Origin of the sequence: Sutcliffiella sp. NPDC057660 (assembly GCF_042800035.1) — a bacterium.
Taxonomy (GTDB): Bacteria; Bacillota; Bacilli; order Bacillales; family Bacillaceae_I; genus Sutcliffiella_A.
Genome location: NZ_JBHVHV010000016.1, coordinates 1 through 56,150, shown reverse-complemented (window position 1 = coordinate 56,150; position 56,150 = coordinate 1). Strand labels below are relative to the sequence as shown.

Here is a 56,150-nt window from a genome sequence, read left to right as displayed (position 1 = left end):
CTATCCATGATCACCTCGGGCGCTCTCCTCAGCGGCGACCGGATGCGGGCCAATTTCGCAACAGAAACAAAGGAGGATAGAGACACCCGGGTTACCGGTACATTCCGTTTGCTTCTTCTGGGAATTCCCAATTTTATTATGGCAATCATACTCTACTCCATAGTGTAGAAAAAAGGGGCCAGACCCTCAGGCAGCTTAAAAGCTCCTTGAGGGTCTGGCCCCTACATTTTTTCACTTCTTAATTCTTTACTACCTTCACTCTGCCCTTCTCCCCAAAACTTACCTTGCCATCCTTGATTTCGACTGCTTCGCCAGCAGTGAGATTGGTGAAGATGACCGGTGTGATGGTGGAGGTTGCTTCGCTTTTGATGATGCTCAAGTCTACTTTCAATAGCGGTTGTCCCTGCTCCACTTTGTCTCCTTGTTCGATCAGGCTTTCAAAGCCGCGACCTTTCAGGTTGACTGTGTCGATTCCTACGTGCACAAGAACCTCTCTGCCCTCAAGCGTTTCAATTCCGATAGCGTGCTTTGTAGGGAATAGATTTACGATCGTTCCGGCAACCGGAGATACAACAGTTCCTTCCGTCGGTTCAATCGCAAAGCCGTCGCCCATCATTTTTTGAGAGAATACTTTATCAGGCACTTCAGAGATCGGCAGAAGTTTGCCGCTCATCGGCATCAAGATTTCTGTATCAGCTGAAGCTACTGCAACCGGCTCAATAGTGGCTGCCACTTCTTCCTTCACAGGAGTTTTCCCGCTAAGGATATCCTGGATCTGCCCTTTGATGATTTCAGAACGAGGTCCGAAGATTGCCTGGATGTTTTTATCAATCTGCATGACGCCAGCAGCGCCAAGCTTTTTCAACTTCTCTTTATCTACCTGATCCACGTCTCTTACACTTACGCGAAGACGCGTGATACATGCATCCAGGTTTGCCAGGTTCTCTTTTCCTCCAAGTGCTTTCAGTACGCCATATGGAAGATCCAAGGAACCGCCTGCTGCATTCTCTTGTGATTCTTCCACTTTTTCCTCACGACCGGGAGTCATCAGGTTGAACTTCTTGATTGCAAAACGGAATCCGAAGTAGTAGATGGCAGAGAACGCCAATCCAACTGGAATCACTAGCCACCAAGCAGTTTGGTTTGGCAGAACACCGAATAGGATATAGTCGATGACGCCCCCGGAGAAGGTCATCCCGATTTTCACATCCAATATATGCATCACCATGAAGGAAAGTCCCGCAAAAACTGCGTGAATCCCGAATAGAACTGGTGCAACAAACAGGAAACTGAATTCAAGCGGTTCTGTGATACCTGTCAAAAATGATGTTAATGCTGCGGAACCCATGATTCCTGCAACATATTTCTTTTGATCAGGACGTGCACAGTGATAGATTGCCAGAGCTGCTGCCGGCAGACCGAACATCATGAACGGGAATTTACCAGTCATGAAGGTACCTGCAGTAAGTTCAGCTCCATCTTTTACCTGCTCCATGAAAATGCGCTGATCGCCGCGAACAATTTCACCAGCCGCATTTGTGTAGGAACCAAACTCAAACCAGAACGGCGAGTAGAAAATATGGTGTAACCCAAATGGAATCAAGGAACGTTCAATCACACCGAAAATAAAGGCAGCCAACGTACGGTTTGATTCTGTCATAAAATAAGAGAACGTATTAAGCCCTTCTTGTGCAAATGGCCAGATGAAGTTCATCACAACACCCAATACTAATGCGGATGCCGCTGTAATGATAGGAACAAAACGCTTACCAGCGAAGAATCCCAAATAAGATGGCAATTCAATATTGTAGAACTTATTGTACATATATGCTCCGAGCACCCCGGCTATAATACCGCCGAATACCCCTGTCTGCAGGGTTGGTATCCCAAGTACATTGGCAAGTGCCGGGTCGCTTCCAACCTGGTCTGCCGTTACGCCTGAGATAACACTCATCGTTACGTTCATGATCAGATACCCGATCATAGCCGCAAGTCCGGCAACACCATCACCATTGGCCAGACCGATGGCCACCCCGATGGCAAATAATAGTGGCAGGTTCGAGAATACGATACTACCTGCCTGCTCCATAATTTCTGCAAGCAAAATGATACCATCCGCCTCTAAAAAAGAAAGACGGCTGACAAGGTTCGGGTTTTGCATCGCATTACCGAATGCAAGCAGAATCCCCGCAGCTGGCAGCAAAGCAACCGGAAGCATCAATGCGCGACCGATTCGCTGCAGCAAACCGAATGATTTCTTAAACATAGCTTTTTTTCCTCCTAAGTATCTTCATGCATGACAAAAATGTTCCAGACAATAAAAAAAGCATGAGAATCAAGAAAGTGTACACGAAAGCGGAGTAGACGTCTGGTCTACCTCTCTCTGTACAGCTTTTCTTCCTCTCATGCCTGCATCACCAGTAACACGTGAAAAAACGTTGTATTTAGGTCTTATTCTATTGTTTGGAAAGCCTTTGCAAATGGAGAGTCAAATAGACGGCCTCTGCATCCGGTACAGACTTCTGCAATTTCTGTTGCATTATTTTTATCAATTTCCATGCTAGATTGTAGCATACGGGATATTCCTCCCGCAACACTTTTGCGAGGATTTCCTGCTGATCGGGACGGAACTGGTCCGTCTGCACACGTTCGATCGACTCATGAAAATGGCGTACAAGACGCAGATAATTTATATCTGTCCGGTCAATCTTCATTTTCAGGGAATCCTCGATCACCGTCACCATATCATTGATCAGCTGAGTGTGGCGGTTGATTTCTGACAGGTCCCGGTTCGTCAGGGCACTATGGATGTGCAGCGTGATAAAGCCAATCTCCCCCTCCGGAATCGCAAGGTCAAGCTTGACCTTCAGCCATTCGACAATCTCCAATGCTGCTGCATATTCCCTCGGGTAGGCAAGCTCCGTTTCTTTTAAAAAGGGATTCTTGATATCGAGCCCCTGCTGAATTCTTTTCACAGCAAAATACAAGTGATCCGTCAGCCCGACATGGATATGCTCATTCAGCTTCACCTGAAACCTGGCCTCGACCATCTCCATGCATTCATTCATGAGACCGATGAATGATTCATCTATGTAATCAAGCAGCTGCTTATATTGGTTCTGCTCGTCCTCACTTTTGAGTACAAAAAACTTCTCTGCGCGGTCGACTGTTATATCCTCTCCCGCCTTCTTTCCGAACCCGATTCCCTTACCGGTAAGGATCACTTCTCCGTACTCCGGGTGGGTCGCAATGAGGACGTTGTTGTTCAACACTTTTTTAACTTGCATCTTCATTCCTCCGGTGCAAAAAAACTGCAATATTTATAAAGTTACGCTAGGATGGGTTTAGAGTCAAGTCAACAATATCTGGTATGAAAAATGCATCCAAAATCCCTTTGGGAGCGTTAGAAGAATAGGACGTCTTTTCTTCTTTATTAAAGACTCTAAAGGGTATAATGGAAGCAATCACATAAAGAGGGAGAAATTCTATGCAGAATAAGGACGCACTTCTTTATGAGCGGGTAAGGGGCAAGGATAAGGCCGCTCTTGAAGAGCTTTACGATAGGTATGAGAGTATTCTATATTCCTTTTTGATGAAAGTGACCGGTGACCAGGAAATTGCAGAAGAAGCGATGCAGGATGTGTTCATCAAGCTATGGCAGGGAAAAGGGATCTATGATTCCACCAAGGGCAAGTTCTCCTCTTGGCTTTTCACCATGGCAAGGAACAGGGCATTGGATATCATCCGCAAAAGAACGCGAACCCAGAGCACCCCGATTGAAGACGTCGAGCCTTTCCTGGAATCGACAGACTCTACAGAAGGCCAGACAGAGTGGAACGAACAGCGAGAGGAAATCAGAAAAGCGGTATCCACCTTATCGGACGATCAGAAAAAAATGGTGCATTATATGTATTTTAAAGGTTACACCCAGCAGAAAATAGCCGAAAAGACCGGTATCCCGCTCGGTACGGTGAAAGGAAGACTAAGATTGGCATTGAAAAAGTTAAAGAAGACACTGATTTCAGATGGAGAAAGGAGGGGGAGCATATGAGTCAGAAGTGTGACTTGCTTTTGGATTATTTTAATGGACACTTAACCGATAAAGAGAGAGAAGAATTCGAACAGCATGCAGCATCATGTCCAGAATGCCAGGAAGAACTGAAAGAACTCCAGGAAGTGCTTGGAGACATGGCTTTTCTTTCCGAACCGGTTACTCCCCCAGTAAAAATGAAAGAAAGAATCCTGGCCAATGTATTCGCTGAGGATAAGGTGGAACCGGCACCGGTCGATTCACCGACGCCTGTTGCAGCTCCAACGCCCCTAAGAAAAAAATCGGGCTATAAGCCGAAACCGTGGCTGACCGGGTTGTTGGCAGCGTCGCTTATCCTTTCCTTACTAGGAAACGGCTACTTCCTGTTGCAGGATGAAAAGGAAAGTGCAACAGATGAACAGGAGCTCATACAGCCGGATAGTGTCGTTGCACTCGAGCCATCCGAAGCTGGTGGAAGCGGATTTGCCGCCCTTTTCAAACAGGAACAGGCCCTATCCGTCATGATCCAGACACAGGAACTGCCAGAGCTTACAGGAACGGAAGTGTACCAGGTATGGCTTTTAAAGGACGGCGCGCCGATACCTGCCGGTGATTTCACGGTGGATGAGAACGGCAAAGGCTACGTCTTCTATAAAGTAGATCCTGCTGAAAATCAGGATTGGGATACGATTGCGATCACCCTGGAGCCTGAAAAGGGCAATCAGTTGCCGGAAGGAAGCATATTGCTTTCGGCGGGGTTGTAAAGGGAAAAGCAGAGCCGTGTTGGGCTCTGCTTTTATTTGTTTGGTTCCGGTGGGCTCGAATTGAGCTGTTAGGCAATGAGGTATTCCTGGGGTTGTGACCACGTGAACCGAATTTTTTCAAGATGATGGTCTCATAACGCCTAATTGAGACCACATAAACCGATTTATTCGGAAATGATGGTCCCAAAACGCCTGGTTGGGACCACATAAACAGAATTATTGTGAAATGATGGTCCCAAAACCTCTGGTTGAGACCACATAAACCGATTTATTCGGAAATGATGGTCCCAAAACGCCTGGTTGAGACCACATAAACCGAATTTTTCGGAAATGATGGTCCCAAAACGCCTGGTTGAGACCACATAAACCGATTTATTCGGAAATGATGGTCCCAAAACGCCTGATTGAGACCACATAAACCGATTTATTCGGAAATGATGGTCCCAAAACCTCTGGTTGAGACCACATAAACAGAATTATTGGGAATTGATGGTCCCAAAACGCCTGGTTGAGACCACATAAACAGAATTATTCGGAAATGATGGTCCCAAAACGCATGGTTGAGACCACATAAACAGAATTATTGGGAATTGATGGTCCCAAAACGCATGGTTGAGACCACATAAACAGAATTATTCGGAAATGATGGTCCCAAAACGCATGGTTGAGACCACATAAACCGATTTATTCGGAAATGATGGTCCCAAAACCTCTGGTTGAGACCACATAAACCGATTTATTCGGAAATGATGGTCCCAAAACCTCTGGTTGAGACCACATAAACAGAATTATTCGGAAATGATGGTCCCAAAACCTCTGGTTGAGACCACATAAACCGATTTTTTCGATATGACGGTTTTAAAACGCTGGTTGAGACCTATCAAAAAATACCCTCCTCCACTAATTATGACTACTCCCAAAATTCATAAACCAATATATCAAACAATTCCCCGTCTGCGTAAAGCAGGATTGCCCATTCCCCACGTTCCGGGATTTTTACAGAGGAAGGTATATGCTGATCCGCTCCATTATTTTCCCCTCCCAATTCTGTAGTCCAGCCAGTTCCATTTAGTAATAGTGGATGGACGGTTTGTGTTTCCCGATGAAACCCGACTACCGTCAATTCCTCCGCATCAGTCCCCCACAGATGCCACATCCATTTTTGAGGTTCCAGACTCGGCATATCCATTCCAATAACACCTGATTTATTTTCATTGCCCACCAAATTCCTGCCAAATGGTTCTGCTATTCTATTCCAATCAATAATTCCGATGTCACTTTCCTGAACAAATCCGGGAATGTCTTCTGGCATATTCACCATATGTTCTCCCTGATTTGCCCCCCTGCTAATGGGTCCCATTAAATCAAAATGACTAGAAACAAATAAAACCAGGACAGCAATTACTACACTAGTCATTGCTAATACGTGAAACCTTCGTGGTTTGTTAAAATTATAATGCCCCCCTGAATTAATCGCAGCTCTGATGTTATTTTTCTGCTCTTCTGAAAAATGCTTCCCGCTATGAGTCGTAGCATCCATCGCTTTTCGCAAATTCCTCAGATTAATCTCCATCCATATCGCACCTTTCCATCATGGTTTTCAACTTGCTCCTCGCTCTATTCAATCTAGTTTTAATCGTATTCCTGTTCATTTTTAGTATTTTGCTAATTTCTTCAATCTGTAATTCCTCATAATAATAAAGGGAAATCACTTCCCGGTATTTAAGTGGAAGAGCAAGAACACACACAGAAAGCAGCTCCTCCTCGCTGCGCTTGATCATAACCATTTCGGGTGAGGGGTCCTTTGTCCGGAAAAATTGAAACAGGTTCGGATTCATTATCACTCTTCTAATACTTGAACTTTTTAGAACATCCTTTGATTTATTTATCGTAATCCGATAGATCCATGACTTGAATGAGGTGATAGCTTCCAAGTCTTCATATTGCTTATAGCAAATGATAAACACATCCTGAACCACATCCTCAGCTATCTTCCAGTCTTTCAAATAGGTGTAAGCTAACTTTGTAAGTTTTTCCCCGAATTCATCCATGATTTCCTCAAACCAAGCATTCCTATTGTTTATAAATACAGCTTCTTTTCGATCGAGATTGCTCAAAATGTTCTCACCCCCTTTTTTTCTGATGCTAAGACGATTAAGTGGCGCTTAGGTTTCATTTTATCCAGAAATATTTTGGGGAAATAAAAAAAAGAAGCCTGCAACATATGTAAGTAGTTCGGTTGTGAAGTAGAAAAACTGAATTCACATGGATAATATATAGAAAACAGCATGTTTTTTTTGACAACAAATTCACACAGAAAAACGCAAAGGTGTTAGCAGCCCTCTGCGTTTTCTAGTTTTTAATGACCTGTTCTTCAATTCAAGAGGTTTTAGTTCAACAAGAGAATTTAGTTTTATAGCTATTCTCATACTAGACTACAATTAACAAACTATGATAGCCAAGTTAGCTGTAAATAACTAATGTCGAGTCGTGCCCGAAAATTCAACCTGTTTACTATTTATATTCTTTACCCATTCACTTTCATTCCAGATATTAGGGTTGTCAATCGTTAGATTTTCTCCACGCACCAAGAAATCATAACTATCTTTCGAACCATCATACCAATCTACAATAACTAACCTGTCGTTTATATTACGTACAAGGAATTCAGTAACTTCACCCCAACTGCCCATAGTATTATGGATTTCCGCAGGTAACTTTAAATAGATAAAGCCTCCATCTACATCTTCCTTATACTCCACTTCCCAAGCGCCAACATCTATTTTTTCCACCTTATTACTAATTCGATATTGGGATTGAATTTTCTTTTGTATATACTGCTTAAGGTTTTCATTATCTATAAATGCATCCAATTCAATATCCGTGCCGTTCCTGATTGCTTTGTTATAATCAGTCAACGCCTTCACACACATTTCATAAGCTGTTTTAGAATCCTGAATAGATAGTTGCCCTTCATTTTTAACCAAATATTTTGGATGATTATGTAATATTCCCCTTTCTTTGCTTGGGGTAATTTCTGTAATTACAGCACTATTTACTGTATTATCCCCTGGGGCGACATCTGTATTTTTTTCGTATTCATTATTAGTAGTAACCTTTCCACATGAACTTAGAATAAATAAGAGCACCACTAACAGATAAGCACGGTTCATTGGATTCCCTCCCATTCAAACATGAACTATAAAACTTTACTGTATAGACGATGTTTTTGCTCATTTAGTTTCAAAAATACATATTCACCGTTTTTGAAAATGCTTCTGACACATATTTCGTAGCGTGACCAATAGCTATAGTCCTTTTGTTAAAATCTATGCTAAATCTGTTGCTATGTTTGATATCAAAACTTAGTAATCCTTATTACACAAAAAAAGCAAGCGAATTATTATGCTAATTCGCTTACTAAATCACTTGTTTTTTTTATTTTCCCGCCTCTTAACCGAAATACTTACAACATATGTAGGCTTCAAAAAAACATTATGTTCACTTCCCAAACCACTTCACCCACAACGATGTTTTCAACACTCCAGTTACAAACCTGTCTCTATCTCCACAAAATCTTCTAATCTGCCCTCTCCTTTTCGGCACCATCAACAATGGCAATCGACCTGGATCGAATCAAGCCACCGCTGCCGTTTCAGGCCCATCCTTAAGTGGACTTCCTCCTGTGGGGTATCCGTAAAAAATATGCTGCATATCCTTCTTTTCCTCATGAAAGTACTCGCCTATTTTCTTTTCAATGGCAATGGAATAACCGGTCTCCTCTGCAACCTCTCTCACAGCACAGTCCTGCAGCCTCTCCTGCTCGTCCACTCTGCCTCCTGGCAAATCCCATATCGGATAATCTTTTCTTTTTACAAGCAGAATTTCTCCAGCCGCATTTTCCACTATAGTAAAACAGCCCTCTGTTCTAGCCTTGTTCATTATCTTCTCCTTTCATAATTAATCAGATAATCCCATACTTTTTCAGTGCATACTCAATTCCGTCTTCACTCGATTTCTTCGTCACGAAATCTGCCACGTTTTTCAAGTTTTCGCTCCCGTTCCCCATGGCAATCCCAAGGCCGACCAACTCCAGCATGTCGATATCATTCTCCCCATCGCCAAATGCAACGGCTTCCGACTGATCAATGCCGAAATGCTCTAATACCTTCAGGATGGCCAACGATTTCGATACCTCCTCCTGTAAAACGTTCAAAACATAGGGATGCCATCTTTTAAATATAAGTTGAGGTAACCGATGACGGTAACTCTCCACCATTTCATCAGATGCGAACAGGCACATCAGATATACCTCTTCCTCATAAATCCGTTCATTTATTGCAGGGTACTCCTTCAATGACAAGGTTTCCTTCAGTGCTCCTAATACCGTCGCATCTTCCACGCCGTTCATGCAGAAATCCTCCGTGTAAAAGGACAGTGCATGATTCTCTGTATATGCAAAATCAAACACTTCTTTCAGGTGATGCTGAGACATCGGCACTTTATGTAAAACAAGATCCTGATGCTTCACATACGCCCCATTCGCTGTAATGAAAGTATCTATCCCAAGTTCCCTGATTTCCTTGCACATGGATAATGGCCTTCCGGTTGCCGCGACCACCTTCAGTCCCTTATCCTTTAGCGCCTGGATTGCCTCTTTCGTTTTTTCTGAAATAGTGCCATTTTCATGATGTGTGATCGTTCCGTCCACATCGAAAAATACTATTTTATAATCCATAATGAGCCCCTTTGAATCTATCAGTTATCTTCCTTCAATTGCTGTACCAAACCAGAAATATCCCCTAAAACCCACACTTCAGAAATTCTTTCATTTTTGAAATGAAAGACTGCAGCACCTGCGTACTCTATAGGTTTATTAGTCGGCTTAATACCAAACAACTCACCTCGATGCGTACCTTTATAGGTCAGTCGTGCAAACGACTTCTCCCCTTCACTGATAATCTCCTCTATATGGTTATGGAAATCCGGAAAAGCTTCCTGAATGAAATCGACGTACTCCCCAAAGCCATCATAGCCTGTTGTATATTTCCCTAATGAGCCCCGGAAGCGAAACTCCTCTGTCAGCAGTTCCTGAAAGATGCTTTTATCAAAAAGATTCCACATATCATGATAGAATCTTTTAATCAAACCTACATTTTGATTCTCAGTCATAATAGCTCCTCCATCATCAATCCCTTTTCACCCGCATCAAACTAGCCCAAAGAAAGTCCTCGCCGAACCTTCCGCTCTCCTGGTCCATTTTCTTCATTTCCCTGAATTCAATTACTTGGAAATCGTTTGCGAATACCTCTTTCAACCTTTCCTCCGAATACCCGATTCCACCCTTCATGCTCTTTTCAGCATACACTTCCCAATCCGGGGTCTCTGGTGCTCCTTTCGTATTGAAGCAAACAATGCCAAAGTGCCCGTCTTTATTTAATGCTTTCTTTACGATTTCGAGGTAAGCGATACGTCGGTGAGGTGGCAAATGGTGGAGGAGTCCGCAATCGTAGATGAAATCAAAGGAATGCGGTTCAAATTCAAAATCAAAAACGGATGAACAATGGAAGTTGATGGACACTCCTTCCGCCTCTGCCCGTTCTTTTGCCCATCCTATGGCATTCTTTGAAATATCCAATGCATCCACCATGCTGCCCATCTTAGTCATGTATATGGCATTTCTTCCAGGACCACAGCCCAACTCCAGCACCCGCTCCGGCAGAAGACCATTCTCATAATAGGATACTAGATTCTCATCTGGCCACTGAATTTTAAAGAAAGGGATGTCCATGCTTCTATCCTCGTAAAAGCCCTCCCAAAAGGCCCTGGAATCCCTAAAAAACTCATCCAGCATGCTATACAGATCCTCATTGTTCAATATTGCTTTCCCCATAAAATAACCCCTTTTCATAAAATAACTTGATATGTAATATTGTACCAATATGTTGTCCTTCTATTGTTACAGGGGGTTTAAAGTTAGATTATTATGAGGAGATTTTAGTGCAGTGTGTACCTTTAAATCAGCGTTCTAAGCGCTTTGCTGACTTCCCCATTACGGTTTAATGTGGATCGATACATATCATATGAATATCACTTTTGGTTGAATAAAAAGTAGTTAACGTGCCTAGGCAGAAGTAAAGGTTTTGGCAAAAAAATCAACGGTGTAATATTTGATACATTCTTGTAATCAGTCACTTTTGTACAGAAATTAGTTCTCTTTTACAAAACCAATAACCCCAAAAATCAGTCCTGTACAAAATATAATTTTCCCTTCCCCATCCAAACCATATTTTATTCCTTAATTTCCAGCTTGTATAAGCTCAGACAAAAATGAATCCACATCATCCTTGACGACAACCCCATGACCCGTACAAAGATACTTAGCATCAAACTTCCGAAGTATCTGCAACCCATTCATAAACAAATCAAAATTATGCTTCACTCTCATCTCCTCGTTATTAGCCCACTCCGAGATGAACTTTACATATTTATCTTTCATTTCTTTACCGTTGCTCACCACTTTTTCATCCGGCAATGGCTCACCAAAGAAACAAAGATGGTCTTCACAAAACAGAACACCACTTTCCCGATGAAAAAGGGCGACAGAGCCTGGAGTATGATGACCAAGGAGGATACACTCCAACCCGCTGATAGCCGCACCATTATCAGGGAGCGTTCCTGTAAGGTTGGCTTTCTGCTTATCAGGCATTAGGCTGAGATCTTCACTATGAATATAGCTCTCCACCTTTTCTAAAAAGGAAAGTCCGCCGATATGGTCTTTGTGACCGTGCGTAGCAATGAATGCGAAAATTCCCCCTTTATCCAGATTGAGTTCTTTCATGGCAGTTTCAAGATAATCGAAGTGCTCCTCTTTACCTGAATCAACAAGTGTGCAACCATTCTCTCCCATTAGAAAATAGCAGTTATTATAGGAATTCCACGATTCATCCCATAAAAGAAATCCGTACACATGGTCTGTTATCTTTTCTAGAAAGTATTTCAAAAGATCCCCTCCCCATTTACACTCCAAGATGCTCCTCTTTCAACAAAGAGTACATGTACAGATCGTCGAATTTCCCACAAGTATATTCGTACTTCCTTAGCAGTCCCTCACGCATAAAACCATTCTTTTCGAACAGCTTTTGGGATTGGAGGTTAGCAGGTACGATTAGGCCTTCTATTCTTTGCAGGTTCAGCTCCATGAAACCGTATCGTATTACTGCTTCCAACGCTTCGCTCGCAATGCCTTGTCCCCAGTAATCTTTGCTTAGTTCGGTTCCGACTTCAGCACGGAAATGTTGTGCAGCCATTTTTAGAAAACCGCAACTTCCGATGACCTCCCCTTTATCTTTCAGCGTAATCCCCCACCTGATCCCGGTTTTTTCTTTATAAATGGAGTCGTACCAGGAAATCTCCTCTAAAGAATCATCTATGGTCTCGAATGCATCCAGTCCGACGTGCTTCATCACATCAGGATCCGATAGGTATGTTAATAGACTTCCGGCGTCGTCTTGTGTCACTTGCCTTAAGATTAATCTTTCTGTCTCTAGAATTGGAAATGTCATCGTGCACCCCTTTCTTGAATCTGTAATCAATTTATTAAGATTACTAATGATGTAGCCATTAGCATCGGTATGTTAGTCTTACAAACCGTCTAACAATCTCTTAATAGCACTAATCACCACATCAGGTGCATCGTTCTGTATGTAATGGGCACTATTTTCCGCCATCACAAGCTCACCATTAGTAGTAATGTCCACTAGTTCCCTTTGCATGGCATTCCATAATTCCTGTGATTCCTTCGAATAATGTGCTTTCTTCCCGGCAGCCAATACCATGACTGGAACCTCTAATTTCCTATTGCATCCTTTAAGCTGATTCAAGCTTTCCATAAATTCATCATAGTTTCCTTCATGGATGAATTGTTGGTCATATGCTGCCTTGAACTCTTCGGACATGGTTGGCAGAAACCGCTCCCTGTAATCCTCCGGGGTAGTATCAACAAGGACCATTCCAGCAACATCTTTAGGAAAATGCTCGGCAAAAATACGGACGTTCACGCCGCCGAAGGAATGACCGACCAGGATATATGGAGGCTCAATGTCCAGTTTAGTTAATAGTTCCTTCAACTCTCCCACCATATGAATACTTGTTCTGGGGTTGGTGCTTTTTGAGCTTTTGCCCAGTCCAGCTCTATCATATACGAGAACCTGTGTAGCCTTGGAGATGTCAGGTATGATTGGTTCCCATGCTTTCGAATAGTCTCCATATCCGGCATCCATGATGACTGCCGGGTTGTTATTTCTTTTTCCATATAGTTTTGTGTATAAACTGGTTTCTCCAACCTGTACAAAGTTTTCTTTGCAGGCTGGTAGCGTCGAATTTTCTATAGGTTTCATCTAATTCCTCCTGTTCGTGTAAAAACATACCGTAGCTTTCAACCACTTTCCTCGCTCGCTTTCCGCAACCTTTCATACTCCCGCCAATCTATCTCTTTAACCTTGCGATTCTCTCTGCCGCAGCTTTTGCAGGCATAGTTTCCCGGGATGATAAAGGGCAGCCAACATATCAGGAATCCATAAGGGACGATAGCCAATATAATGGCAATCGGTATTTTAAAGCCAAGAAATTCTTTTTTTCTATCAGATCTGATTCACAATGCAGGCAAAGCTTCATTTGCGGTCACCCCTGACTATAGGTCACTATTTGTTTGACACTGATTTAACTTTGTTAAACTCACTGCCAAAGCATCCAACAAATGAAACAACTAACCCAAAGAATGAAATACCGAGTCCGAATGTGGTTGCTGAGCCACTTGATGTCAAAATCAGTGCCATACCAAATAGAATAATAGAAATTCCCAAAAGTGATAAACGCATTTTTCATTTCTCCTTTTTTGAATAGAATTTTCCCCTTATAAATCCTGTGCCAGCCGAACCATGTCCCTGCACTGTATCCCATTTTCATAGATAGCTTCGGGATAGTGTTTGATGAAGAAGTCCTGATCCACACCGACAATCCGGAATCCACATTTCTGATAGAGGGCCAACTGTCCGATACTTGAATTCCCTGTGCCGATTTCGATGGTTTTGTAACCTTTGGACCTGGCTGATTCAACCGCATCCATCACCAGTTGCCTTCCTATCCCTTTGCCATGATGCTCCACGGAAACTGCTACATTTACCAGCTCGATCGTTTCAGGTCGGGTTGGTAGGAGGACATAAACACCAATAATACGTTCTTCCAATTCCGCTACAATACATTCACCTCTTGTTATGTATTCTTTCACAATCGCTTCTGAAGGATCGGCCAAAAGCAGTAATTCCATGGGAGGTTGTTCGCCTTGTTTAAGTTTTCTTATGTTCATGTTATTCTCCTAACCAGGCTCGCTGAAACCACTGTTCTGATATCTTCATATAAGGCTGCATTTGCTTGGGGGATGGCGAGAACCAGAAAGCAGATCAGGAAGGCAATTGTTTTTTTGTACAATGAATACATTCTGTTTCTCCTTCTTCCTACCATTAAACTTCGTCGCTGGATGTAAAGGGTTTATAGTGCAATTCTAACATATATTTCCTTTGCGGAATTCAATTTTTTTGGCTGCTCGAGGTGGTAGGGGTGATGGATTTTGTCGAAAGTTGCGTTTTATCGATATCGACCTTGTTTTCATTGATAGATAAACAAAAATTCTCGTTGATATATGGAAATTTTCGTTGATATCGCCTTCGGAATCGTGGAAAAATCTGAATTTTCGTTGATATATGTATTTCTGCTCCTGCCCATGACAAAAAACCCGCCATTTTTGACGAGTTTAACACCATGAACACCTCTATACTTTGCTCCCTGTATAATTTGATTCGTTTTTCACCGTCATTTTACTTCACTTAACCTCAGCTTCTCCACCAATTCTTCCTTCTGCCGCAAGTGATGACGAAAATGCATACCCACGAGATCGTACCATTCCCGAGCATTGAGCCAGCCGAATCCATCATGTTGAACTTTATAGTACGGGTTAACGTCATCTACTTTAATTTCCCACTGTCTCATCCTTTGCATAACCTCGTCCAGCCTACTCATTAGTTCTTCCATTGTATCTGAATTGTTCGGTGGTGCATTTAATTCGTCTGGCAGTTTGATTTTGATTGAAGGAAATCCTCCATTTTCAAAAAGACGCTTTCCAAACTCCGTTTTCCCGAGCTTTTGTTCTTCCAAAGATGCTGCACAAGCCTCCATATTATCCAGGTACTCATGGGCAACGAGAATTACATGGTCGTACATTTGGCCGATCGACCAAACTCCTTCTGACGATAAATGCCTCAGTTGCTCCAAGGAATAGTTCTGCAGCTCGCTTCTGTAAGCTTCAATAAGCTTTAAATCATTCATTTGATTCCCTCCTTAACTCTTGGAAGAAACTTTCCTTCACACCTTATATAAGAATTCAACAAAAAAAGCATTAACCCTTTTTGGATTAACGCTCCCTCCTATTTCCTCTATTTTGTTTAATGGACTCCCTCAGCCAACTGACGCATGGAATTCAACTTCGAAGAGAGCTCATGGAACCATTCTTCATCCCCTGTAGCCAGCGCCAGGTCTATTTGAAAGAGGATTTGTTCTCTGTTCGTCACTATGGAATCAGGCAGCTTCTTAACCCGTTTACTTAACATGTGAATGGTTTTTCCAACTGTTTCTTTATTGTCGCTGGTAACAACGGTTACTCTCACTGCACCGTCCAGGATTATTGATTCTATATATCCGATCACCAATTCCCCATCACGTGATTCTCCTTTAATCCAATCACCTGTATTTAATATCGAAGTATTATTGGATAACATTCTATTCACCTTCTTGAACTAGTATAGTTGTTCTGTAACTTTTTTCATTACATTTCAATCAAGAAAAAGCACACTTCTCTAACAGCCGCTTTGTTCTTCATTGACAAGATTGACTATTTCTTTAATCGTATAGTCCTTTAAATATTCCCCAAGGTATTTTTCAGCACCCATGAATATGGAAAACAAGACTTTATGCATATTCGCACCTACAATGCACTGTTCATTTGAATCAGGGCATTTCGGCTGAAGCGCACCTTCAGAAGTAATGTTATATATGTCATAGAGATTAACTTCACTTAATTCTAATGCAAAGATAAATCCTCCACCAGTTCCTTCTTTTGATTTAATAATTCCATGTCTTTTTAACAAGCTTAATACTTTACGAATGCGGACTGGGTGGACTCCTGCACTTTCAGCGATTGCGTCACTTGTGGACATGCGGTCCGGCTGCAGCGCCAGAAGAGTTAAACTGTGAATGGCAAGGGTAAAATCACTGTTCATGACCTGCCTCCTAAGGAATGAAAACTTTATTGGATTTTCTAAGATTATATGCTACAAAAAAACGTGTCAAGAAAAATAGGCGAAGCCCTGTATATGCAGGAATAATCTAATTATTCACCACGTTTTTCAGTAATCCATCCGGACTAATGCTTACAAATGTACGAAGCTTACGGGGCAGAAAACTGCGAATTTCTTCCTCGTTGTATCCTACCTGCAATCTTTTTTCGTCCTGAATGATCGGTCTGCGCAGCATTTGCGGATTTCTCTTAATTAACTCATATAATTCTTTAAGTGGAAGAGATTCAATATTCACATTCAAATTCTGAAACGTTTTTGATTTAGTGGAAATTATTTCGTCCGTCCCGTCTTCTGTCATTCGAAGAATAGATTTAATCTCATCAATCGTAAGCGGATCGGATAATATGTTTCTTTCCACATAGTCGATATGATGTTCTTCCAACCATGCTTTTGCTTTTCGGCAAGAAGTACAGCTTGGTGTAGTATATAAATTGACCATATATTTACACGCTCCTTAAATATTTTTATGAAACGGTGCTCGTCATTAAAATGAAATAAAAATAATTACAGTTCACTTAAAAAATATTGGTTACCATGATTGTTTATTTACACGATAACCTCTTCATACTGTAATTTTAATAGTTACAGTAAATAAAGTCAAATGTAATTTTTTGCATTATTTAATTCTTTAATTATGAATGGTACCTCCGCCAGATTGTCCACAATATATTCCGCTTCAACATCTTTCCAGTGATCATCCCTTTTCCAAATCCCTTTCAATCCAACCTGTTGAGCAGCTTTCACATCGTTATCAGGATGATCTCCGATAAATACACTTTCTTCGAATGAAACTTGAAGTTTTTTTAGTGCTCGTTCGAATATTTGCGGATCTGGCTTCTTTATTCCTTCCCATTCGGATACTAAAATAAGGTCCGTAAACTTATCGATCCCCAACGCCTTCACGTTATTCATTTGAAACTGTCCATAACCATTTGTAATGATACCAATAAGAAGCTTTTGGCTTTTCAATTCCTCCAACATACTAATAAGATGGGGAAAAGGAACGCAATGATTTCTAAACTCTTGGATGTAATCCTCCAGCAGATCTTCCCACGCCATCTTAATGCTAAATTCCTTCACCAACTGCTGATACACCTTATCCTTCCACACATACCCGAGGCTATCCAATTCTATGAATCTATCCATATACTTTTCTTTCGGTATATGATATACCCATTCATATAAGCGGTCATATTGTCTATCAATGAACAGTTTTACAGATGCATCTCTATTCAGAAGCGTTCCATCCAAGTCGAACAAAGCAGCTTTTATTCCCATTTGCATGCACTCTCCGATTAAAAAAGCGTTAACCCTTCTAGATCAACGCAAGGATCAATTATTAACCTCAGCGTAAAGTGAATGGCGTGAAATGTCAATGCGCGCTATAAACCCGATCCTGCACAAAGATATAGTCTTCCACGTCCAAATCCTTTATGGAATAAACAGCCGACCCTTTTCTTGCTATCGTAGCTTCTCCATTTTTCAACTGATATTCGGGATTATTGCTTTCCTCACTTCCAACTACGGTAAAAGTGATTGTCCCCAGTTCCTCATCCAGATCATCTTCTGTAATATCAGCTGTCTTTTCTTCATCCAACTGATATTTCACGTTATTCCAAACCACCACATCGGCCCAATCAACAGAGGTATGAATGACATTATCTACGCCAAGTCCTTCCTCCTCATTCCCCTGCTCGTCGATGGCACACCCCATTGAAAAGATAAGTAAACCGATTACTACTATTGAAAGGAATTTATTCATACTACTGCCCCTCTACTTATATTTCACCGCTAAATCTTTTAACGTATTGATGGCATTTAATGTTACAATCCTCTTTTCATTATTATCTTTTCCTGTTATCTCCAACATATTAAAGATATCGAGAAATTTCCTAATCAGAAAGATGTCTGCTTGATACCTCCAATAATAATTGGCAACAGAAAGAAAGTGGTTTTATCTTTTTGAAACGTTTTTCACACTGGCTCGTATTTAATAGGAATGAAACGGGAGGGATAAATCAATGGACATCAGTTTTTTCTGGATAGGGATTGGTCTAGCTGCATTAGGCTATTTTATTGGAGATGGTTTGAAAAACTTCAGAAATCAAAAAAATGCACCTAGCTACCCGACTTTGATTAAAAAGAGCGACTTGCACCTGTACTTAAATCTTACAAAGAATGAAGTGGAAGACCTGCTGTCAAAGCATCCGCATGCTCCTAAAATCGAACTGAACGGAACAACCTATTTTCCGTACCAACAGTTTATGGAGTGGCTGGCTTCAAATGAAATCTACAAGAGTTGATTGTGTAAGTGGACAAGCAATCATATAAAAGAGAGGTTGTCTATCGTGTGGCCTTTTGATTTATGGGTAATTGGTAATTACTGAACAATAGAGCAATAAAAAGGTTTTTGGACTTTTATAAAGGAGATGGACGCTCTAAAAGACATAAGAAAACTGCTAATGGACTTATCAATGGGTTTGACGCTCAAACAGGCCATTAGAAAGCAGCTATTAGTTTGTCGCTCAAAAAGGCCATTAGACAGCAGCTATTGGACTTCTCATTGAGTTTGTCGCTCAAAAAGGCATTAGATAGCCACTATTGGCCTTCTCAATGGGTTTGACTCTTAAAAAGGCCATTAGAAATGTCCATACCACTTAATCAGATGTTCCTTTATGCACTCTTACTCGACACAACAGGCCTTTTCATACGCAGTCCCTTTGTTAACGTCACCGTATATAAAACCAACGCCATCCAGATACACGTAAAGGCAACGAGGTGCACACCAGTAAATGGTTCGTGAAACAGGTAGACACCGATAAACAGTTTGATGGTCGGTGCGATGTATTGTAGCAGTCCGATCATGGAAAGTGGGATGCGCCTTGCTCCGCTGGCAAAAAGCAGCAATGGAATGGCTGTCACCACGCCGGCTCCGAGCAGCAAAAACGTAAGATTCACACTTGCCCCTAAAGCTCCCCCGCCATTTACATGAACAGCTGTTAAAAACAGCAAGGCAAATGGTGTGATAAGCAGCGTCTCAATTGCCAGGCCGACCAATGCTCCGAGCTGGACCATTTTTTTAATCAAGCCGTAAAAGGCGAAGCTGACCGCTAGCATGATGGCAACCCATGGAAACGAACCGAAATTCACGGTTAATACCAGTACTCCAATACCGGCTAGAATAATGGAAAGGGTCTGTAGCACGGACAGTTTTTCTTTTAGCACGATGACAGCCAAAAGAATGCTCACCAACGGATTGATATAATACCCCAAGCTCGCCTCGACAATGCGATCCTCATTCACGGCCCATATATACAGTCCCCAGTTGATGCTGATGAACACGGATGCACAGGCAACACCAATAAACCGCTTCCGGTTCCTTACGAGTGCTTTCAGTTCCGTGAAAAAGCTCGAGAACTTCTTTAGCAGAAGCAGAATCACTAACATGAAGACCAGTGACCATACAATTCGATGCGCCAATATCTCACTGGCCGGTACATCATCGACCAATTTCCAAAATAACGGGAGAATTCCCCATAGCATATAGGATAATGCTGCAAAAGCAATCCCAAGACCGTGCTCTTTATTTGTTGTTTGATTCATGGAAGCGACCTCTTTTTCTCATTGTATTTGTACCTAGTTTAGAGTGGCTTCACGATTTTTGCAACGGAAATATTTCGACTTGCGAAGATTATTGTACTGAAACCATAAAGAAGCAGGCATCCCAATTAGGGATCCTGCTCTTTAGTCTATATTCGATCTATTCCCCCAAAAAATCCTGAATCGCCTTTTTATTCGTTTCAATATCAGCCGCCAGTACCAGCCCCGCATGGTCATAGCGCTCATCAGTGTATGTTCCGTCCATTGGTATTCTCAGGGATTCCATCTCACTCTTATTCTCAAAAAGGACGCTTGGTCCAATTTTAAATAGAAGGGAGTTTTCCATATTTGTTTTGATAAATGGTGTAACAGTGCCCATTATTTTTGGCAGTTTCACCAAAGTGTTCAACTCCGAAAACTCGCTGCTTAACACCTTCAGCACTTCCTGCTGCCTCCGCACTCTCCCGAAATCACTTTCTGAATCCTGCCTGAACCGGACATAATCCAGTAGCTGGTCGCCATTCAATGTTTGCTTCCCAGCCGTGAGGGCATGGTCGATTCCTTTGGACATATCTTTTTCCACATCGATTTCCACGCCGTCCGGAAACGCCACATCCACGACCTTAGGAAAGCTTTGGAAGTCCACAATCGCATAGTAGTGCAGGTCGACATCAAAATTGTGCTTGATTGTTTTTCTTAATAACTCCACTCCACCGATAGCATGGGCGGCATTGATTTTGTTGGAGTCATGACCCGGGATCTCTACATAGGTATCGCGCATGATGGAGACAAGCTTCGTATCCTTTGTCTTTTCATCATACTGGGCAATCATGATCGTATCCGTTCTGGACTGCTCCTCTCCCCTGGCATCTATCCCCAACATAAGGACGTTATACTTCTCCTCCGTCACTTCAACCGGGTTGAACTCGATCGGTTCGTCATCCAGAATCGAATCGTCCTTGGAATTTTCCAACGCGCTTTTATACTGCAGATATCCATAAGTAAAAACTACTGCAATAAGAAACAGAGGAACAAAAGTCAGGGACAGAATGATATATTTCTTCCTATTACTGCCCCTTCTTTGACTTCTTGTCATATTGGTCATAATCATACCCTATCCTTCAAAAATTTGATTATTCAGAAACAGGTTAACAAAAACTAGAAATAAATACAAATATTTATAGATATCCTGAACTGCGCTTGGCTTCTTCCATGATTATGAAAAGCACATCCTCTTCCACAATATCCATTGCTTCCCTATCATATTGAAGTCTATCAATCAATTCGCTGATTTTATACCACTCCATTAAATCCTCCGGATAATTCAGCTCTGTTGCGACAATCAGAAATATCTCCCTGGCCAAGTCAAAAATATGCACATGGTTATCAGTCTTCATAATTTCTTCTGCCAAAAATCCGATATAACCCCGAGCACTTTCCGCAAAACATGGTTCTTCTATTTCCAGCTCCTTCATCGCTCTCTTGAAATATACTTCCACTTCAAAAATATTATCCCCATTCGAAAAGGAGGATAGGATGGAAAGTGACGGTGAGTAGATGCCTTTTTCTAAAGAATGGTGGGACCAGAGGATGTAATCACTTGTCGTAACGGAATACTTATTTATTTTATAGAATAGTGCCGGGGTTTTCATGAAATTGAATCCCTCCTTGGGTGTTTTATCATGTTAGTTAAAATTCAAGGTCAAAAGGTTCTCCTTCAAAATATACGGTTTTCACCTTTTCGAGTTGCGACTTTTCTATTGTAAAGACAAATGATTTCTTCCATGTATTGCTTTTAGGATAACGGTTCGTAACTCGTTGGAATACGAGGAAAATTACCCACCAGAACAGCAACGTATATATGACGGAACTGACACTCTCGTAATACATTGTCCAACGTCCTTTCTATAATACGACATCTTTCTTTACGATCCTGGTTTCTGTGTAAAATCCTCTTCCATGATTTCTTTCTTATCCGAAACAAGAAGTGATTGGAATCGATTATATAGAAACTGTATCTCTGCCTCTTCATTCACTAGCTTCATACTTTTATAGTATTCCTCTTCGCTTTCATATTTTGAGATTTCCATCCATTTTGTTGGGTCCGCTTTGCTGTTGAGATAAGTTGTTTGAGAGGTGATGTACTTGCGGTAAATCTCTGAAGCTTTTTGCTGAATCTCAACATACTCTTTCACCTTATCCTGTTGAATGTGATATTGATAAACTTTAACAAACATTCACTTTCCCCCCACTTAGCTCTTTCAACCGCTTCATTGCAGAATGTACAGTTAGTCTATGAAAAGAGATTAATTGGTTCCGATAGACAACCGCATAGACCCCATAAGGAGTAGGAGACATTCTCAATAGTTGTTCTCTGCTTTTCATTTCAATGATTTCCGGATGAATGCCCAGTTTCTTCGCTGCCTCTACAACATTATCCGTAGCTATATCTAAAAAAGGACACTGCTGTGTACGAAGGATTGTTAATCCGCTAATACATTAAGCCGTTCTTCCCAATCCTTTGGAAAATACGGGTCAGGCGACCTGCCAAATTTGTGAACGAGCAACTCAAATCCATAAGGTGCCTGTTCGATTTCTTCAAAATGATGCTTCAAAAATACGTCCTTGCCAGGTGTCCAGGAAGTATTGGGGTTGGTAACCACAATCACCCCGTCTTTGCCTTGATCCCTGCCATCCTGCAGACATTTATCAATCAATGTTGATGCATATCCTTTTCCGGTAATCTGCACCCATAAGCAATGAATAATCAAATAATTCTCGCCATGAACCACTCTCGAAGAATATTCTATCGGAGTATATTCGATAAACCCGGCGGCTTTACCATTCTCCGTTATTTTGATATACTTCAGCCCTTCCTCAAACCTTCCCAACAACCATTCGTTTTTATTTATATATCCTGTTGAACTCGGCTTACTCCTTAGACAATAGCAACCCTCAGCATCTATATTTGATTCATTCAACTCTACAAGCTCATATTGTTGCAATGTTCTTCATCCCTTCCGTTTCTCTTACACCAACATGATGATTCATTCAGTTCAGTATTTCCTTTAATATATCTACTTGCTCCTTTGTTACATGGTAATAGTTTTTTTCACCTCGTTTTAAGGTAGCTGTACCATCATCCTTGTACCATATGTAAGCGCCTATTTCAGAGTAGTTTTCTTCTGGATTATCCAGTGTAAAAAAAACATCTGCTAAATCACTCTCACTTTTTGGATTTTCTATTCGCTCCAGTTTTTCAACAACCGTCCTTAGTTGGCTTATTTTCTTCTGATCCGTTACTTCGGAATAAAACGTTACCCCCTCCACTCCCTTCTCATAAGTCGGTGTGGCAATTCGAATAATTTCCTTGGTTGAGCAGGCAAATAGAAGTGAAATTATCACTAGGAAGAAAATTACTAAAATACTTTTTTTGGTCATTCTATATCCCTCCTTCTTAGTGCATCGATTTTCATTGCCGTTTCTTCCCTCATATTTAATACAAAATCCCCTCGCTTCTCAACCGCTCCTTATCCTCCAAAGAGAAAATCCCTGGAGACCAGCCATGCAGGTGTCCGTGACCGCCGATGATGATTCCTTCCACCTCATAGATGGATATGTACATGTTGTTTCCATCTATGAGTAAGGCGTTCTCTCCTTTTCTATGTTTTTCTTTCAACAAGTATCTCGTTACCTTTACATCCTTGTTCTTATATTCTTTTTTCGAGTACCCCCATGCTAAAGCTATAAGATTTTCATTTACATCATTCTAACTACAACACGCCGACGCGGCTGTCACATCCTTTTCTTTAATCAGCACATTGTTTTCGTCATCCAATTTAAAACTGATCCTTGCCTTTTCCAGTCGTGTAATCAGGGATTCTCTTAGTTGAAAATTGTCCATTCTTTCAGCCCAGATAACGTAATTGTCGTTGTCCTTCAAAAGAATGATCTCCTGCGCTTCGACTTGTCTTTGATCATTTTTTCCTAACTTCGTTTCTTTGTTCAATATTACGTTAACAACTGTATTCTCTTGAAAGCTTTCGAGAGTAAGATTGTTCCCATCCTCATCGGTCAATTTGGTCTGATTACTGACTGTTACTTCACATAGATACATAATGGCTTCCTGGCTGCTCGCCCAAAAAGGCTTTTCGAATGTAGCAGAGCAGTCTACAAGCAGAGAATCTGTCTGTATCTCTTGTACAGAAACTCTTTCAAGACTATTTAGCGTCGTACTGGCTTGACAACCAACAAAAAATATAGGGATAAGAACAAGTAATACAAGATTTCGTTTCATGGATACCTCCATATTAGGCTTTTCAATAACATTTCAACCCTTAATCCAATTATTTCAAAATAACCAAATATTCTCAATCTTTTTCTGATCAATACAAAAAAACACACTCTGGTCAGAATGTGTTGATATCCATTTACTGATCTTAGTCTTATCATTACTCCCGCCCATATTTATTCCTGTAATGGCTAAGTGCCTGCAACGGCCAAATATGCTTATAACTGTGGTAGTGAATATAGTAGCTTCCTGGAATACCTGCACCTGTGGGATACCTGGAAGTCCAATCTTTTTTGTCCAGTAAGTGTGTTAGTGTCCTGATCCCTTTTTCTATTTGAGGTGTTGGTTGATCGGACACAGAGATAAGCGCATCCAGTGCCCAGGCAGTTTGAGAAGGTGTGCTATGATGCAAAGGAATGTACCGCTTCTGTATGTCACTCCCACAGGACTCGCCCCATCCTCCATCTGGATTTTGGATGGAAAGCAACCAATTAACAGCGCGACTTATGATGGAATCGGCGGAGGGGACTCCAATCGCTTTAAGACCGGTTATGACTGCCCAAGTGCCATAGATATAACAAATCCCCCAACGGCCATACCAGGAACCGTTCGTTTCTTGGTTGTGTTTGAGCCATTCCTTTGCTTGATGAAGCGGTTTTGAGTCATGCGGTATCGTTGTATATTCACCAAGGAAGTATAAGGTCCTTCCAGTCAAATCCGCGGTGGATGGATCAAATAGCACTCTATCCTCGTATCGAAAAGGAATCAAAGGTAAAAGGTAATTATCTGTATTTTTTTCAAAAGCAGACCAGCCGCCATCTTCATTCTGCATCGACATAACCCACTCCACCCCTTTGTTCCAGGCATCCCGGAAACGGTCATCTGATTGTGCGTACGGGGTAATTACTCTTAAGGCCGCGGTTGTGTCATCAATATCCGGCATCAACGTGTTGATATCAGAAAAGCCCCATCCACCCGGCTCAACCCCTGGATTTTTTATGGACCAGTCCCCATATTTTTGTTGTTGTCTTGAAAGGATATAGTGGCTAGCTTTTTGAAGTGATTTGTGTTCGAGAGGAACACCTGCATTGGACAACGCGGCTGTCAATAAGGCAGTATCCCATACAGTTGATGGAGAATTTTGCACAAAGGTAGTACCGTCTGTAGATGCTTTGCAAATATAGGATTTCATCCCTTGAAAGGCATTCATTATATAGGGATGATTTTTTCTGTATCCGAGTGCAAGAAATGCGAAAACCATAAAGAAGCTTGAGCTGAAGTAGCTACTTAACGTCCCATTTTCTTCTATTCTATCTATCATGTAGTTTTCCGCTTTTGAGTAGGATTTTTCCCTTAGGACATCAGGGGTGTCAGCCAACTTTTCCATTGCATGCTTCACAAATTGTTGAAGCATTTCCATTCCCTCTAAAGGTCGAGAGTCACCGACCTCTTCAAGTAAGTAGGATATGTTTGGAGTCTGCTGTGTTTGAAAGAAGGCATTCTTGTTGCTGCAGATAATAATGGGTACCCAGTGAGCCCTTGCATACCCTACTAAATGATAGATATTAATCGGAAACCATTTAGGCAGCAGCATGATTTCAATCGGAATTCTTTTTACGATACTTGGCCACTCTATCTGACCAGTCAGAGCTAGCATCATCTTGGTGAGCCAATCACTTTGTAACAGTCCACCCTTATTCTTTATAAAATTTTCCGCCCTACGCATATTGCTTTCTTTCCGCTCTGCATAGCCGGAACATAGCAAGGAAAAGTAGCCCTCTATCGTTGCACTTAGATTTCCATCGGCTTCATCATCGTACACTTTCCATAATCCGTTTTCTGTCTGTTGCCCCTTTATCCGTTCAACCAGCCTCTTCACTAACTCCTCCTCATTTTTAATCTCTAAAACTCTGATAAGGATGATCATATAGGCATCCGTCATGATACTTCCCTCAAAACAAAAGTTCCAAGCTCCGTTATCAGACTGTTCGCTTAGCAAATAATTAGTCATCGTGCTTATTTTTTCATTGACGATATCCATTGTTTTCATACATTCCTCCAAAATGGGTTTGTTAGTATAACTTATGTTCAATTATCCATTTTAGAAGAAACGTGCGGACGAACTGGCACGCCCGTTCGTCCAACAAAAATAACCATACAGAACAAACTGTATGGCTATTTCTAATAGCATAGACTACTTTACCAACCTTATTTTTTGACTTCTTAAAAACAGACCGATTTAATTCACTAACGGAATTAGATAATCGAAGGTATCTGATTCTATATTCGCGTACCTCTCGATCTTGTTCCCCGCAGGTTGAAAGCCGTACCGGATGACTACCTGGATGTAGGAAAAGCAAAGAAAGGCATCGTCTGCCCGGCAATCCTGCATGACAGCAAACAAGGTGGGAGGAACCTTTTCAAATCGGATGTTTTCAGTGTCCTTAAGTTGAAAGCTGTTACTCACCTCAAACCCTATTTCTCCGATTATTTTTTCCTGGGTAACCTTCTCGTTTCTTATATATACCTGCTCTGAACATGGAATTCCTTGTTCCTCTAAAAGGCGTTTCGCTTTTACAAAATGTTCTCGAAAAGGGTACGGACTTCTTTCCGATTCAAACTTCTGCCAAACAAAAACCTTTTCCTTCTCCCATTTTGATAGCATCAGAGTTTGAGTGTTTTCTACCTTCATCCCTCCAACATATTTCCTTGCAGCAAGGAGGGATTCCATTCTTTTGTCCAGGTCCTTTTTCCAACTATCCAGAATCACTCTCTTCTTTTGCTCATCGGATTCCGCATAGTGTCTTATATCCTGTATCGCGATATCAGCTTTCCTCAGTGAATCGATCATCTTCGCCAAGTGTATCTGCTCTATCGAGTAGACCCTGTACCCATTTTCCGAACGGGAGGAAGGCTGCAACAGCCCTTTTTTATCATAGAATCTTAGTTTACTTGGGGGCAAACCTGTCCTTTTTGAAAATTCCTGTATGGTAAGATCCATATATACCACCACTCTAGTTCGTTTATCTAGCTACATACGACCAAACATTAATCCGGTTATGATCCGGATCATAGAAATGGAATCCTGCCCAGCCCTTAAAAGGGTCACCGGCTATTTCAGAGGGCTTGATCCCGCTTTGAATCAGTTTATTGTATTCATCAAAGAAAACTTCCGGCCTAATATCATAATAAGTTCTCGCTTTGTTATCATTCGGCTTTTCCACAGGGCCATCTGTACGCTTGATGAGCCAAATATAATCCCAGAATTGTTCATCCAGGACATTTCTGTCATAGGCATCCTCAGTCCGCAAGTGGGCAAAACCATTCTCTTCATCCACCTCGACGACATCAAATCCGAGGTTCATTGCATACCATTCTGCAGATACCTTTGGATCTTTCACGTGAATGATCGTATTAACACTTCCGAAGCCGATGATTCCTGAAGCAGGGTAATCTCCATTGTCCCCCGCTCGCTCTTCCTCCACTATCGTCAACCTAGTATTGTCAAAGGCAAAGATGTCACAGTACTTTTGACCATTCGGTAAGACATGGATATCCGATGATTTTACTTGTTTACCAGCTAGATAATGAAGTGTCTCATCGATATCATATGTAACAAATACGAGCTTAACGTTCCCCTCAGTTTCATGCGATTGCAAGTGGTCATAATCCCCTTCAAATGACTTGATCGTAACCATCCCAGTTCGCGGCATCTTCACAAAACTCTTTCGACCGACCCAGGTGGTTATCTGATCCACACACTCCCACCCAAATACTTCCTGATACCATTGAACACCTTCCTCATACTTATCGGGATCCACCATAATAAATCCCCCATCCCATCGAAACATTCTTACCACTCCTTCATTTTCTAGTTACATTTTCAGGATAAAGGTTAAACCTAGTTTAAGGTCAATAAAAAAATTCATTTTTTTAAAAAGAAGCATTATCTGTTTGCAGACTAATTAAAAAGAGAATTTCAATTAAGCACACTTACTATACTTTCATATGGAAAAAATAGTATATTATTCGTAGATAGTATATAATTATATTACATTAACTTAAGGGAGTGATTTTTTGCTTAAAGGTGTATTAACTCTAGGTATAATTATTAGTTTTGGCGTAGCTGTTTCTTTTGGCATCACTACCAAGTCCAACAACAATGTAATTATCTCAACTAGTGAGATAGGGTCAAACCATCCTAAGAATAAGCACGGATTAACGTATGGGTCCTCTGCTGATACACTTACTTACGGAAAAGAGCCTGATTTAATAAAGGCATATGGAATTGATGGAACAATGGGTTATGTAAAAAAAGAGGATTTACACTCTCCAATGCCCAAAACACCGGAAGAAGCATTAAAACTTACTAAGGAAGCAAAAGATATAGAAATACCTTTATACGATAATAATGGAGAAACAGTAATTGGAACATTTTTATTGGGTTCTGGTTCCTCAGAATAAGAAGATTACTAAGTCGAACGGCATTCTACTTCCTAATAATTTTCTTTTTAACAATAAAAATAAGAAGAGATAATATGACAATCGTTATTCCCCCACCTAGAACCAAATGAAGAGGATTATATTTTCTTCCAGCATACTCTCCATTCCTGTCAGCCTTTCTATATTTATCACCATCTTCAACAGCTATTGCAGTATCTGTACTAACTCCTTTGATAGAAAAAAACTTTGTGCCTTTTTTATAGGTATTAGAAAAATTCCCATAATAAGTGCCTTCCTTATCTGAATACTTTGTTACATGCCCTATTTCTTTATCAATCTCTGTTACATATTCATCGCTAATCACATAAATATCTCCTTCATAGACCACAAATGAATATGCCCAACTAGCAAACTTGTTACTTGGTAATAAAAAACAACAAATAATGGCCATAAACAAGATTAGACGATGAGATTTACTTACTTTCATATAGCAGCCCCCTACCAGATTTACTTGAATGTTCATAAAATATGATTAATTCTCTAAAACCAATTATTTCAAATTACAACCATTTACTCAATGTTTAATTTCATAAAAAAGGAAGCTTACCTCATTTCAGATAAGCTCCCGATAGTAGAATAAACTAAAAAAGTTGATCAATAAATTCTTTCGTTGTTTTAAGGAAACCCATACATTTCTCCCCTTTGGGCTATTCCCATATAATTCGACAAAGTTTGAGATACACCTGTCTTTTAATTATTTATGGATGTTACTTACCTTACAAAGGATTTTCGCAATAAAAAAAAGACCTTACTCAATTAAGAATAATATCAATGATAATATAGATGATTGCAACAACAGCTAAAAACAGCATACATCCACCTTTGCCAAAATACATTCTGTCATATGTATCTCCTCTATTGAAAACACTCATCTCACTTTTATCCTTAACCATGGATATCCCCCCTGATATACGTACGGAGGTTACATACATAAAGTTCCAATCTTCTCTCTATTTAAGTGAAAAGATAACATGGAAATTAAAAATGATTGTTCAAAACATTCCGTTTTCTGATAAAATGAGTCTTAACAAATTTCATTAGATTGGGGATCATCAACATGGAGAATTTCTATCTGTTTGTGATTATGAGTATGCTGCTTATCCTATTGCCCGGTCCTGATACTGCAATCGCCACCAGAAATACTCTTTCTGCTGGAAGATCTGGGGGTTTTAAAACGTTAGCGGGGACATTTTGTGCGTTGCTCATTCATACTCTTGCTGCAGTAATCGGCCTTTCTGCTATCATCGTGAAATCAGCCCTACTGTTTTCGATTTTCAAATACGTAGGTGCAGTGTATCTCGTGTATTTGGGCATTAAGACGTTATGGGCGCTAAAGAGCAAAGATGTTAAGGTCCCCGAAGACGCAGGTGCCATAAGAAAATATAAGAATCAATCTCATTTCAAACAGGGGTTTCTGACAAACATGTTAAATCCTAAAGTTGCAGTTTTTTTCCTGACATTTTTACCTCAGTTCGTTCATCCAGGCAGCGACACTTTAGTGCCGTTCATCCTTATGGGACTTACTTATGCCATCCTAACCGCTGTTTGGTTTATCATGTATATCCTTCTTGTGGACCAGATCAGTGCATTTATGAAACGGCCAAAAACCACGACCGTTATTGAATCGATAACAGGTGCTGTGCTGATCGGGTTTGGAATCAAACTTGCAATGGAAAAAGCCCAGCATTAATTTCATACTAGTAATAAAAATTCCATCATTCAAAGTTTCAAAAACTCCCTCTCCTTAGAGCAAGACGATTCCCTAGGAAATCGTCTTTTTGTTTTTCAGTTAAGTTGGTTTTTTAATGGAATTGTGTATTATTTGTATTCATTCGTTCTGATTAATCCTTGTTTTCATGATGAACATTTGAACTTGGTGTAACATCCCACAACCTCTTAACCCCCACCAAATTCTGCCCATCGAATTCCATCCTGTATATATCCGGTTTTGTAGTTTGTAGTAAAAAATCCAAATCATACTTTTGGTCATAATATCCCATCATCAATGTCATAACAGCTCCATGAGTGCCTATTACCACTTTTTTACCGCAATAGGTATGTAATAATTCTTGGAATACTTTTATCGCTCGCTGTTGGCAGTCGGCATTAGACTCTCCCCCAGTCAAAGCAAAATTCGGATCAGAAAATGACTTTTTTAATAAAGGGGAAAGTACCTTATCAGATATTCGCTTTTCTTCAGCAGTAAAAACTCTTTCTTTTAGCTCCTCAAACACTAAAACTTCTTGTCCAATTTGTTCCGCTAACTCTTGAACGGTCAGGATGGAACGGTCGTATGGACTTGAGATAACCGCATCAATACCTTCCTCTAGTAAAAAATGGGCTACACCTTGAGCGTCCAATTTCCCTTTATCACTCAACCCTCTTGTTCTCTCGTTTCCGTGCTTTGGTGAATCACCATGTCTCACCATATATATGAAAGTTTTCATAATACCCCCGAAGTTATGTTAGTCAAGTCAGTTATCTAAAGAAAAAGCTTCCCCTTCAAAATAGATAATTTCCACTTTTTCCAGCTTGTCTTTTTCAATTTTAATTACAAAGGTCTTTGGCACCGCGTCACTTGTACAAGTAGAACCATTTTGAACAGTATCGATGGTTAAATCCGTCCTCGTATCACTAATCACCATTTTATCAACTTCAATTGGACACGTGGAGGATTCACTTGTATGTGCAAATACAATAGCAAATTTCTCAAAATCAACCTCCAAAGGTTTTGCTTCAAAATTAAATGAGTTCCACAATACTTCAAATTTGTCATCGTTAAATACGATCTCTACAAGTTTGTCTCCAACACTTTGACTATACGGTCCAGTCTGCTCTTCATGTAATAATTCTCCGTTTTCCAACTGTTTGCTACAAGCTATTAGTAAAAAAATGAATAGTAGAAAAACCATCTTACTTTTTGTCAGCATACGGTTCCCCCTAGCTGTGTCCTCCTTTGAAAGGATAATTTCGCTTCTTAGCTTTCTTGTTAGTTCTATTGGAATTTGTAGTATGTAATCAATAAAATAAATGAGGGTGGACATGCGACGTTCTTCTGGAGGATGGTCAGTGTTCCGGAGAACCAATCGCATTAATTTCAATTAAAAGCGAAAACGTTAAATCCACAATACATATTTTAAGCTTTCTCGTAATGGGGTTAGTTATCATGTATTGTAACGCTCCATAATTAAAAAGGTTACATATACCTTCAATACAAAGACGGAGGGTTATCCGGAACAGCGTTTACAAGAATGATATAGATGATGAAAGAAATAGGAAGCGTTAAAAGAAAGATAAGTCTAATGCTTAGGGAAGAAATTCCGCAGAACTCTGCAATTCCACCACAGACTCCAAACAGTGATCGATCTTTGGCTGATTTTCTTAATTTGTTTTTATTCAATTTTATCCCCCTCGGCTAATGTATAATCAACTCTTTATTTTCTTGATTCAGATTCAGCAAAGAGTTCATCGATATGACTTAGTCGTTATAGCTTCTTCCAACTATCTCAAAGACATTTTGAGCAGATTGTTCCGAGAGAGTATAAATTGTATGGGTATCGATTAAGTTCATAATCGTCCCTGACGTCTCGGTAATCCAGAGATAATAGACATCCTCTCCAAAATCAATTTTGTATTCCGGGTCTGCCATATCAGCGGAGCCATCTTGCTTAACGGCACTTCTAAATGCCTCTTCAAGAATTTTTATATCCTCTGGATTTGTAATCTCCATTACGGAGTCCTCATCAACCTCTGAAAAACTTACCATTTTATATATTGTTAAAATTTCTATATTTTCAGCTAAACTTGGTGTTGCTTTATTATCGGTAGAACATGCATTTAATGATAAACAACTAATCAAAAATATTAGAATAAGAAAAACTATCTTTTTCATTTTCATCCTCCTATACATAGGAATTTCCATTATTAATCTATTATAACATTTATTACAAATTTTCTGATAACTAAATTATTGTTTGGAATATCATCAAATTGATTAACAAACCGAATATTTTTAGTAGAATATGGGAATTTACTAATGAAAACACGATGAGGTGGATTATGACTAGAGCGATTGAGAGTTTAGCTGCGATTTTCAAGAATTTTGTCGATAAAGAACCAAAGCCGTTGCTTCACGTGGGCGAAGTTATGGACCTGTGGACAGCTTTTACAGCCTTCCACGAGGCACAGGCACTTTACCAGGTTGCTTTGAACACAACAACTGATCCTGAATTAAGGCATGTTCTTATGAATGCTTTTGAGGGTAGTAAAAGTGATACTAAATTAGTTGAGGGCTTCTTATTAAAGGAAGGAGTCCCCCTACCTTTAGTTAATCCTACCAAACCAAACTCTGACCCTATTTCTGTTCCTGAAGGAGTTAAATTAAATGATGATGAAATAGCAAATTTAATTGCCGTGAAAATTGCTTCCTCTATCACCTTTTGTGCGCAGGCGATGTCCAAAACGGTTAGGACTGACGTGGGACTGATTTTTTTTGAAATACAAGTTGAATTAATGAAGTTCGCAGCACCTTTAAAAAATCTGATGAAAGAAAGAGGATGGTTAAGAGTACCACCGAGATATAATCCTCCCGGCAACCCAAACTCACAATAGACGTGGGGCTTTGATATAAATTGACAAAAAAACACCATAAAGAATGGTGTTTTTCAGGTTTTCGAACATTTAGCTCATTATTTAATTATTTTGCTCCAGGCACTGATAAACCGCCATCATATCCCGTTTATTTAACTCACGGATACGATTGAAAATAGGAATATCCGCAACAGCCTCAATCCTAACGCTTTCCTCCACTACATCACTTACTTTGCCAGTAAGCCATGTTTGGACATCTATGCCATCGACAGTCTCCTTACGACCTTCGTCACTGATGCCACTTGCATGACAACTTACACATGGAATGGTTAATTTAAATACGCCATCATGCAAATTATCTTCTGAAATCACTTTCTTCCCTTTACAGAATGGACATGGATGTCTTGCTTTGATCTTATTGATTTGGGTGACAATCTTTTTGTAGCCGAACGCTTCATACACATAGGTCAATTTTTTGTATTTGCCATTAGTGAAATACTTATCAATGATGGTTTCTCTTGTTTCGGTGATATTGGCAAAATCACAGACTGTAATCCGATTATGGTCACTGATTGATTCAATATTTCCGCTAATGCTGCCCCAGAATGGTAGGACGTTTTGTAGTACCATTTCATAATTGGCGAAGCTTGCCAGGTCCAGCTCGAGCATTTTCAGCGCGACCTGTGTCTCCCTAAGTAAGAGGGAGACATCTTCCGTCAATGTCATCTCGCCGCCAACGATGGCTTTCAATTTTTCCAGTTCCGGTAGCTTCCCTACTGTCTGCATCACTTGATCAAGCGGTTGATGAATGATCTCACGAATATCCTTGTCGCCAAATTTCAGCTTTTTATGATGGTTTAGCACGGTTCCATGGCAGATCGGACACGTGATCATCTCTTTTGACTCTTTCATTTGCTCTTTAATGATGGATTTCGAAATGAACATATAACGCCCAATGATGATATTAAAGCCTTCCCAAGTTCTTGAAGCCTTTCCTGCTTTATCATAGAATGACTTTTCCCAATATCCATATAAAAAGGTGTGCTTTTCTGCTTCTGTCATCTCATTATAGCTTTTACTAAGATCGTGACCGAGCTCATTCTTAATCTCATCAAAAAGGAATTGCAATTTTGGATATTGATAATATTTCAGTACCTCCATCACGTCTGGATGCAAAAGGCCATCCCAGAACGGAACGTTTTTGTCCTGAATCACTACATCGATATCAAATTTTTCAATCACTCGGCGGCCGGAGCAGCATGGGCAGTGGTTTTCCTGATAGTAGAAATCGAAGCTTCTCGTATCTTTATTGGTCGGATGCGCTGCCACAATGTGGTTGATCAGGCCGCCAATTTCATAGAGAAAGCTATATTGACTATACAAATGTCTTTCAAAGTCAATGGCAATGACAGGTTTGATGGTTTCAGATTCGTATTCCCCGTATATCAGACGGGCCATTGATGATAAGCTTTTTAGAATGCCTCCCTTATAGACGTTCTCCGCTCTTTTAAAATAGTCGATATGATTTTCTTCTAAATAGGTAATGCCATTTTGCTGCTTAAGTGTTGACTGAATAGGTGACGGAATAGCACTATCTTCCCTATTTTGAAGACGATAATATTCATCATGACTGACAACATCAAGATGCTCTACAGGTGAAAGCTGCCTTTTACCAAAATCAACGATAAAATCAGAGTTTTCCAGCATATAGGCATTATGTTCGATCATCATGATGGAGACAGTTTCATCCTGCAGAATCCCTCTGACACTATCAATGAACTGGTTTAAGATATTTTGTGATAAACCTTTTGAAGGCTCGTCAAAAATAAAAAGCGTATGTGGATTTCGTGAGTTGGCAAACAGCTCCGACACTAAATGCACACATTGGAATTCACCAGTCGATAATGTTTGCGTTTTTCTTTCCAACGTCAAGTAACCCAGTCCAAGCTTGATCAATAATCTCAACCGTTTATGCGCGATGTCTTCATTCGGCAATTCATCAATGATGTCTTCAATCGAACGCTGAAAAATATCATCAATATCCTCGCTATATTTAGTGAGCTTCCTTTTTATATCAAGAAAAGTCGCAACGGTCGAACGACTTGTAATCGATTGGTTTCGGTCCTGCCCTACGATTACGAGTTTATCCTTTGGATAGCGCTCCAGGAAATCCTTGGCTATACACTCATTGACAAGCGTCGATTTCCCACAGCCACTCTCACCCGTAAATGTTACAAGTCTATTTTTCGGTATCTGTATTTCAGCCATTTGAATATTACGGCAATAAAGATCCTGGAATTGATAGTATTCTGTTGGTATTTCCTGATTACGTTCCCCAGGGATCGGGTCAGGACGTGGTGATTCTTCCACAATTCTTCCACCGTATTTCCCGCTGCCAGGTCCGAAGAACAATTGCTCATCGGTTAAGTCTAGCACCGTATCAGAATGATCAATGAGCCAAATTTGATTCTTATAGCCCAGATGCTTAATCTGTTCCAAAATTTTCAAAAGTGTTTGGTGATCAAGCCCTACAGAGATTTCATCAATAATAATCACGGTATTTTCACTTGTTGCCATGAATTCCGCCAAGTAGAGTCGCGTTAATTCCCCACCTGACAATGTACCCATGATGCGATTTAAATGTAAGTAACCAATATTCATATTGATGATATTTTGGAGAATATGCTGTTTAGCTTCACTGATATGTAATTCCTCTGAAAGGGAAAGAATCGATTCAACACTTAAATTGTTGATATCGGAAATACTATGGGCTTGATTCTTCAACTCTATCTTATATTGCTCAACCTCCGGACTAAAGCGCCTGCCCGCACACTTTTTACATTCGACGTTCTTGGTAGTTCCGCGGCCTTTACAATCCGGGCACCAGCCTAATGCATTATTAAAGGAAAAAACCTCCGGAGAAAGATTAAACTTTTTAGCAAGCATCTCGCGGATCTCTTTGAATACGCCGGTATGTGTGCCTATTGTGGAACGTGGGTTTGAAGAAATCGATGATCTTCCAAGAAAAAGGACCAAAGGCATTTCTTCCATCTTGATGGCACTAAAATTCGTCTCCATTATATTCGGGAATAAATATTGATATTCAGCCTTTGGCAATAAGGATACAAGCCGCTTCTTGGACTCTTCACCAATCGTTTGACAAAAAGTTGTTTTCCCAGATCCGGACAAACCAGCAATTCCGAGCGTCTGATCCTCCGGCAAGACAGCATCCAAACGGTTAATATTATTGGCAAATAATTGATTTATTTTCATCGGATATCCTCTCCACTCTCTTCTCTCTAAATCTAGTATTGCCATATTAGCTCAATTTCAAAAGAATTTCTTTCTATTTTTCAACTCGCTGTAAATTATGAAACTGCCTATTTTCCTAATAATTATTTCAAACCTTAAACCTCCACTCAATAAAAATCACATAAAAAGAAGCTTAACTAGTTCAAGCTAAGCTTTTGAATGAAATTAAATGATTGGCAACGTCTAATTTTATTATCTTGTAAACAACCAAATTATGAAAAGGAAAACTGCTATCACGGACCATAATATAACCTGCTTATTCTTCATTTTCATCCCCCACCCTTACAAATGCCTTCCGCAATCCACTCTCCATAATTTTGTTTATTTTCCTATAATCCTCATTTCACTTAATGGCCAATATACTACTTTAGTTGTTCCCACTACTTGTTCGATGGGAATTGAACCAATATCTCGACTGTCATCACTGACTCTTCTATTATCACCCATTACAAATATATGTCCTTTTGGTACAGTTTCGCCCTTTACCGGAGTATCCAAAAGAGTAAATGACTCAGTTAACGGGGCATCTATTAGGTCCGCTTTCTGTTCATCAAGGTAAGGCTCATCGTAAGCTACGCCATTTATATATAAAATGTCATTCTTATATTCAATACGGTCACCTGGTAATCCAATCACTCTCTTTATGTAGTCCTTCTCCTCTGTTGCGTGAAATACAACAATATCAAATCTTTTTGGATCCCCAATTTTAGTTACAATCATTCGTTCTTGATCTTCTAGAGTAGATTCCATTGATTCCCCATCCACTACAATAGGTGAAAATAACAAAGATCTTACAATAAAAGCTAATGCCATAGCGATTAGGAGAGCCTTACCCCATTCCAAAAATACTTTTCTATCAACTGTCATTTCCTTCATCCTTTCTTCTAGCGGGAGTCCAAATATCTATATAAAAAACCAAAAAAAGAACACTCATAGAAGCTTATCCTATTCTAGATAAGCTTCCTTATATTGCATTGCATAGATACTATCCTTCTCCTAAAGAATATTTTACAAGGTAATGAATATTAACTAATTGAAATTCTTTAGAATTATGTTACTTGTTAAACACTTACAGAAACTTCCCTAACCACTCGAAGACTTGTTGATAATAGTCATCGATGTTTTCCTGGCGCCATGAACTTTGATGGTGATCTTCATCATAGAGCACAAGTTGGGCTGGTTTATTCAACCTCTTCAGTGCGGAAAACATCGGTCCTGCTTCAGCATGACTTTTAATCACGAAAAAACACCTTTGTATCCAATTCGAATTTTTATTGATCTAGCATCCATTTCACAGCATCCAATAGATTTTCAGCTACAAAATCAGGCTCCACTTCTTTCCATTTTTGACGGTACGCAGCGAGTGAGCTCCTGCCCCATCCTGTCAAAACCAATATTTTTGTTGCACCCACTGAATGTGCAGCTAGCATATCGGTTTCTCCAACATCCCCGATGAAAACGGTTTTTGTTAAGTCTATGTTATGTTTTTTAGCAGCTTCCAACAATAATCCCGGATTCGGCTTGTGGCAGTCACACCCTTCAGTATGACTATGCGGACAAATGAAAACATCATCAAAGCCATAGGACATGAATTCTTTGGAAAAATCATTGATTGTCGCTTCACCTCTGCTGATCCTGTGCTGGTTCGTGCATGCAAACATTTTTATTCCATTGTCCTTTAACAGCTGAAAAGCAGATAGACTAAACGGATAAGGAGTAAATTCCCTTGGATGAATAAAATGCCCCGTACCACCAATGGTTCCATCGCGGTCAATAAATACAGCTTGAATATCTTTCATTTTCAGCAAGAAAAATCACATCCTAAAAAATAATCCTCTGTTACCTAATACCAATTATTTCAAAAAAACTTAATTTTCACAAGATTTTTCCCGAAAAAGGGATCTTATGCTCCTTCTTAAAATTTTTGCGGGAAGTATCTTTACATTTGATTAAGACATTGATAAGATATTTGATAATTTAATAACCAAGAATTGTAATTGCGATGATGAGAAGAGTAGATAAAATTAATTCTTTGCAGAGAGCTCCGGAAGCTGAAAAGGAGTAAGAATGATTTATCGAACCAAGGCTCTGAGCATTCACATTGGAACTTTTTAGGGATAGTGTGACAGGTGCTCCTGTTATAGGGCTAGGGTATACGTATTGAATTAATACCGTACCTGATGAGGTTAATATGGCAACATATTGACAAACTGGGGTGGTACCACGGATCTAAAATCTCGTCCCCAAGACTGAATGAGTCTTGGGGGTGGGATTTTTTTTATTGGATAAAAACACTAATAATCTTAGGAGGGTCTAATATGGACGGGAAAACGGAAGCGAACCATAACAGTTTGGAAAGGGTCATTATCGAGGATTTGGAAAACGGAGCATACAGTAGAACGATTTGCACAAGGTTCCCTCCAGAACCGAATGGTCATCTTCATATCGGAAGTGCCTATGCGATTAATATGAACTACCGGATTGCTCAACATTTCAATGGAGATTTCAACCTCCGCTTTGACGATACGAATCCTTTAAAAGAAGAAAGCGAATATGTCGATTCCATCATTGAAGACATGAATTGGCTCGGCTATCCTCCCGGTGATCGGATATTTTATGGATCGGATTATTCAAACGAGATATTCGATGCAGCAATCAGCTTAATAAAATCCGGAAAAGCCTATGTGTGCGGATTGTCTCAGGAGGAGACGAGGGAATTTCGCGGTACCCTGACAGAGCCTGGGAAAAACAGCCCTTATAGGGAAAGGCCGGTAGAAGAAAACCTCAAGTTATTTTTGAAGATGAAAAATGGCGAATTTCCAACAGGCTCGATGGTGTTAAGAGCAAAGATTGATATGGCATCCCCAAACATGAATATAAGGGATCCTATTCTGTACCGGATTATCCATGCAAGCCATTATAGAACGGGCAGCCAATGGTGTATTTATCCCATGTATGATTTTGCCCACCCGATACAGGACGCTATTGAAGGTGTCACCCACTCATTCTGCTCGATAGAGTTCAAAGACCATCGCCCACTGTACGAATGGGTGCTGACAGAACTGAATATAATTCAACCACCAAAGCAGAGGGAGTTTGGAAGAGTTAATATAACCGGTGTTGTGACAAGTAAACGGTATCTGCGGGAATTGGTAACAGGAAATGTTGTAGATGGATGGGATGACCCGAGATTGCCTACTATAAGCGGGCTAAGGAGAAGGGGATTCACTCCAGGCAGCATAAGAAATTTCATAAATGACATCGGTTTTATCAGGCATCAAAGCATTGTGGATATTGCCATGCTGGAAAGCACACTTAGAAATGAGTTGAAAACAAAAGCGAATAGTGCGATGGCGGTATTGAACCCTTTGAAGGTTACGATAACCAATTATCCTGAAGACAAGACCGAACTTCTATCAATTGAAAATAATACAGAAAACAAAGAGTTAGGCCACAGGGATGTTCTCTTTTCAAAAGAGCTGTATATAGAAAGAGAGGACTTTATGGAAGTGCCGGCTAAAGGATTTAAAAGACTATCCTTACATTCCGAAGTCCGCTTGAAGGGTGCCTATTTCATTAAGTGTAATGAAGTGATTAAAGATGATGCTACAGGGGAGATATTGGAGCTTAGATGCACATATGATCAAAAAACCAAAAGCGGAACGGGGTTCACCGGAAGAAAAGTCAAGGGGACTATTCATTGGGTTTCCGCATTGAACAGCGAAACTGCGGAGGTTCATCTTTTTGAAAAACTGTTCGAAGATGAAGACAGTGTAAAGGATACAGAAAAAACATGGGAGCAGAAAATCAATCCAAAATCGAAAACAGTCCTGAAAAATTGCAGAATCGAATCTTGGATGAAAAATGTAAAAGTCGAAGATAGATTCCAATTTCTACGCCACGGTTATTTTTGCCTGGATAAGCACTCAACGGAAAATACGCTGATCTTCAACAGGATTGTCCCATTGAAGGACTCCTGGACAGGAAAGCCCGGAAGATAAAGGTCAAGTTGCATCCGAAAACAAGACGGATATGAAAAAGCAGGAAGTCCATGACTCCCTGCTTCAGACTGTAGACAAACTCAAAGTAATTCGGGTTTGTCTACAGGTTTTTGTGTAGCTATCCGTCCCAGGCATAGACCAGCTTGTACCAACGGAATCAGTTCAGTGACTCTCCGAATGAAGTGGCCAATCTAAAGAACAGGCCCTTACAGCCGGCTTGTTGATGTTCAAAAAAGTTGTCTACGGACTACCCGGATTTCCTCTTTGCGGTTTGAGGTTATTGCTAATTTTGTCGAACGATGCGTTTTGTGCATAAAAATTAATTTTTGCACGTAAACAGGGCAAATTTGAGCGTAAACGGAATCTTTTGTGCAAATAGTGCCTAGGAATTCACCGCAAATCGTAATTTTTGTGCATAACGTTTTTCCACCGAAGAAAAACCCGCAGAAGCCCCCCTGCATTTCAGGAAAACAACAAATAAACCCCTCAATCCCCCCGGACCAGGGGGTTCTTCTCGATATTATTGGCTATTTTTCATTGCTTCAGGCTCTTTTTGTAAAGTATGTTGTTTATGAAAGTGAAAAATCGGCTTTGTGGCCATTCCTAATCCCTTTTGTCTACAAACTGAAGCGGGAAGTCCATGACTCCCTGCTTTTTCAATAGCTGCTAAATTAATTCTTCAACATATAGATATTCCGTTTGGAACCACTTTTCAAACTCGTCTATTCTTCTGTGACTACAATCTTTTTGGCAAAAAGTTGGCCGTCAACCGTTTCTGTCCACACCTTGACCTCTTGATTTTCTTTCAAATCATTAATACTGCTTATTTTCCCAGTTACTTTAGTATCCTCTAAAAAATGAATCTCTGGAGTATATGGTTCCTCTTCCGGGTCTACTTTAAAGGGGTATAAGATAAATGCATTTTCCTCTAGTACTCCGACAATACCCTTATGATCCGCCTTGGTCAGATACCAGATAGATAGCAGAGCCAACACAACAATTAATAGTATCGAAAGTAGGAAAATCTCTTTTTTTACTCTAATTGGCATTGAATTCTCCTTTCCACAAGTTAGCCCACCGCTATTATTGAAATAAAAAACAGGAAATTATTTTACTAGTTCCTCTCCAGTTAAAATTTCATATAACGCTGCTGAATCTTGCTCTGTTAATTTTACATATCTATCGTCATCCGTAACTAATTCAAGATTATGACCATTAGGGCTTACCCATAGTAAATAGGACGCTATTTTGTCTTCACTGCTATTCTTAGATGGAAATTGAAACTGGTAGTCAGCATAGCGCTCCATTTTGACTTTTGCTTTTTCCCAATTGGCATTTTTCACTATATCTATAGCTTTTCTTACCTGGTTTTTATCCGTGATTTCTTTTAAATCTTCAAAAGTATTATCTTCACCAGCTCTTTTCTGGAGAGTTATTTTTTGCCCATTCATTTCATTCAAGCAACCTGATATAACTACCAAAACACCTATTATTGAAATCAATAGGATGATATTTTTCAAATTGCACCCCCTAAATACTTTGTAGAACAAACTTCTTATTGGCCAAACAGATTTTTCTTTATTAACTGCCTCAAGATCATTACTGGTATGTTCCATTTTCTTTTAGTTAATGTTCTTACTTTCATATCTTTAAGCTTCCTTTTAATACCCTCCAGTTCAGAACGGAGTGCCTTCATATTCTGTGAAGTGTCAATTCCCGCACGAACAGCATAGACAATAATCAGAAACAGTAGAATTAATCCGATAGTGCCATAAAAAATAAAATCCAACTCTTTTCACTCCCTTTTATGCTATTCCCAAGTCTCATCCAATCTATCGGAATAGAATTCAATCGCTCTTTTGTATCTTAATATCTCATTGTCTGATGTGGTATCTATCAAGCATTTCAGAAGAATCTCCATTGCACTGCTATGCTCTTTCAAATTGTATAAGGTCATGGAATAAAACACTTGGATTGCTCTATTATTCGGAAATGCTTCCATCCCACGCTGAAATGTATTCTTTGACTTTTCATATTCTCCCAATGATCTATATGTGCTTCCTAACCCTAAAAATGCCCCTTCCAATTCGTTTGAAGGTAAACCCAATTTGATTGCCTTTTCATAAAAGGGCACTGCGTTTGATTCTTCCCCTAATAGATCAAAACTCCAGGCACAATGATAATTAATCGAAGCATCCTCTGGAAAATCTTGTACTAGTTTCAGTAGTAATTGATTAGATTCATTGTGTTTTCCACTTTCTCGTAACTTAATGGCTATATCTAAATCATGGTTCATAGATTTTCTCCCCCTTTGTCCATTTATTTCAGGAATCCTGCCCATAAGCTTAGTAGATTCAACAAAAAGAAGCGTTAATCCTTCTGGTGGATTAGATTAGTAATTCAAAATCATAAATTATAAAGCTGAAAAGACTCGTCAATTTGACGAGTCTTTTCTAGTATCAAGTATTCTTTTTTGTCCACCTAACCCTTTAAGAAGAACCTATATCTCTGATTTAAAAATTCATGGGCTTGTTTTAGAATCTGTTTTTGATTTTCATACACAAACAACTTTAATGTGTCTGTAAATGTAGCCCATTTAAACATTGCTATTTCACTCTCTTGAATGGTAACAGAGGTACTCGAGGGCGTTCCCAAAAATAAGATTACTTCTTTTCTAGTAGCTGATTCTGAAAGCATATATTCCATACTTAACTTAAAATCTTCATGTATTACAACATCTAGACCTGTCTCTTCTTTAACTTCCCTTCTTGCTGCATCAATTTCTGTTTCGTCTTCTTCAATGTGTCCTTTTGGAAAGCCCCAGTGACCATTAGCTTTACTTTTTACAATAAGATACCGAGTGGTTGGTTTGTCTTGATATATAATTACCCCACATGATTTTTCTTTTTCCATTGTTCTATAACCACCTCTATACAGGAACAGTCTAATTTCCTGAAAAGTTTGCGACTATGTTTGTAAAGTAACTTTTACGAAAGATCCACTTTTTGAAAGTGTTCTACTGTCGGGAATGGGTCATAAAAATGATGGAGTTGATTTTTCCATTCTTGATATTCTTCTGATTGTCTAAATCCAACTGTATGATCTTCTAAGGTTTCCCAACTTACTAATAATAAATACTTCCCTTCAGCTTCAATGCAAAGCTGTAGGTCGTGGGATATATAGCCCTTCATCGATGAAATAATTTCAGACACTTGACGAAAAGCTTCTTCATATTCCTGTTCCATCCCTTTTTTAACTTGAAGCATGACAGCTTCTAATATCATAAAAGCTCCCCCTCAGTACTCAATTATAGATTGTAAATTCACGAAAAAACCGCACCTATTTAGAAGTAACTATTATCTCGATTTAAAGTAAATTATCTCAGGGTCCCCTTCATCTAGATTCTCAATTATTCCACTCTGAACAAATCCATTTTTTTCAAACGCTTGTTGCATGCTATAGTTAGAACGATTAGTAGAAGAAAATACTTTCGTAGTAGGTGAAATCCCTATCATAGTATCAATTAGATAGCTCGCATATCCTTTACGCCTGTTGGCTGGTGACACAATAATTAATGAAATAAAGGCACAATCGAAGAAGTTAGTATTGTAGATTAAAAATCCAACAATTGAGTTTCCTTCTTTTGCAATGATACAGTTTCCTGATTCTATAGCATTTTTAATATAGTTCCGTCTGCTTTTATTACCAATAACCTCACTATCTATCTGCACGATCTTATCCAAGTCGTCTATTTGAGCTTTTACAACTTCTTTCAAGGCTTTATCCCCCTGTTCATGCTGCTACGGCATCCACCTTATAACTTCTTATTAAAACAAATAATTCGATTTGCTTCACTAAAGCCCAACTTCAGATGCATTGCCAAGCTTTCTTCATTTTCTAATTCACAGTCACTGGCAAACTCGTGACATCCTTTGTTCTTAGCCCAATTCTCACAAGCATTAACTAGTTTTTTTGCAATGCCTTGTTTACGAAAGGCTTCTTTTACGTAGAGTCCCTCTAAATATCCTACAGGACTTGAACTTGTACCTTCCACATAATCATATCGCAGCTGGCATTGTGCAAACCCAATTGCTTCACTGTCATGATAAGCTAAAACAACCGTTGCGTCAGGCTGATCAATAAGTTTCGCTATTTCTTGAATAAATTCCTCTAACGTGTGATCTGGCCAAAGCAGTAAAGCAAGGTGAGCAGCTTCTTGTACTTCCTCTAATGTCGCCTCTTTAAGCATATAGAACCTTCTCTCTAAAAAAAATTATTCCACTCCACTTTCTAAAATCGTGAAAGTCCCCTTTTCACAATTAATTTCTGCCATAGCGCCATATGGCAAAATGAATTTCGGTTCGGTATGACCGAAATTCAAGTTATAAAGAATCGGCAAATCCTCCAAATCATATTCCTTCATGACTCTTTGAATTTCTACTTTATACTCGTCGTAGTACTTCTCATCTTGAGGTTTAGCAAAAATGATTCCTTTAGCTTTTTGCAGAATCCCTTGCGCAGCATAATTGCGTAACCAATATTTGATAAAAGCTGGTTCCGGCTTTTCTTCAGATGTTTCAAAGAAAAGAATACTATTCTCCCAATGTTTACTATCAGGCCAAAGTTCTGTCCCTTTTGCAAACTCAAGTACTTCAATGCAGCCACCAATCAAATGTCCTTGTGCTATACCTGAGCCTTGAAGTACCTCGTAACCTAAGTTTTTTCTCATTGTCCGTCGTCGGTTCTTATTCTCTTCAATCCATTCTAAACGTTCACTCGTCCATTCCTTAGCCGGATGAATTTCACCAATGATTTCATTTGAAAAGAGCGTTCTATTCACCATTTCAACTGTATATGGATCCATCTCCACATTTTCAGCAAAATCCATTAAAATTGCTGGACCGTAAAAAGAAGAAATTCCTGCTTTATGACAAAATAAATGTGAAATGGTCACATCAGAGTAACCCATAAAAATTTTCGGGTTTTCACGGATAACATCAAAATCTATATAGGGAAGTAAACGAATGCTATCTTCTCCACCAATATTTGCAATGATCCCTTTGATACGCTCATCCTTAAATGCTGTCATCAAATCTTCGGCACGAGCTTGTGGATTCTGATAAAGATAGTCTCCACCTTTCAAACTATTCGGCATTGGGACAACCTTAAGGCCGAAAACTTCTACTAATCTCTTTACACCTTGCTCATAACGCCATCTAATTTTCGGTTCGCCTGCCCCGCCCCATGAAGGACTTACTGTCGCAACCATATCTCCTGGCTGCAATTTCTTTGGTTTTACTAACACATTAACTACCACCCTTATTTAATTCGGTTTCTACATATGGATTTAATTTCTATATAATCATCAAATTCCTGCTGTTATTCATGAATCTAGCCACAAAGTGAAAAATAAGCACTTATCCTTGTACCAGATTTCACGCCCGTTGAAGATTAACTATTCACTAGGAATTAAATTCAAACGCCAATTATTGCATCTCATAAGGTTCCCTGGAGGGTATTCGAATTCGCATTCAGAAATAAATTGAAAGTTAAGCTTCCGACAAATTGCATTGGAAGCAGAATTATCAATTGAAGGGAAAGCGTGAATGTATGTATACTTATTCTCGGCAGATGCCGCTTCTATTGCTAAATTCACTGCGATGGTAGCTATTCCTTTTCCCTGATAAGAGGGTAGGACGCTCCATCCAATTTCGTATATTTTTTCATCGTTCCAAGTAGTTTGCCAATAACCAACTGATCCTACTGGTTCTAACTCTGGTAACAATATGATGCTGAACATACATCCTTTATCATCAAGCTCAAGATACCGTTTGTGTCTATTCAAAATTTGCTCTTTACTTTCGGGACCTCCAAGATGCTGCATCATCTCTGAAGCGTTTATACGAAAAAGTAAATCTATGTCCTTATCTTCCCAGCGCTTAATCTGAATGGTATGGTTGCTTCGTTCTAAAATCTTTTTCATCTCCTCACATTTTCTCTTTATTATTCTTTCTTTACTTAAAGAAAAATTCCTTTATTTTATGGTACATATAGTTTTCAAAAGGAAGGACATTCCCCATATTTCTCCTACTAAAGCTAGATTTAAGCTTATTAATTCGATGCTACTCTTCTAGGTCTCCCCTTTGCAAAGAATAAGCAAGAATGATGCCCATTAGTAACTTATATTAGCAATTTTAGTGAAAGATAGAACGATACTTTATATTAAGTATCGTCCTTTAACATAATTCATATAGACAACTAATACACGCCATTCACAATTTTCAGTTCCTAAATCTTATCCTAACTGACGTTTAAATGCTTTAGTGGCGAAGAAATAAGCGATGACCATGATCCCGACGCACCAGGCAAGCGCGCTCCAGATATCGTTGCCAACAGCCCCTTCATACAAGAGGGCACGAATCGCATTCACGATTGAAGTCACGGGCTGGTTCTCAGCGAACGCACGGACAATTTTAGGCATGGTTTCGGTGGGGACAAAAGCCGAACTGATAAACGGCAGGAAAATCAGTGGATACGAGTAGGCTGTCGCCCCTTCCATGGACCCCGCTGTCAGACCAGGAATGATCGCCAGCCATGTCAGCGCTAGCGTAAACAGCCCGAGTATCCCAACTACCACGAGCCAATCCAGGATATCAGCGCCTGAACGGAAGCCCATCAAGAGCGCGACTAGGATAACCACAACAACAGTAAGCGCATTGGAAATAAGCGAGGTCAACACGTGAGCCCATAATACCGATGAGCGCTTGATGGGCATGGTAATGAAACGTGCCATCAGCCCGCTCTTTACATCCGTAAACAACCGCAAGGAAGTGTATGCAACGCCGGATGCGATAGCCATCAGCAGGATCCCCGGCAATAAATAATTGACGTAGTTGTCTGATCCTGTCTCTATCGCGCCTCCAAATACGTAGACAAATAGCAACATCATCATAATCGGCGTAATCGCCACCGTGATAATCGTATCCGGACTTCGAATGATGTTGCGCATTAAACGCCCTAGTAATACCCCTGTTTTACTTTTCATTTACAGCTCCTCCTTTTTACCGATGATCGCGAGGAAAATTTCTTCCAATGTCGGCTGCTTTTCGATGTACTCCACTTTTGCTGGCGGGAACATCTCCTTGAGTACGGCAAGGGTACCGGTCTTGATGATTTTACCGTCATGCAGGATGGCGATACGGTCTGCAAGTTGTTCGGCTTCCTCCAGGTACTGGGTCGTCAGCAAGATGGTCGTGCCGCCGCGGGCAAGTTCCTTAACGGTATCCCAGACTTCAATCCGTGCTTCAGGGTCAAGCCCTGTCGTCGGTTCGTCGAGAAAAATGACTGATGGCGTCCCGATCAAGCTCATAGCGATGTCAAGCCGGCGCTTCATCCCGCCGGAATACTTGTCGGCCCTGCGGTTTGCCGCATCGGTAAGGCTGAATTTTGCTAGCAGATTGTCGACTACTTGAGCAGGATTGGAAACTCCCCGCAACTTTGCAATCATCATCAGGTTTTCCCGTCCGGTTAGCATGCTGTCTAGCGCTGCGAACTGACCCGTCAGGCTGATGCTCTGTCGAACATGATCCGGCTGACGCTGGACGTCTAAGCCGCAAATACCTACTTCACCGCCATCGGGCTTCATCAGTGTCGAGAGAATGTTGACAATCGTCGTCTTCCCAGCTCCATTTGACCCCAACAGTGCGAAGATTTCGCCACGCCGCACCTCAAAGTCCACCTCTTTTAATACTTCCTTGTCTTTAAAGGATTTTTTCAACCTTTTTACAGAAATCGCTGAATTGTTCATACTTTTTCCTCCCTTATAAAATGTGCATGCTGGTCGCTCCTGAGCTCCGGAGATAAGGAACCTTTGTCTGATATGAGCGCTTGTTACTCACCATCAGATAGGCTTAGTAATCACCGGTCTGGCGCCTGACAGACAGAGCTAAATTGTCTATTTACCACTACTCAGTCTTACTGATATTCTGTATAACTTACTACCATATTAAAAATAGGACTGAATAGTGTTGGTGGCAAATCACCATTGGTAGTCAGCTATTCAGTCGGTACTATCTATTAGATTATTTTTTTCCTATCGCTTCATGATACTTTGATTCAAAATGACCAGCTAGTGTCGATGCTAGACGATCCACTAGGATATCGCAGTTAGCCACGACCAATTGTATCGTTCAATTCCTTGCGGTACTTATCCCTCCAAGTTTTCTCATCCTTCACAAGCTCATCACAGAAAGCGGCAACGTCATCGCCCGTAAGGTCAGTGACTTTCTTGCCTTCCGCTGCACCCAGCTCGAACAGATCGAGAATACCGCCAAAGATACGACTGGTATCCTTCCAATCGGAGGGACCACCACCAGCGGTCCACATATATTTTTTGATGGCATTGTAAGCATGGAGATACTCACTTGGAAGTGTCTTCGCACGCGCCTCCATCGCTTTCCATTCCCGCTTGTCATCCAGACTTCCAATTATTTTTTTTATAATACTCATATTACTTCTCCTTTTGATTTAACTTTAGATTTGAGTTCACTAATTTTGCTTGAGACGAATTCCCATTTTCTCCAAAAAGTTTCAAGTTGCTCTTGACCTGCTGCGTTGAGTGTGTAAAATTTTCTCGGCGGTCCCATAGTGGAAGGCTTTTTCTCTATGTCCACCAGGTTGTTTTTTTCAAGCCTCATGGTAATTGTATAAACTGTCCCTTCAACCACATCAGTGAAGCCAAGTTCCCGCAGCTGCTGCGTGATCTCATAGCCGTAAGTTTCACCGCGGCTGATGATCTCAAGCACACAACCCTCAAGCACACCTTTCAGCATTTCTGTAATATTCTCCACATTTTTCAACCTCATTTATATTTCTCTTTATTTTTATTCAGTACTCTGTAACACAGGTACCTTGTGATACAGATATTTAGTATTACTTATTACTAGTATATAGTAATGCAGAATAGCGTCAATTGTCAATAACCTAATTTTACTCAAATTCATGAAAAAGGGCGCTTTTCTTAATAGCAGAAAAGCGCCCCAAAGTTAAAGAACGAAATAAACGTTTCGTTCTACATATAAATTTACTTGTTCGTGCGAAATCTAGACCATCAACATGCCACGGAATCCCCTGGCACCGTAATAGGAATCTGCACCATTGTGATACACGAAGACGTGACCAAAGCGATAATCGCAAAAAAGTGCACCGCCAAGCTTCCTGATATCAGCTGGTGTTTGCACCCAACTCGATGTTTTCATATCGAAATTCCCAAGCTCCTGCAGCGCTCGATATTGTTCTTCCGTAAGTAGTTCGATACCCATGGCAGTTGCCATATCAATTGCGCTATTTTCAGGCTTATGTTTTTTCCTTGCCTCCAGTGCTTCACGGTCGTAACAAACACTTCTGCGGCCTTTAGGACTTTCGACTGAACAATCACAAAACATGTATTCGTCCTTCTCCTTATCATAGCCAACAACATCCGGCTCACCACCGGTAACTTCCATTTCATGGAGCGACCACAGTTTTTCCGCATTGGCACTCAGCTTTGCTTGGACGTTTGCCCATTCGAGACCTTCATGGCGGTTCATGTTTTTCTCAAAACGGTCTTTCAAGACTCTGAGCAATTCGTCACTTTGTTCTAGTGACAATTCTTTTTTATCGCTGATATTATTTACCTTTGTCATGATAGTTCCTCCTCATATATTGTTTTTCCTCATAATGATTTATGTATTTCTGATTTCCATCTTTGAAGCCTGCCACCATAAATTATTTCATATAAAGAATTGCCTTTTTGAATAGAATTCATTCTTAAAGATAATTTCTATTTAACAGTTAATATATCCTGTTTGGAATAACAAGTAATCTTCATATTTATTTCGATATCCCTGATGACTGCCCTATAACTGAATTTCATACAACACAATATGTAATTTCACAAAAAAGAAGCCTCCCTGGTTCTAGTTAAGCTCCGTTTTTGGGTAAAGAAATATCACATAAACTCTAATCTTTATCTGATTTACCCATTGTTATGCTGTCAAAGGGAGTATAGTTGTTACTTGGTAATTTTCTCTTTCTCACTGCTTTAAATATCGAAAATCCGACTGCAAGCACTACAAATGCGATGAAAAAATATGCCATCATAACCCCTCCGTTTTTCTTAAATTTAGCTGATTAGGATTTAATGAGCGCTCCCTGAATGTATCCTCACTTTTTCTTCCCAATTCTTGAATGTCTTTTATCAGCCGCACTTAGTATTAAAGAGGTAGAAAAAAATATTGCGACAAGACTTATAATCATCTTTGTCCAATATCCTAATGGGAATAATAATGACATCAAAAATAGAAATAATGGAATAAATAATATTAAACCTAAACCTATTGTAAATGCCGCTTTCTCTGGTATTGCTTTAATTTTAGCTATCATTATTTCACCTTCTATAATAATTTTGTTTGCTTTAAATCTCAAACTAATCCCATATATTTAAATATTAACATAATTATTCCAATAGTCTTGTTATTTCTATTAAATTTATTTTCCTCTCCAAAAAAAGCAAAGCAACAAATGAAATCTCACGCCATTTCATCTGTTGCTTTGCTGCTTTTCTAAATGAACTTTTTGAACTCCTTAAATCTAATCAATCATCACTCCGACATCTCCATTCAGAAATCCAACTTGGAAGTTTTTCCGGTTAAGACATTTCTATATATTTTATCCCCTTGTCCGGTCTCTTCAATTTCAAAGATTCCGTATCCCTGTCCCATGACTCCGTAGAGTTGTGCCTCAGATGTTTTCCTCACCAGTATGACCGCGTATTCCTTTCCTGGCTCCATTTTGTAATCATATTCGGATGTATAGGAAATAAATTGCCTTTCCTGCTCTTCCTGAGACATTTTGGTCAAGCCCATCTTTTCAAAGCCTTCATATTCATTTCCAACCCAGGAATCCAGCAGGTTGGCTATCCGGATATTCCCGCCCCCGATGTAGATAGTCTTTCTCCCGGATAAAGCTTTGCCAGAGATGGTGTCCACTATTTCCACTTCCAAGGGTGTAAAAGGCTCATAGGTATAGAAATCTTCATATTTAGGTAGTATTACAGCCTCCCCAACCGATTGAACTTTCAGATGAACCACAGAACCCCCATCCGTCATCAGATTCCGTGGTTCTCTCGGATCCACAGCCCAGCTGTTCTCGCTTTGTGAAACCGAATAAATATCCTCCGGGCTAATCTCTTCCTGGACGCTGGGATTCTGCTTGTTCTCCATTGTCAGTTCCTTATCATGATGGATTCCAGCTTGCTTTTGAATAGTCATTCCTTGACCACCGATGCTCCAGATCAGGATGGCTGCCATAGCCAAAGTCACAAATCCGGTGGCGATTACTTTTTTATTGAATAATGTACCAGTTTGGAATTTTGCCTGTCTCTCCTTCAGTTCCCTATCAATGCTTCCAGAGATTTTGCTTAAGGCTTCTTCTTTCAGCTTATGATTTTTTGGAAACGATTGAAGTTGATCATGGAGTGTGGAATCCTTCATATCTTTCGCCCTCCCATCTTTTTCTCCAGCGCCTTTAAAGCCCTATGGTAGCTGAGATTCACTTTATTTACACTCCAATTCAGCGCTTGGGCAGTCTCCTGCACAGACAGCTCGTTGATTCCCCGGAACATGAGGACATCATAGTAGCTTTGCTTTAGCGTCCTTATCGCCACGTAGAGTTCCGCCTTCGTCTCGCTCAAACCCACAATATCCTCTGGGGAATCCGCCCCCTCGGCTGACCCACTTAAATGCAGAAGACGATTCCTTTTCGTCTCTTCTTTCCTTCTCCTTCTGCTTTCGTCAATCGCCACATTCCTGGCAATGCTTATCAGCCAGGTTCTGGGACTCGCCTCCCCCTTAAACTTATGTATATTTCGAACAGCCTTCACGAAGGTCTCCTGTACAAGATCCTCCACATCCATCCCGCCAGTATAATAGATAAGGAAATTATAAATGTCATTATGATATTCCCTAAACCAATCCGTCAGCTCGTTTTCTTCTCTCATTCCTTCTCCCCCGTAAAACGCATATACCTATTAGACGTCAGTTTTCATGGATACTTTCACACGAAGGTTAAATTATCATATCCAATAAAAAAAGTCCCCATTTCATCGTACAGAAATGGGGGACCTTTCACCAGAAAAGTTCGTTCTAAATCTATCATACTTTTTCATTCTTATTTCAACGTGGAGATGTATTCTTTCACCACTTCATACACATATCCTTGGTTGGCTGCTGCTGTTTCCGGGTTGTATTTGCCGCCGTTGACTTTATTATTGGATAGTACTCTAATGCCTAAGAATGCGATATCATAGGCTCCGGCGATCTGTGCTGCTGCGGCACCTTCCATTTCTTCCACGGATGTGCCGTATTTTTCATGGAACCAGTTAATCCGGTCCACTTCATTATTCCAGACATCTGCCGAACCGATTGTCCCCTGAACAATTTTTCCTTCAGTATATGTATCTATTACTGCATTGGCAGCTGCGAGTAACTCTTTGTCTCCCTCATAATAGCGAATCTTTTCGGCATTAGGGTCTTCTCCTGCACTTCCTTCAGAAGCCATTAAGTCCATTGGTTTCCATACAGTTGGATCAATCCCTTGGTTTTCATCCTTATTGGCTGTCTTTAATGAACCAAGGTTGGTCGTTCTTTCGCCTAGGACAATATCAAATACGTTCAGATCCGGATCATGCCCGCCTGATGTTCCTTGGTTGATGATGGCAATCGGATTGTATCTTTCGATAGCCACCGCAGTAGCTGCTGCTGTATTTTCCATCCCTTTTCCGGTTTTGGCAACGATGACCGGATAGTCATCCAAAGTCCCTATGTAGAATACAAACGATCCTGATTTTTCCTCTTTCACATTCTCAAGCCTATCGGCGAATTTTTCTGCCTCAATTGGCATCGGCCCTTGAACCATGATCGGCCTTTGGGTTTCCTTTTCCTTACCTGCTGATTCGGTCTTAGAACTGCAGCCTGCAAATACCGATACCAACAGTACAGCAATCAATGTTAATGAAACGAATTTACCTACCATGATGTTTTTCATACGTGATCTCCCCTAAGTAGTATTTTCTTGCTGCTCTGGCCAAAAGAAAAAGGTCTAGAAAATAGAATAATTTCTACCCCCTACACCTAACGAGTTCAAGTATAAATAATGAAGCAGACAAATAGCCCTGCATCAAAAATCGGAATCAGCAAATAAGCCTATCTTCCCTATACTTCACATCGTAGTCCAGTTCTTCCATGGGAACCGGGTAGAGACACTCAGACCATATTACCGAGTATATACGAGTAAAAATATTTAATTTTACTACTTTCCTAATATAACAAATAGATATAGGATAATCAAACAAAATACGAATTATTATTAAAAACCATATTTAATTGTTCGGCTTTAATGGGAATTCACACTGAAACACAGACACTTTCCCTATAATTCAAACTAAAATAATTCCTATTGTAAAAAGAACCATTATCTATTATAATTCCATTTATAAACTCAATAATAAAATCTTTACTGTGGATTTTTCTAGAGGGAACTCTATTTTCGCCACACGACTGTCTTAGGACAGTCGTGTGGCTTTTTGTTTTTTATAAAAGGAAAGAGGGGATTTTTCATGAAGACTTGGCATTATGCATTACTTGTATTTATTGGAGGCTGCTGCCTCGGGATCTTATCCACGTTTGTGAAGCTTGCCTATTCTGCAGGTTTTTCGATGGTGGAGGTTACGGGGAGTCAAGTGCTGTTTGGGACCTTGATTATTTGGCTGGTGGTTTTATTCGCCAAGAAAACCAAAATAAGCTTTAGGCAAGCCGGGATAATCATGTTGGCCGGCATACCGATGGGATTAACCGGACTGCTTTACTATCAATCACTACAGACACTCGATGCTTCATTGGCCATCATCTTTCTATTTCAATTCATCTGGATCGGCTCCGTGATCGAATGGGTTGTTTTTAAAAGAAGGCCATCATCAGGAAAGGTTCTTTCGATAGTGATTCTCCTTGCCGGATCCATTTTGGCAGCTGGCCTATTCGTAGAGAATATACAATCTGTATCCTTCGAGGGGGCTGTATGGGGAATGCTTTCTGCGGTGACTTTTTCCATCTTCATTTTCTTGAGCAGTATCATCGGTAAGAAGGTTCCTGCTATTCAAAAAAGTGCCCTTCTTTCAACTGGAGGCTTGATTGTCACATTTATATTATTTCCACCTGTATTCCTTCTCGATATAACGACCCTTACAGGTGTACTGCCTTACGGATTGATCCTTGGTGTATTCGGTGTGGTGTTCCCGCCGTTATTATTTTCAATCGGGATGCCGCATGTCGGTCCAGGACTAGGCACGATTCTTACAGCATCCGAGCTTCCCGTTGCTATAATCATGTCAGCGCTTGTCCTATCAGAAGAAATAGCTTCCTTACAATGGTTTGGAGTTGTGCTTATTTTAGGAGGAATCATCATCGGTAATATGAAACAAAGCCAGAGGGTCAGTCTCTCCGGCTGATTCCTTCTTATTTAGGAATAATCGGTACCCATAATTCATGCCGGGGTTTATGCCCTGGTGGATAATAACATTCAATACATGGCAGATCCGCTAGTTCATATCCAGCTGTAGGAACCCATTCTGAATATAACCGTTTCCATGCCTCCACGATATTTGGAAATACAGCCCATGTACTTGGTGGAATAATCAGTGTTTCCATCCCTTCTGGAGCTTCATCATCATAACGGACACCCATAAAATAGTTAAATTCTTCATCCTTTATGGCGGCTTCCTTTCCACATACACCTAATATTCCCTCGAGTGAGCATTTCGGATTTTCCCACGACATACTTATTAGTTGCTGCATAAACCCTTCTTTTTTTGCAGTGCTCAAAAGTGTTGGAATAGTTTTAAAAGCTCTGCTAGTTTTTACAGGCTTACCTTTACCTATTAATCTTATTTCAAATTCCAGTTTTTCAATCCTATACTCCATTTCAGTATCTCCTTTTATGGACAATTGAAAAGATAGTTTTGGAAAAGCTTTTAATGATTTGCCTTTCAGGCGACATTCAGACGGCTTTATTCCATGTGTTTTTTGAAAAGCACGCGCAAAGGAATCAGCAGATTCATAACCATATTTCATCGCGATATCGATAATTCGACGATCACTTTTTTGCAATTCGAAAGCAGCAAGGGTCAACCGCCTCCTTCTGATATATTCTGAAAGTGAAATACCGGTTATGGATGAAAATATCCTGGAGAAGTGGAACTCCGAACAGCATGCAACCCTTGCTATTTCCTTGTAATCTATTTCCTTGTCCAACCTTTCCTCTATGTAATCCAATACGTTATTCATCCTGACCAGCCAATCCATAAACTCCCTCCTTCTGTTCATCATTTTAAAGGAAAAACTTACATTCAGCCCGACATTTATTGCCTGAAAAAGCCGGTTGATATATTTCCCATTCTCTATATCTTAAAGTATCTATATTATTTCTTACAGTATTGAATTCGATAGTATCCTTACTCATGTGTTTTTGACATCCTTAAATTACCGAAAGCTGACGGTATTGCCTGTCCAGAATTAGTCGATTATAATGTCCGTATATAATTCGAAAGATTTCGAC

72 protein-coding genes, 1 riboswitch and 1 other annotated feature (1 of these 74 running past the window's edge) are annotated in these 56,150 nt (G+C 40.2%); of the genes, 9 read left to right on the top strand and 63 right to left on the bottom strand.

Going from position 1 to position 56,150, the window contains the following annotated elements; genetic code table 11:
* On the top strand, positions 1-168 hold the 3' portion of the coding sequence (locus ACFVAD_RS18295; protein WP_386643344.1) for a DUF5316 domain-containing protein. 120 nt of this gene lie to the left of the window's left edge; 168 of the gene's 288 nt are visible here — the last part of the coding sequence; its start codon lies off the left edge, out of view; it ends in the stop codon at positions 166-168.
* A 70-nt stretch (positions 169-238) separates the two neighbouring features.
* Here ACFVAD_RS18295 and ptsG read toward each other — a convergent pair whose 3' ends face one another.
* Together ptsG and glcT are read right to left on the bottom strand one after the other, a co-directional pair.
* Entirely contained in the window at positions 239-2,266 is a 2,028-nt protein-coding gene (gene ptsG, locus ACFVAD_RS18290; protein WP_386643342.1) for a glucose-specific PTS transporter subunit IIBC, read from the bottom strand.
* A gap of 190 nt (positions 2,267-2,456) precedes the next feature.
* A complete protein-coding gene (gene glcT, locus ACFVAD_RS18285; protein ID WP_386643339.1) occupies positions 2,457-3,287 on the bottom strand; it encodes a glucose PTS transporter transcription antiterminator GlcT in 831 nt (276 codons plus the stop codon).
* A 200-nt stretch (positions 3,288-3,487) separates the two neighbouring features.
* Here glcT and ACFVAD_RS18280 point away from each other — a divergent pair, with 200 nt between their 5' ends.
* Together ACFVAD_RS18280 and ACFVAD_RS18275 are read left to right on the top strand one after the other, a co-directional pair.
* Positions 3,488-4,051: an RNA polymerase sigma factor gene (locus ACFVAD_RS18280; RefSeq protein WP_386643336.1), complete on the top strand. Its 564-nt coding sequence runs from the start codon at positions 3,488-3,490 to the stop codon at positions 4,049-4,051.
* The gene (locus ACFVAD_RS18275) at positions 4,048-4,794 is read left to right on the top strand and encodes an anti-sigma factor (protein ID WP_386643333.1); all 747 of its coding nucleotides are present in this window, start codon (positions 4,048-4,050) and stop codon (positions 4,792-4,794) included. The genes ACFVAD_RS18280 and ACFVAD_RS18275 overlap by 4 nt, the downstream gene beginning before the upstream one ends.
* Before the next feature lie 910 nt (positions 4,795-5,704).
* Here ACFVAD_RS18275 and ACFVAD_RS18270 read toward each other — a convergent pair.
* The 19 genes from ACFVAD_RS18270 to ACFVAD_RS18180 form a co-directional block, all read right to left on the bottom strand.
* Positions 5,705-6,367 (bottom strand): hypothetical protein, encoded by a 663-nt coding sequence (locus tag ACFVAD_RS18270; RefSeq protein WP_386643330.1) that lies wholly within the window; start codon positions 6,365-6,367, stop codon positions 5,705-5,707.
* Positions 6,357-6,911, bottom strand: coding sequence for a sigma-70 family RNA polymerase sigma factor (locus tag ACFVAD_RS18265; RefSeq protein WP_386643328.1), 555 nt, complete (start codon positions 6,909-6,911; stop codon positions 6,357-6,359). Before ACFVAD_RS18265 ends, ACFVAD_RS18270 begins: the two co-directional genes overlap by 11 nt.
* A gap of 360 nt (positions 6,912-7,271) precedes the next feature.
* A complete protein-coding gene (locus ACFVAD_RS18260) occupies positions 7,272-7,967 on the bottom strand; it encodes a hypothetical protein (protein ID WP_386643325.1) in 696 nt (231 codons plus the stop codon).
* A gap of 463 nt (positions 7,968-8,430) precedes the next feature.
* The gene (locus ACFVAD_RS18255) at positions 8,431-8,736 is read right to left on the bottom strand and encodes an NUDIX hydrolase (protein ID WP_386643323.1); all 306 of its coding nucleotides are present in this window, start codon (positions 8,734-8,736) and stop codon (positions 8,431-8,433) included.
* Between the two features lie 22 nt (positions 8,737-8,758).
* The gene (locus tag ACFVAD_RS18250; protein ID WP_386643320.1) at positions 8,759-9,532 is read right to left on the bottom strand and encodes a Cof-type HAD-IIB family hydrolase; all 774 of its coding nucleotides are present in this window, start codon (positions 9,530-9,532) and stop codon (positions 8,759-8,761) included.
* A 20-nt stretch (positions 9,533-9,552) separates the two neighbouring features.
* A complete protein-coding gene (locus ACFVAD_RS18245) occupies positions 9,553-9,966 on the bottom strand; it encodes an ester cyclase (protein WP_386643317.1) in 414 nt (137 codons plus the stop codon).
* Between the two features lie 16 nt (positions 9,967-9,982).
* Entirely contained in the window at positions 9,983-10,687 is a 705-nt protein-coding gene (locus ACFVAD_RS18240) for a class I SAM-dependent methyltransferase (protein ID WP_386643315.1), read from the bottom strand.
* 405 nt (positions 10,688-11,092) lie between these two features.
* Positions 11,093-11,797, bottom strand: coding sequence for an MBL fold metallo-hydrolase (locus ACFVAD_RS18235; protein WP_386643312.1), 705 nt, complete (start codon positions 11,795-11,797; stop codon positions 11,093-11,095).
* A gap of 16 nt (positions 11,798-11,813) precedes the next feature.
* Positions 11,814-12,359, bottom strand: coding sequence for a GNAT family N-acetyltransferase (locus tag ACFVAD_RS18230; protein WP_386643310.1), 546 nt, complete (start codon positions 12,357-12,359; stop codon positions 11,814-11,816).
* A gap of 78 nt (positions 12,360-12,437) precedes the next feature.
* Positions 12,438-13,193, bottom strand: coding sequence for an alpha/beta fold hydrolase (locus ACFVAD_RS18225; protein ID WP_386643308.1), 756 nt, complete (start codon positions 13,191-13,193; stop codon positions 12,438-12,440).
* Positions 13,194-13,496: 303 nt separating this feature from the next.
* Positions 13,497-13,673, bottom strand: a complete 177-nt coding sequence (locus ACFVAD_RS18220; RefSeq protein ID WP_386643305.1) for a hypothetical protein — start codon at positions 13,671-13,673, stop codon at positions 13,497-13,499.
* A 35-nt stretch (positions 13,674-13,708) separates the two neighbouring features.
* Positions 13,709-14,161, bottom strand: a complete 453-nt coding sequence (locus tag ACFVAD_RS18215; protein WP_386643302.1) for a GNAT family N-acetyltransferase — start codon at positions 14,159-14,161, stop codon at positions 13,709-13,711.
* Entirely contained in the window at positions 14,158-14,292 is a 135-nt protein-coding gene (locus tag ACFVAD_RS18210) for a hypothetical protein (RefSeq protein WP_386643299.1), read from the bottom strand. The genes ACFVAD_RS18215 and ACFVAD_RS18210 overlap by 4 nt, the downstream gene beginning before the upstream one ends.
* Positions 14,293-14,664: 372 nt before the next feature.
* The gene (locus ACFVAD_RS18205) at positions 14,665-15,177 is read right to left on the bottom strand and encodes a DinB family protein (protein ID WP_386643297.1); all 513 of its coding nucleotides are present in this window, start codon (positions 15,175-15,177) and stop codon (positions 14,665-14,667) included.
* A 116-nt stretch (positions 15,178-15,293) separates the two neighbouring features.
* Positions 15,294-15,626, bottom strand: coding sequence for an IDEAL domain-containing protein (locus ACFVAD_RS18200; protein ID WP_386643294.1), 333 nt, complete (start codon positions 15,624-15,626; stop codon positions 15,294-15,296).
* Between the two features lie 78 nt (positions 15,627-15,704).
* Complete coding sequence (locus ACFVAD_RS18195; RefSeq protein ID WP_386643290.1) at positions 15,705-16,127, bottom strand: RrF2 family transcriptional regulator; 423 nt, start codon at positions 16,125-16,127, stop codon at positions 15,705-15,707.
* A gap of 106 nt (positions 16,128-16,233) precedes the next feature.
* Positions 16,234-16,644 carry a transcriptional regulator SpxA gene (gene spxA, locus ACFVAD_RS18190; protein WP_386643287.1) on the bottom strand — a complete coding sequence of 137 codons (411 nt, stop codon included), beginning with the start codon at positions 16,642-16,644 and terminating at the stop codon, positions 16,234-16,236.
* Positions 16,645-16,802: 158 nt separating this feature from the next.
* Positions 16,803-17,483, bottom strand: a complete 681-nt coding sequence (locus tag ACFVAD_RS18185; RefSeq protein ID WP_386643284.1) for an HAD family hydrolase — start codon at positions 17,481-17,483, stop codon at positions 16,803-16,805.
* Between the two features lie 94 nt (positions 17,484-17,577).
* Entirely contained in the window at positions 17,578-17,967 is a 390-nt protein-coding gene (locus ACFVAD_RS18180) for a hypothetical protein (RefSeq protein ID WP_386643282.1), read from the bottom strand.
* Between the two features lie 259 nt (positions 17,968-18,226).
* On the opposite strand from ACFVAD_RS18180, the gene ACFVAD_RS18175 reads away from it, so the two are divergent.
* Positions 18,227-18,508 carry a DNA-binding protein gene (locus ACFVAD_RS18175; protein ID WP_386643279.1) on the top strand — a complete coding sequence of 94 codons (282 nt, stop codon included), beginning with the start codon at positions 18,227-18,229 and terminating at the stop codon, positions 18,506-18,508.
* Positions 18,509-18,878: 370 nt separating this feature from the next.
* Here the strand turns inward: ACFVAD_RS18175 and rarD are convergent, their stop codons facing one another.
* From rarD to ACFVAD_RS18115, 12 genes are all read right to left on the bottom strand, one after another.
* The gene (gene rarD / locus ACFVAD_RS18170) at positions 18,879-19,808 is read right to left on the bottom strand and encodes an EamA family transporter RarD (RefSeq protein ID WP_386643276.1); all 930 of its coding nucleotides are present in this window, start codon (positions 19,806-19,808) and stop codon (positions 18,879-18,881) included.
* Between the two features lie 157 nt (positions 19,809-19,965).
* Positions 19,966-20,916, bottom strand: coding sequence for an LCP family protein (locus ACFVAD_RS18165; RefSeq protein ID WP_386643273.1), 951 nt, complete (start codon positions 20,914-20,916; stop codon positions 19,966-19,968).
* 67 nt (positions 20,917-20,983) lie between these two features.
* Complete coding sequence (locus ACFVAD_RS18160) at positions 20,984-21,457, bottom strand: hypothetical protein (RefSeq protein ID WP_386643270.1); 474 nt, start codon at positions 21,455-21,457, stop codon at positions 20,984-20,986.
* Between the two features lie 37 nt (positions 21,458-21,494).
* Positions 21,495-21,695, bottom strand: a complete 201-nt coding sequence (locus ACFVAD_RS18155) for a hypothetical protein (protein WP_386643268.1) — start codon at positions 21,693-21,695, stop codon at positions 21,495-21,497.
* Between the two features lie 35 nt (positions 21,696-21,730).
* Positions 21,731-22,042 carry a hypothetical protein gene (locus ACFVAD_RS18150; RefSeq protein ID WP_386643265.1) on the bottom strand — a complete coding sequence of 104 codons (312 nt, stop codon included), beginning with the start codon at positions 22,040-22,042 and terminating at the stop codon, positions 21,731-21,733.
* 246 nt (positions 22,043-22,288) lie between these two features.
* Complete coding sequence (locus ACFVAD_RS18145; protein ID WP_386643262.1) at positions 22,289-22,810, bottom strand: GNAT family N-acetyltransferase; 522 nt, start codon at positions 22,808-22,810, stop codon at positions 22,289-22,291.
* Between the two features lie 46 nt (positions 22,811-22,856).
* On the bottom strand, positions 22,857-23,246 hold the full coding sequence (locus tag ACFVAD_RS18140; RefSeq protein ID WP_386643259.1) for a hypothetical protein: 390 nt from the start codon (positions 23,244-23,246) through the stop codon (positions 22,857-22,859).
* Positions 23,247-23,301: 55 nt separating this feature from the next.
* The gene (locus ACFVAD_RS18135; RefSeq protein WP_386643256.1) at positions 23,302-23,484 is read right to left on the bottom strand and encodes a hypothetical protein; all 183 of its coding nucleotides are present in this window, start codon (positions 23,482-23,484) and stop codon (positions 23,302-23,304) included.
* 90 nt (positions 23,485-23,574) lie between these two features.
* Positions 23,575-24,102: a hypothetical protein gene (locus tag ACFVAD_RS18130; RefSeq protein ID WP_386643253.1), complete on the bottom strand. Its 528-nt coding sequence runs from the start codon at positions 24,100-24,102 to the stop codon at positions 23,575-23,577.
* Between the two features lie 154 nt (positions 24,103-24,256).
* On the bottom strand, positions 24,257-26,146 hold the full coding sequence (shc, locus tag ACFVAD_RS18125; RefSeq protein ID WP_386643250.1) for a squalene--hopene cyclase: 1,890 nt from the start codon (positions 26,144-26,146) through the stop codon (positions 24,257-24,259).
* Between the two features lie 189 nt (positions 26,147-26,335).
* Positions 26,336-27,097 carry a helix-turn-helix domain-containing protein gene (locus ACFVAD_RS18120; RefSeq protein WP_386643248.1) on the bottom strand — a complete coding sequence of 254 codons (762 nt, stop codon included), beginning with the start codon at positions 27,095-27,097 and terminating at the stop codon, positions 26,336-26,338.
* 22 nt (positions 27,098-27,119) lie between these two features.
* Positions 27,120-27,947, bottom strand: coding sequence for a VOC family protein (locus tag ACFVAD_RS18115; RefSeq protein ID WP_386643246.1), 828 nt, complete (start codon positions 27,945-27,947; stop codon positions 27,120-27,122).
* 226 nt (positions 27,948-28,173) lie between these two features.
* On the opposite strand from ACFVAD_RS18115, the gene ACFVAD_RS18110 reads away from it, so the two are divergent.
* On the top strand, positions 28,174-28,560 hold the full coding sequence (locus tag ACFVAD_RS18110) for a peptidase M56 BlaR1 (RefSeq protein WP_386643243.1): 387 nt from the start codon (positions 28,174-28,176) through the stop codon (positions 28,558-28,560).
* Positions 28,561-28,585: 25 nt separating this feature from the next.
* Here ACFVAD_RS18110 and ACFVAD_RS18105 read toward each other — a convergent pair whose 3' ends face one another.
* Positions 28,586-29,026, bottom strand: a complete 441-nt coding sequence (locus ACFVAD_RS18105) for a hypothetical protein (protein WP_386643240.1) — start codon at positions 29,024-29,026, stop codon at positions 28,586-28,588.
* 325 nt (positions 29,027-29,351) lie between these two features.
* Entirely contained in the window at positions 29,352-29,492 is a 141-nt protein-coding gene (locus tag ACFVAD_RS18100; RefSeq protein WP_386643238.1) for a hypothetical protein, read from the bottom strand.
* A 164-nt stretch (positions 29,493-29,656) separates the two neighbouring features.
* Here ACFVAD_RS18100 and ACFVAD_RS18095 point away from each other — a divergent pair, with 164 nt between their 5' ends.
* Entirely contained in the window at positions 29,657-30,289 is a 633-nt protein-coding gene (locus tag ACFVAD_RS18095) for a LysE family translocator (RefSeq protein ID WP_386643235.1), read from the top strand.
* Between the two features lie 151 nt (positions 30,290-30,440).
* Here ACFVAD_RS18095 and ACFVAD_RS18090 read toward each other — a convergent pair whose 3' ends face one another.
* The 4 genes from ACFVAD_RS18090 to ACFVAD_RS18075 form a co-directional block, all read right to left on the bottom strand.
* Positions 30,441-31,046: a histidine phosphatase family protein gene (locus ACFVAD_RS18090; RefSeq protein ID WP_386643232.1), complete on the bottom strand. Its 606-nt coding sequence runs from the start codon at positions 31,044-31,046 to the stop codon at positions 30,441-30,443.
* 27 nt (positions 31,047-31,073) lie between these two features.
* On the bottom strand, positions 31,074-31,529 hold the full coding sequence (locus ACFVAD_RS18085; protein WP_386643229.1) for a hypothetical protein: 456 nt from the start codon (positions 31,527-31,529) through the stop codon (positions 31,074-31,076).
* Positions 31,530-31,807: 278 nt separating this feature from the next.
* Entirely contained in the window at positions 31,808-31,999 is a 192-nt protein-coding gene (locus tag ACFVAD_RS18080; RefSeq protein WP_386643226.1) for a PspC domain-containing protein, read from the bottom strand.
* 78 nt (positions 32,000-32,077) lie between these two features.
* Positions 32,078-32,491, bottom strand: coding sequence for a YhfM domain-containing protein (locus ACFVAD_RS18075; protein ID WP_386643223.1), 414 nt, complete (start codon positions 32,489-32,491; stop codon positions 32,078-32,080).
* A gap of 167 nt (positions 32,492-32,658) precedes the next feature.
* Here ACFVAD_RS18075 and ACFVAD_RS18070 point away from each other — a divergent pair, with 167 nt between their 5' ends.
* Entirely contained in the window at positions 32,659-33,210 is a 552-nt protein-coding gene (locus ACFVAD_RS18070) for a DUF3231 family protein (protein ID WP_386643220.1), read from the top strand.
* A gap of 81 nt (positions 33,211-33,291) precedes the next feature.
* On the opposite strand, the gene ACFVAD_RS18065 is transcribed toward ACFVAD_RS18070, so the two are convergent.
* The 4 genes from ACFVAD_RS18065 to ACFVAD_RS18050 form a co-directional block, all read right to left on the bottom strand.
* On the bottom strand, positions 33,292-36,462 hold the full coding sequence (locus tag ACFVAD_RS18065) for an ATP-binding cassette domain-containing protein (RefSeq protein ID WP_386643217.1): 3,171 nt from the start codon (positions 36,460-36,462) through the stop codon (positions 33,292-33,294).
* A 360-nt stretch (positions 36,463-36,822) separates the two neighbouring features.
* Entirely contained in the window at positions 36,823-37,368 is a 546-nt protein-coding gene (gene lepB / locus ACFVAD_RS18060; protein WP_386643215.1) for a signal peptidase I, read from the bottom strand.
* A 202-nt stretch (positions 37,369-37,570) separates the two neighbouring features.
* Positions 37,571-37,741 carry a hypothetical protein gene (locus ACFVAD_RS18055; protein WP_386643212.1) on the bottom strand — a complete coding sequence of 57 codons (171 nt, stop codon included), beginning with the start codon at positions 37,739-37,741 and terminating at the stop codon, positions 37,571-37,573.
* Positions 37,742-37,772: 31 nt separating this feature from the next.
* Positions 37,773-38,300 (bottom strand): HAD-IIIA family hydrolase, encoded by a 528-nt coding sequence (locus tag ACFVAD_RS18050; protein WP_386643530.1) that lies wholly within the window; start codon positions 38,298-38,300, stop codon positions 37,773-37,775.
* Positions 38,301-38,494: 194 nt separating this feature from the next.
* Positions 38,495-38,749 (top strand) — a binding site (T-box leader).
* Between the two features lie 70 nt (positions 38,750-38,819).
* Between ACFVAD_RS18050 and ACFVAD_RS18045 the strand changes: the two genes are divergently transcribed.
* Complete coding sequence (locus tag ACFVAD_RS18045; protein WP_386643209.1) at positions 38,820-40,502, top strand: glutamine--tRNA ligase/YqeY domain fusion protein; 1,683 nt, start codon at positions 38,820-38,822, stop codon at positions 40,500-40,502.
* 722 nt (positions 40,503-41,224) lie between these two features.
* Here the strand turns inward: ACFVAD_RS18045 and ACFVAD_RS18040 are convergent.
* The 19 genes from ACFVAD_RS18040 to ACFVAD_RS17950 all read right to left on the bottom strand — a co-directional run bounded on the left by ACFVAD_RS18040 (position 41,225) and on the right by ACFVAD_RS17950 (position 53,585).
* Entirely contained in the window at positions 41,225-41,551 is a 327-nt protein-coding gene (locus tag ACFVAD_RS18040) for a hypothetical protein (protein ID WP_386643207.1), read from the bottom strand.
* A gap of 57 nt (positions 41,552-41,608) precedes the next feature.
* Positions 41,609-42,022, bottom strand: a complete 414-nt coding sequence (locus ACFVAD_RS18035) for a YhfM domain-containing protein (RefSeq protein ID WP_386643204.1) — start codon at positions 42,020-42,022, stop codon at positions 41,609-41,611.
* A 35-nt stretch (positions 42,023-42,057) separates the two neighbouring features.
* Positions 42,058-42,291, bottom strand: coding sequence for a hypothetical protein (locus tag ACFVAD_RS18030; protein WP_386643201.1), 234 nt, complete (start codon positions 42,289-42,291; stop codon positions 42,058-42,060).
* 21 nt (positions 42,292-42,312) lie between these two features.
* Positions 42,313-42,798, bottom strand: coding sequence for a tetratricopeptide repeat protein (locus ACFVAD_RS18025; RefSeq protein ID WP_386643199.1), 486 nt, complete (start codon positions 42,796-42,798; stop codon positions 42,313-42,315).
* A gap of 185 nt (positions 42,799-42,983) precedes the next feature.
* Positions 42,984-43,415: a bis(5'-nucleosyl)-tetraphosphatase gene (locus tag ACFVAD_RS18020; RefSeq protein WP_386643196.1), complete on the bottom strand. Its 432-nt coding sequence runs from the start codon at positions 43,413-43,415 to the stop codon at positions 42,984-42,986.
* A gap of 74 nt (positions 43,416-43,489) precedes the next feature.
* Entirely contained in the window at positions 43,490-43,786 is a 297-nt protein-coding gene (locus ACFVAD_RS18015; protein ID WP_386643193.1) for an antibiotic biosynthesis monooxygenase family protein, read from the bottom strand.
* Positions 43,787-43,858: 72 nt separating this feature from the next.
* Positions 43,859-44,278 (bottom strand): GNAT family N-acetyltransferase, encoded by a 420-nt coding sequence (locus ACFVAD_RS18010; RefSeq protein ID WP_386643190.1) that lies wholly within the window; start codon positions 44,276-44,278, stop codon positions 43,859-43,861.
* A gap of 38 nt (positions 44,279-44,316) precedes the next feature.
* On the bottom strand, positions 44,317-44,751 hold the full coding sequence (aac(6'), locus tag ACFVAD_RS18005; protein ID WP_386643187.1) for an aminoglycoside 6'-N-acetyltransferase: 435 nt from the start codon (positions 44,749-44,751) through the stop codon (positions 44,317-44,319).
* A gap of 24 nt (positions 44,752-44,775) precedes the next feature.
* Positions 44,776-45,807: a S66 family peptidase gene (locus ACFVAD_RS18000; protein WP_386643185.1), complete on the bottom strand. Its 1,032-nt coding sequence runs from the start codon at positions 45,805-45,807 to the stop codon at positions 44,776-44,778.
* A gap of 150 nt (positions 45,808-45,957) precedes the next feature.
* Entirely contained in the window at positions 45,958-46,485 is a 528-nt protein-coding gene (locus ACFVAD_RS17995; RefSeq protein ID WP_386643183.1) for a GNAT family N-acetyltransferase, read from the bottom strand.
* Between the two features lie 312 nt (positions 46,486-46,797).
* Positions 46,798-47,547 carry an ABC transporter permease gene (locus ACFVAD_RS17990; protein WP_386643180.1) on the bottom strand — a complete coding sequence of 250 codons (750 nt, stop codon included), beginning with the start codon at positions 47,545-47,547 and terminating at the stop codon, positions 46,798-46,800.
* Entirely contained in the window at positions 47,548-48,309 is a 762-nt protein-coding gene (locus ACFVAD_RS17985; protein WP_386643177.1) for an ABC transporter ATP-binding protein, read from the bottom strand.
* 359 nt (positions 48,310-48,668) lie between these two features.
* Positions 48,669-49,010: a DUF1048 domain-containing protein gene (locus ACFVAD_RS17980; protein ID WP_386643174.1), complete on the bottom strand. Its 342-nt coding sequence runs from the start codon at positions 49,008-49,010 to the stop codon at positions 48,669-48,671.
* Positions 49,007-49,351, bottom strand: a complete 345-nt coding sequence (locus ACFVAD_RS17975) for a PadR family transcriptional regulator (RefSeq protein ID WP_386643171.1) — start codon at positions 49,349-49,351, stop codon at positions 49,007-49,009. The genes ACFVAD_RS17980 and ACFVAD_RS17975 overlap by 4 nt, the downstream gene beginning before the upstream one ends.
* A gap of 252 nt (positions 49,352-49,603) precedes the next feature.
* The gene (locus ACFVAD_RS17970; RefSeq protein WP_386643168.1) at positions 49,604-50,185 is read right to left on the bottom strand and encodes a DUF4256 domain-containing protein; all 582 of its coding nucleotides are present in this window, start codon (positions 50,183-50,185) and stop codon (positions 49,604-49,606) included.
* Between the two features lie 520 nt (positions 50,186-50,705).
* Positions 50,706-50,924 (bottom strand): hypothetical protein, encoded by a 219-nt coding sequence (locus tag ACFVAD_RS17965; RefSeq protein ID WP_386643166.1) that lies wholly within the window; start codon positions 50,922-50,924, stop codon positions 50,706-50,708.
* Between the two features lie 236 nt (positions 50,925-51,160).
* The gene (locus ACFVAD_RS17960) at positions 51,161-52,033 is read right to left on the bottom strand and encodes a hypothetical protein (RefSeq protein ID WP_386643163.1); all 873 of its coding nucleotides are present in this window, start codon (positions 52,031-52,033) and stop codon (positions 51,161-51,163) included.
* A complete protein-coding gene (locus tag ACFVAD_RS17955) occupies positions 52,030-52,539 on the bottom strand; it encodes an RNA polymerase sigma factor (RefSeq protein ID WP_386643160.1) in 510 nt (169 codons plus the stop codon). The genes ACFVAD_RS17960 and ACFVAD_RS17955 overlap by 4 nt, the downstream gene beginning before the upstream one ends.
* A gap of 170 nt (positions 52,540-52,709) precedes the next feature.
* Entirely contained in the window at positions 52,710-53,585 is an 876-nt protein-coding gene (locus ACFVAD_RS17950) for a 5'-methylthioadenosine/S-adenosylhomocysteine nucleosidase (protein ID WP_386643158.1), read from the bottom strand.
* A gap of 161 nt (positions 53,586-53,746) precedes the next feature.
* A riboswitch (purine riboswitch) is annotated at positions 53,747-53,850 on the bottom strand.
* Positions 53,851-54,156: 306 nt separating this feature from the next.
* Between ACFVAD_RS17950 and ACFVAD_RS17945 the strand changes: the two genes are divergently transcribed.
* Positions 54,157-55,044: an EamA family transporter gene (locus ACFVAD_RS17945; RefSeq protein ID WP_386643155.1), complete on the top strand. Its 888-nt coding sequence runs from the start codon at positions 54,157-54,159 to the stop codon at positions 55,042-55,044.
* Between the two features lie 7 nt (positions 55,045-55,051).
* Here the strand turns inward: ACFVAD_RS17945 and ACFVAD_RS17940 are convergent, their stop codons facing one another.
* Positions 55,052-55,897 (bottom strand): AraC family transcriptional regulator, encoded by an 846-nt coding sequence (locus ACFVAD_RS17940; RefSeq protein ID WP_386643152.1) that lies wholly within the window; start codon positions 55,895-55,897, stop codon positions 55,052-55,054.
* Positions 55,898-56,150: the final 253 nt, after the last annotated feature.

Coding starts and splice junctions, on each gene's coding strand:
- ptsG (WP_386643342.1), bottom strand. CDS start 2,266: ATGTTTAAGAAATCATTCGGTTTGCTGCAGCGAATCGGTCGCGCATTG.
- glcT (WP_386643339.1), bottom strand. CDS start 3,287: ATGCAAGTTAAAAAAGTGTTGAACAACAACGTCCTCATTGCGACCCAC.
- ACFVAD_RS18280 (WP_386643336.1), top strand. CDS start 3,488: ATGCAGAATAAGGACGCACTTCTTTATGAGCGGGTAAGGGGCAAGGAT.
- ACFVAD_RS18275 (WP_386643333.1), top strand. CDS start 4,048: ATGAGTCAGAAGTGTGACTTGCTTTTGGATTATTTTAATGGACACTTA.
- ACFVAD_RS18270 (WP_386643330.1), bottom strand. CDS start 6,367: ATGGAGATTAATCTGAGGAATTTGCGAAAAGCGATGGATGCTACGACT.
- ACFVAD_RS18260 (WP_386643325.1), bottom strand. CDS start 7,967: ATGAACCGTGCTTATCTGTTAGTGGTGCTCTTATTTATTCTAAGTTCA.
- ACFVAD_RS18255 (WP_386643323.1), bottom strand. CDS start 8,736: ATGAACAAGGCTAGAACAGAGGGCTGTTTTACTATAGTGGAAAATGCG.
- ACFVAD_RS18250 (WP_386643320.1), bottom strand. CDS start 9,532: ATGGATTATAAAATAGTATTTTTCGATGTGGACGGAACGATCACACAT.
- ACFVAD_RS18245 (WP_386643317.1), bottom strand. CDS start 9,966: ATGACTGAGAATCAAAATGTAGGTTTGATTAAAAGATTCTATCATGAT.
- ACFVAD_RS18240 (WP_386643315.1), bottom strand. CDS start 10,687: ATGGGGAAAGCAATATTGAACAATGAGGATCTGTATAGCATGCTGGAT.
- ACFVAD_RS18230 (WP_386643310.1), bottom strand. CDS start 12,359: ATGACATTTCCAATTCTAGAGACAGAAAGATTAATCTTAAGGCAAGTG.
- ACFVAD_RS18225 (WP_386643308.1), bottom strand. CDS start 13,193: ATGAAACCTATAGAAAATTCGACGCTACCAGCCTGCAAAGAAAACTTT.
- ACFVAD_RS18220 (WP_386643305.1), bottom strand. CDS start 13,673: ATGCGTTTATCACTTTTGGGAATTTCTATTATTCTATTTGGTATGGCA.
- ACFVAD_RS18215 (WP_386643302.1), bottom strand. CDS start 14,161: ATGAACATAAGAAAACTTAAACAAGGCGAACAACCTCCCATGGAATTA.
- ACFVAD_RS18210 (WP_386643299.1), bottom strand. CDS start 14,292: ATGTATTCATTGTACAAAAAAACAATTGCCTTCCTGATCTGCTTTCTG.
- ACFVAD_RS18205 (WP_386643297.1), bottom strand. CDS start 15,177: ATGAATGATTTAAAGCTTATTGAAGCTTACAGAAGCGAGCTGCAGAAC.
- ACFVAD_RS18200 (WP_386643294.1), bottom strand. CDS start 15,626: ATGTTATCCAATAATACTTCGATATTAAATACAGGTGATTGGATTAAA.
- ACFVAD_RS18195 (WP_386643290.1), bottom strand. CDS start 16,127: ATGAACAGTGATTTTACCCTTGCCATTCACAGTTTAACTCTTCTGGCG.
- spxA (WP_386643287.1), bottom strand. CDS start 16,644: ATGGTCAATTTATATACTACACCAAGCTGTACTTCTTGCCGAAAAGCA.
- ACFVAD_RS18185 (WP_386643284.1), bottom strand. CDS start 17,483: ATGGGAATAAAAGCTGCTTTGTTCGACTTGGATGGAACGCTTCTGAAT.
- ACFVAD_RS18180 (WP_386643282.1), bottom strand. CDS start 17,967: ATGAATAAATTCCTTTCAATAGTAGTAATCGGTTTACTTATCTTTTCA.
- ACFVAD_RS18175 (WP_386643279.1), top strand. CDS start 18,227: ATGGACATCAGTTTTTTCTGGATAGGGATTGGTCTAGCTGCATTAGGC.
- rarD (WP_386643276.1), bottom strand. CDS start 19,808: ATGAATCAAACAACAAATAAAGAGCACGGTCTTGGGATTGCTTTTGCA.
- ACFVAD_RS18165 (WP_386643273.1), bottom strand. CDS start 20,916: ATGATTATGACCAATATGACAAGAAGTCAAAGAAGGGGCAGTAATAGG.
- ACFVAD_RS18160 (WP_386643270.1), bottom strand. CDS start 21,457: ATGAAAACCCCGGCACTATTCTATAAAATAAATAAGTATTCCGTTACG.
- ACFVAD_RS18155 (WP_386643268.1), bottom strand. CDS start 21,695: ATGTATTACGAGAGTGTCAGTTCCGTCATATATACGTTGCTGTTCTGG.
- ACFVAD_RS18150 (WP_386643265.1), bottom strand. CDS start 22,042: ATGTTTGTTAAAGTTTATCAATATCACATTCAACAGGATAAGGTGAAA.
- ACFVAD_RS18140 (WP_386643259.1), bottom strand. CDS start 23,246: ATGACCAAAAAAAGTATTTTAGTAATTTTCTTCCTAGTGATAATTTCA.
- ACFVAD_RS18130 (WP_386643253.1), bottom strand. CDS start 24,102: ATGAAACGAAATCTTGTATTACTTGTTCTTATCCCTATATTTTTTGTT.
- shc (WP_386643250.1), bottom strand. CDS start 26,146: ATGAAAACAATGGATATCGTCAATGAAAAAATAAGCACGATGACTAAT.
- ACFVAD_RS18120 (WP_386643248.1), bottom strand. CDS start 27,097: ATGGATCTTACCATACAGGAATTTTCAAAAAGGACAGGTTTGCCCCCA.
- ACFVAD_RS18115 (WP_386643246.1), bottom strand. CDS start 27,947: ATGTTTCGATGGGATGGGGGATTTATTATGGTGGATCCCGATAAGTAT.
- ACFVAD_RS18105 (WP_386643240.1), bottom strand. CDS start 29,026: ATGAAAGTAAGTAAATCTCATCGTCTAATCTTGTTTATGGCCATTATT.
- ACFVAD_RS18100 (WP_386643238.1), bottom strand. CDS start 29,492: ATGGTTAAGGATAAAAGTGAGATGAGTGTTTTCAATAGAGGAGATACA.
- ACFVAD_RS18095 (WP_386643235.1), top strand. CDS start 29,657: ATGGAGAATTTCTATCTGTTTGTGATTATGAGTATGCTGCTTATCCTA.
- ACFVAD_RS18090 (WP_386643232.1), bottom strand. CDS start 31,046: ATGAAAACTTTCATATATATGGTGAGACATGGTGATTCACCAAAGCAC.
- ACFVAD_RS18085 (WP_386643229.1), bottom strand. CDS start 31,529: ATGCTGACAAAAAGTAAGATGGTTTTTCTACTATTCATTTTTTTACTA.
- ACFVAD_RS18075 (WP_386643223.1), bottom strand. CDS start 32,491: ATGAAAAAGATAGTTTTTCTTATTCTAATATTTTTGATTAGTTGTTTA.
- ACFVAD_RS18070 (WP_386643220.1), top strand. CDS start 32,659: ATGACTAGAGCGATTGAGAGTTTAGCTGCGATTTTCAAGAATTTTGTC.
- ACFVAD_RS18065 (WP_386643217.1), bottom strand. CDS start 36,462: ATGAAAATAAATCAATTATTTGCCAATAATATTAACCGTTTGGATGCT.
- lepB (WP_386643215.1), bottom strand. CDS start 37,368: ATGACAGTTGATAGAAAAGTATTTTTGGAATGGGGTAAGGCTCTCCTA.
- ACFVAD_RS18050 (WP_386643530.1), bottom strand. CDS start 38,300: ATGAAAGATATTCAAGCTGTATTTATTGACCGCGATGGAACCATTGGT.
- ACFVAD_RS18045 (WP_386643209.1), top strand. CDS start 38,820: ATGGACGGGAAAACGGAAGCGAACCATAACAGTTTGGAAAGGGTCATT.
- ACFVAD_RS18040 (WP_386643207.1), bottom strand. CDS start 41,551: ATGCCAATTAGAGTAAAAAAAGAGATTTTCCTACTTTCGATACTATTA.
- ACFVAD_RS18025 (WP_386643199.1), bottom strand. CDS start 42,798: ATGAACCATGATTTAGATATAGCCATTAAGTTACGAGAAAGTGGAAAA.
- ACFVAD_RS18020 (WP_386643196.1), bottom strand. CDS start 43,415: ATGGAAAAAGAAAAATCATGTGGGGTAATTATATATCAAGACAAACCA.
- ACFVAD_RS18015 (WP_386643193.1), bottom strand. CDS start 43,786: ATGATATTAGAAGCTGTCATGCTTCAAGTTAAAAAAGGGATGGAACAG.
- ACFVAD_RS17995 (WP_386643183.1), bottom strand. CDS start 46,485: ATGAAAAAGATTTTAGAACGAAGCAACCATACCATTCAGATTAAGCGC.
- ACFVAD_RS17990 (WP_386643180.1), bottom strand. CDS start 47,547: ATGAAAAGTAAAACAGGGGTATTACTAGGGCGTTTAATGCGCAACATC.
- ACFVAD_RS17985 (WP_386643177.1), bottom strand. CDS start 48,309: ATGAACAATTCAGCGATTTCTGTAAAAAGGTTGAAAAAATCCTTTAAA.
- ACFVAD_RS17980 (WP_386643174.1), bottom strand. CDS start 49,010: ATGAGTATTATAAAAAAAATAATTGGAAGTCTGGATGACAAGCGGGAA.
- ACFVAD_RS17970 (WP_386643168.1), bottom strand. CDS start 50,185: ATGACAAAGGTAAATAATATCAGCGATAAAAAAGAATTGTCACTAGAA.
- ACFVAD_RS17965 (WP_386643166.1), bottom strand. CDS start 50,924: ATGATAGCTAAAATTAAAGCAATACCAGAGAAAGCGGCATTTACAATA.
- ACFVAD_RS17960 (WP_386643163.1), bottom strand. CDS start 52,033: ATGAAGGATTCCACACTCCATGATCAACTTCAATCGTTTCCAAAAAAT.
- ACFVAD_RS17955 (WP_386643160.1), bottom strand. CDS start 52,539: ATGAGAGAAGAAAACGAGCTGACGGATTGGTTTAGGGAATATCATAAT.
- ACFVAD_RS17950 (WP_386643158.1), bottom strand. CDS start 53,585: ATGAAAAACATCATGGTAGGTAAATTCGTTTCATTAACATTGATTGCT.
- ACFVAD_RS17945 (WP_386643155.1), top strand. CDS start 54,157: ATGAAGACTTGGCATTATGCATTACTTGTATTTATTGGAGGCTGCTGC.
- ACFVAD_RS17940 (WP_386643152.1), bottom strand. CDS start 55,897: ATGGATTGGCTGGTCAGGATGAATAACGTATTGGATTACATAGAGGAA.